Origin of the sequence: Arthrobacter sp. ov118, assembly GCF_900116495.1 — a bacterium.
In the GTDB taxonomy this organism is placed as follows: Bacteria; Actinomycetota; Actinomycetes; order Actinomycetales; family Micrococcaceae; genus Arthrobacter.
The window spans coordinates 1-57,671 of sequence record NZ_FPAY01000006.1; the positions used below are offsets into that span (position 1 = coordinate 1).

Genomic DNA, 57,671 nt, shown 5'->3' on the forward strand with positions numbered 1-57,671 from the left:
CTCGACTGGGATACCCCAGCCGAGCGCCTGCGTGATCTACTACTAACGACCTAAGCCGCCAAACGTGTTGCAACGACCACTAGAAACCGCCCCCGGTGGAATGGGCGCGAAGTGACCCCGCGTTGCTTTTTAACGCCTAGACCTTGGCGCCGGTGAGGAGTTCTTCGAGCCGTTCGTAGCTCTCGGACATGCCTGCCTCCATCCCGGACTGCGCCATGCCGTCGCGCGCCTCCATGCTGGGGTAGACGGCGCGGGCGCTGAGACGCGAACGGCCGCCGCCAAGGTCCTCGAAGGTCAGGAACTCAATGCTCACCACATCGGGGTAGCCGTCGAACTCGAAAGTCTGGACGGCGAAGTCGTTCTCCCGGACGGTGTGGAAGACCCCGCTGAACACATACGCGCTGCCGTCCGGCCCGGTGTGGGTGTAGCGGTAGCCGCCGCCGGTCCTGAAGTCGTAGTGGCTAATGCTCATGGCCATCCGGCGCGGCCCGAGCCACTGGGCGACGAGCTCAGGGTCCTTGTGCGCCCGGAAGACCTCCGCGACAGGAAAATCGAAGTCGCGCTGGAAGTCGATGAAGGGCAGCCCCTCGGGAACCGTCAGATTCAATGCGTTGCTCATGATGCGTCCTTTGCCTGTGTGCCGCCGCGGGCGGCGCGGTTTTCAAGCACGGCGTCAAGGCTGCGGAATTGCCCCTCGCGGACCAGCCGGTACTGGTCGATCCATGCGGTGAGCGCTTCCAGCCGTGCGGGGTTCAGGTGCACGGGCCGGCGCTGGGCGTCACGGGTGCGCGTGACAAGTTGCGCCTGCTCGAGGACCTGGATGTGTTTCGAGACCGCCTGCTTGGTGATCGCGAAGGGCTCCGCCAGTTCATTGACGGTGGCCGGACCCCGGCTGAGCCGGGCAATGATGCGGCGTCGGACCGGATCGGCGAGGGCTAGGAAGGCCGCGTCGAGCTCGCCGTCGTCGCTGGAATCCACTTGGTGTCGCCACCTCCTGGGTGTCTGCCGAACGGTAATCAACTACTTCATTGATAAACCTCTAGGTTGTTAACGCTACGCCCGGTCCCGCCTGGGCGCAATACCCCAACGTGGGGGCACTTGGCGCCCGTTTAGGCGGGGGAATGGGCGCTAAGTGACCCCGCATTGCTATGCGCAGCCCCCGGAATCCTTGCGTTCGTCCGTTCAACTTTGTTAGTATGTCAGGACAAATCAGCGAAGGAGATGCGAGTGCCTCTCGTGCGAATCGATGTCAACCAGGGCCGAAGCCCCGAACAGCTCCGGGAAGTCAGCCGGAGCATCCATGACGCCATCCTGGCTGAATACGGCATCCCGGAACGCGACTACTTCCATGTGCTGACCGAACACCCCGCCGGGCAGATCGTCGCCCAGGACGCCGGGCTTGGCTTCGAGCGGACGCCCGACGTGGTGATGATCCAGATCTTCACCCAGGCCGGCCGCAGCCAGCTCGCCAAGCAGTCCCTCTTTGCCGCGATCGCAGAGAGGCTGGCCGCCGCCGGGGTTGCCGGCGAGGACGTGTTCATTGGCTATGTCGAAAACGCCGCGGGGGACTGGTCGTTCGGTTTCGGGCAGGCGCAGTACCTGACCGGCGAGCTCTCGGTCCCCGCCAAATAGCCGTTTCGACGCTCTCGCAGGGGGCGATGCTGTGGGCCGCGTCGAGGCCGTAACCGTTGCCGCGGCGGCTGTTCAGCGGGCCGCCCGCCCCGCTCGGTGTCATGTTGTAAATATGTCAGTACAAACCTTTGACAGTACATGGATTCTAGTGCAAAGTAGTGGATGTGGCCGGGCTCACGCCGGCCCCCAAAGCACCGAAGCTCAGGCTGCGCAAAGGTCCCGAGTTCACACCAGAAAGGTCCACGATCACCGTGACCCACGAACTGCTCACGATCGGGCGCATCAGCGTTGATATCTACCCGAACGACATCGGGGTAGGCCTGGAGGACGTCACGTCCTTCGGCAAGTACCTCGGCGGCTCGCCCTCCAACGTTGCTGTCGCCGCCGCCCGCCACGGCCGCCGGACCGGCGTCATCACACGTACCGGCGACGACGCCTTCGGTAAGTACCTGCACCGCGAACTGGAAAAGTTCGGTGTGGACGACTCCTTCGTCAGCCCGGTCCAAGGGCTTCAGACTCCAGCGACGTTCTGTGCGATCCAGCCGCCGCACGATTTTCCGCTGTACTTCTACGGCCGGTTCCCCACGGCGCCGGACCTGCAGATCAAGGCCGAGGAACTGGACCTGGATGCCATCAGGGACGCCGGGATCTTCTGGTCCACGGTCACCGGCCTCTGCCAGGAGCCGAGCCGGGAGGCGCACATCAAGGCCCACGAGGCGCGGCCCCGCACCGGGCTGAAGCCCGGCCAGCACACGATCCTGGACCTCGATTACCGGCCGATGTTCTGGGCCTCCGAAGAAGAGGCCCGGGAGCAGGTCGGCAGGATCCTGCCGCATGTCACCGTGGCAATCGGCAACGACACCGAATGCGCCGTCGCCGTCGGCGAGGGCACCCCGGATGAACAGGCGGACCGGCTGCTCGCGGCCGGCGTCGAAATCGCCGTCGTGAAGCTCGGCCCCGAAGGGGTCATGGCCAAGACCCGCACCGAACGCGTCGTCTCCGCCCCGGTGCCGGTGGAAACCGTCAACGGACTCGGCGCCGGCGACTCCTTCGGCGGGGCGTTCTGCCACGGGCTGCTGTCCGGCTGGCCGCTGGCCCAGGTGCTCGACTTCGCCAACGCCGCCGGCGCCCTCGTCGCCTCCCGCCTGTCCTGCGCCGATGCGATGCCGACGCCGGAGGAAGTCACCGGCCTGCTCGCCGACCGCGGCCGGCTGGTACCGGGCACCTACGCCACCGAAGGAGCAACACTGTGAGTGTCAACACGGCCTCGGCCGCCCTCGCGGTGGATGACAATCCCCGCCGCTACGAGCACCTGAGCATCACCCGGCTCGAAGATCCGGATGCGATCGCCCGCGCCGCCAAGGCACGGCGCCGCCACCCCGGCGTCAGGGCCGGCAAGCAGAACTTCATCGTCGCCGCCGACCACCCCGCCCGCGGTGCCCTCGCGGTCGGCAGCGACCCTGTGGCCATGGCCGACCGGCGCCAGCTCCTGGACCGGCTGCGGATTGCCCTGGCCAACCCGGACGTCGACGGCGTCCTGGCCTCGCCGGACATCATGGACGATCTGCTCCTGCTCGGGGCCCTCGAAGGCAAGCTGATCTTCGGTTCGATGAACCGCGGCGGGCTCGCCGGCCTGGTGAACGAATTCGATGACCGCTTTACCGGCCATACGGCGGCCGCGCTTGAGGCTCTCGGTGCCGACGGCGGCAAGATGCTCACCCGCATCTGCCTCGGCGACCCGGACACGGTGGCCACCCTCGAGGCGACCGCGCGGGCGATCGACTCCCTCGCCGAGCGCAAGCTGATCGCCATGGTGGAACCGTTCCTGTCCGTCCGCGAGAACGGCAAGGTCCGCAACGACCTCTCCGCCAACGCCGTCATCAAATCGGTCGCCATCGCCGAGGGCCTCGGCTCGTCCAGCGCCTACACCTGGATGAAGCTGCCCGTCGTGGCCGAGATGGAACGCGTCATGGCATCGACCACCATGCCCACCGTGCTCCTTGGCGGCGATCCGGAAGGCAGCCAGGAGGACGTGTTTGCCAGCTGGGGGGCCGCCCTCGCCCTGCCCGGCGTCCAGGGTCTGACCGTCGGCCGGACCTTGCTCTACCCACACGACGGCGACGTCGCCGGCGCGGTTGCAGCCGCCGCCTCGCTGCTGCACCGCGCTCCCCGCACCGCATCCACCCGCACCGCAGAAGTATCGGAGTAACTTCCCATGGGAATGAGAACTGCCTCAGGAACACGCAGAATGACGGTCGCCCAGGCCGTCGTGGAATACCTGTCCAAGCAGTACACGGTCGATTCGGTCGGCGGCCAGGACTTCCGCGAACGCCTGATCCCGGGCACCTTCGGCATCTTCGGCCACGGCAACGTTGCCGGTGTGGGCCAGGCCCTCAAGCAGTACCAGCGGCTCGATCCGACGATCATGCCGTACTACCAGGGCCGGAACGAACAGGCCCAGTCCCACCAGGCCGTCGGCTTCGCCCGCCACACCCGCCGCCGCCAGACCTTTGCCATCAGCACCTCGATCGGCCCCGGTTCCTCCAACCTGCTCACCGGTGCGGCGCTGGCCACCACCAACCGGCTGCCGGTGCTGCTGCTGCCCAGCGACACCTTCTCCACCCGCGCCGCCGACCCGGTGCTGCAGCAGCTCGAACAGCCCTATGCCTACGACCTCACCGTCAACGACGCGTTCCGGCCGCTGTCCAAATTCTTCGACCGCGTTTCCCGGCCCGAGCAGCTGTTTTCCGCGTTCCACCACGGTCTCCGGGTCCTCACCGACCCCGCCGAGACCGGCGCGGTCACGATCTCGCTGCCGCAGGACGTCCAGGCCGAAGCGTTCGACGTGCCCGAGGAGTTCCTGGCCGAGCGCGAGTGGCGGATCCGCCGGCCGGAGGCGGAGGACGAGGACATCCGCCGCGCCGCCGAGGCGATCCGCGCCGCGAAGCGGCCGCTGATTATTGCCGGCGGCGGCGTCCTCTACGCCTACGCCAACGACGAACTTGCGAAGTTCGCCGAGTTGACCGGCATCCCGGTCGGCAACACCCAGGCCGGCGTCGGCGTGCTGCCCTGGGACCACCGCCTCTCGCTCGGCGCGGTCGGCTCCACCGGCACGACGGCGGCCAACGCCATCGCCGCCGGCGCCGACCTCATCATCGGGATCGGCACCCGCTACGAGGACTTCACCACCGCGTCCCGCACCGCGTTCCGGAACCCGGACGTAAAGTTCATCAACATCAACGTCGCCGCGATCGACGCCTACAAGCACGGCACCTCCCTGCCCATCGTGGCGGACGCCCGCAAGGCCCTCGTCAAGCTGAACCAGGCCCTCGGCGGCTACCGGGTGGGTGCGGACCTCGAGCAGCAGATCACGACCGAGAAGACCCGCTGGGACGCCACCGTGGACGAGGCCTTCGACACCCGCTTCACCCCGCTGCCGGCGCAGAACGAGATCATCGGCGCCACCAACCGGGCCATGGACGCCCAAGACGTTGTCATCTGCGCCGCCGGCTCCCTGCCGGGCGACCTGCACAAGATGTGGCGCGTACGGGACCCGTTCGGCTACCACGTCGAATACGCCTACTCCTGCATGGGCTACGAAATCCCGGGCGGCCTCGGCGTCAAGCGGGCAGCCCTCGCCGAAGCCGAGAAGGGCGGCACGCAGCGCGACGTCGTCGTGATGGTCGGGGACGGCTCCTACCTGATGATGCACACCGAACTCGTCACCGCCGTCGCCGAACGGATCAAGCTGATCGTGGTCCTGATCCAGAACCACGGGTACGCCTCCATCGGCTCGCTCTCGGAATCCCTGGGCTCCCAGCGCTTCGGCACCCAATACCGGGCCCTGGACGAGGAACACCACAGCTTCGACGACGGCGAGCGGCTGCCGGTGGACCTGGCCCTGAACGCCGAAAGCCTCGGCGTGAAGGTGATCCGGATCGACCCCGGCGAGAAGGTCATCGCCGAGCTCGAACAGGCCATCCGCGACGCCAAGGCCGCGCCCGAAAACGGCGGCCCGATCCTCATCCACGTTGAATCCGACCCGCTGCTGGATGCCCCCAGCTCCGAGTCCTGGTGGGACGTTCCGGTCTCCCAGGTCTCCGAGCTCGACTCCACCAGGCAGGCCTTCCAGACCTACACCGACCACAAATCCCGCCAGCGCAAGCTGCTCGGCTGATCCCCTTCGAACCTCACCACTCAAGGAAGTCCCACATGTCGACGACGACCACCACCAAGACCATCAGCCACTTCATCAACGGCGCCGAAACCGCCGGCGAGGGTGAGCGCACCCAGCCCGTCTACAACCCCGCCACCGGCGCCGTCTCCGCAGAGCTGCGGCTGGCCAACCGGGAAGACCTGGACACCACCGTCGCCGCGGCCCGCGCCGCCGCCGACAGCTGGGGCGACATCTCCCTGGCCAAGCGCACCGCCGTGCTGTTCAAGTTCCGCGAACTCGTCGCTTCCCACGTGGACGAGCTCGCCGAGCTGATCACGGCCGAGCACGGCAAGGTCCTCTCCGACGCCAAGGGCGAAATCGGCCGCGGCCTGGAGGTCATCGAATTCGCCTGCGGCATCCCGACCCTGCTCAAGGGCGACTACTCGGACCAGGTGTCCACGGGCATCGATGTCTTCTCCTTCCGCGAGCCGCTCGGCGTCGTCGCCGGCATCACCCCGTTCAACTTCCCGGTCATGGTGCCGCTGTGGATGGCCCCGATGGCGATCGCCACCGGCAACGCGTTCATCCTCAAGCCCTCCGAGCGCGACCCCTCCGCCTCCATGCTGCTCGCCAAGCTGTGGAAGGACGCCGGCCTGCCCGACGGCGTCTTCCAGGTCCTGCACGGCGACAAGGAAACCGTCGACGGACTGCTGACCCACCCGGACGTGGACGGCATCTCCTTCGTTGGCTCGACCCCGATCGCGAAGTACGTCCACGAGACCGCCACCGCGCACGGCAAGCGGGTCCAGGCCCTGGGCGGGGCGAAGAACCACGCGATCGTGATGCCCGACGCCGACCTCGACAACGCCGCCGACCACCTCGCGGCCGCCGCCTTCGGCTCCGCCGGCGAACGCTGCATGGCCATCTCCGTCGCCGTCGCCGTCGGTGAAGCCGCCGACCTGCTGGTCAAGAAGGTCGAGGAGCGCGCCCTCGCGGTCAAGGTCAACAACGGCACCGCGCCCGGCGCCGAGATGGGCCCGGTCATCACACCGGCCTCCAAGGATCGCATCGTCAAGATCGTCACCGAAGCCGAAACGGCAGGCGCCGCCATGGTGGTCGACGGCCGCGACCTCGTCGTCCCCGGCCACGAGGACGGCTTCTGGGTCGGCCCCACCGTGCTGGACCACGTCAAGACCGAGATGACCGCCTACACCGAGGAAATCTTCGGACCCGTCCTCGTCGTGGTCCGGGTCGAGGACCTCGACGCCGGCATCAAACTCATCAATGCCAACCCCTACGGCAACGGCACCGCCATCTTCACCTCCTCCGGCGCCCACGCCCGCAAGTTCCAGCGCTCCGTCACCGTCGGCATGATCGGCATCAACGTGCCCCTGCCCGTCCCGGTGGCCTACCACTCCTTCGGCGGCTGGAAGGCCTCGCTGTTCGGCGACAAGCACATCTACGGCCCCGAAGGCGTCTCCTTCTACACCCGGGGCAAGGTCATCACCTCCCGCTGGCCCGAACCGACCCACGCCTCCGGCGCCTCCTACAACTTCCCGTCCAACTGACGCCTTGACTAGCCACCATCGTTTGCTCCGTAACCGCCGTTTTGACCGTCCAAAAGGGCACCGGCGGAGCAATCGATGAGAAGGATTGAGCAATGACTGAGAACAAGCTGATCATCGGCACCGCGCCGGACTCCTGGGGTGTCTGGTTCCCGGACGACCCCAAGCAGACCCCGTGGGAACGGTTCCTCGACGAGGTGGCCGAATCCGGCTACAAGTGGATCGAACTGGGCCCTTACGGCTACCTCCCCACCGACCCGTCCCGGCTGGCCGAGGAACTTAAGGCCCGCGATCTGCAGATCAGCGCCGGCACCGTGTTCACCGCGTTCCACCGCGGCGTCGACCAGTGGGAAACCGCGTGGGAGCCGGCCCGCAAGGTCGCCGAACTCACCGCCGCGATGGGCGGGGAACACATTGTGGTCATCCCGGCGATGTGGCGCGACGACGTCACCGGCGAAGCCGTGGAGAGCGGCACGCTCAGCGAAAAGGCCTGGCACGACCTCTTCGCCGGCCACAACCGCCTGGGCAAGACGCTGCTGGAGGACTTTGGGCTGCAGCAGCAGTTCCACTCGCACGCCGACTCGCACGTGGGCGCGCAGGAGGACATCGAAACCCTGCTCGCCGCCACGGACGCGAAGTACCTCAACCTCTGCCTGGACACCGGCCACGCCGAATACTGCGGGGCCTCCAGCCTGGACCTGATCAAGAACTACCCGGACCGGATCGGCTATCTGCACCTGAAGCAGATCAACCCGGACGTCCTCAAAAAGGTCAACGAGGAAAACATGACCTGGGCCGCCGCCAACCTGGCCGGCGTCATGACCGAGCCGCCCAATGGGCTGCCGGACCTGCGGGCCGTCATCGAAGCCGTCGAAGCGCTCAACCGGCCGATCTTTGGCATTGTGGAACAGGACATGTACCCCGTGGCGTTCGACGTCCCGATGCCGATCGCCAAGCGCACCCGCAACTACCTGCTCTCCTGCGGCTCCCGCACCGCCGTCAACTAGAACTCGAAGGAATCCACCATGACCAAGATCCTCCGCGTCGCCGTGATCGGCGCCGGCCGCATGGGCGCAGACCACATCCAGCGGCTCAACACCCGCATCCACGGCGCTGAAGTCGCCGCCGTCGTCGACGTCGACCTCGCCCGGGCGCAGGCCGCGATCGAAGGCATCCCGGGCGCCGTCGCCCTGGCCGACGCCGACGAAGCCCTCAATAGCGGCGACGTCAACGCCGTGCTGATCGCCACGCCCGGTTTCCTGCACGAGGACATCCTGCTCAAGGCGATCGCCAAGGACATCCCGATCCTCTGCGAGAAGCCGCTCACCCCGGACGCCGAGTCCGCCTGGAAGATTGTCGAGGCCGAGCAGAAGCTGGGCCGCAAGCGCATCCAGGTCGGCTTCATGCGCCGCTTCGACGCCGAATACGCCGCCCTGGGCAAGATCATCCGCGACTCCGAACTCGGCGAGCTGCTCATGCTGCACCACCAGCACCGGAACCCCACCACCCCGGCGGGCTTCACCAACGAGATGCTGATCAACGACTCCGTGGTGCATGAATTCGACGCCATCCGCTACTTCACCGGCGAGGAAATCACCTCGGTGCAGGTCCGCCTCGGCAAGGCCACACGGAACGCGCCGGCCGGGCAGCACGACCCGCAGCACGTGCTGATCGAGACCGAGTCCGGCGTCCTGGCCGACGTCGAGATCTACGTCAACGCGAAGTTCGGCTACGAGGTGGCCACCCAGGCCTCCTTCGAGGACGGCATCGTCAGCATCGGCGGGGACAAGGGCGCATACACGCGCAGCAACGGCCGCTGGGGCGGCGCCGTCACCCCCGGTTTCGAGGAGCGCTTCGGGGCCGCGTACGACGTCGAAATCCAGTCCTGGGTGGACGCTGCCCTCCGCGATGAGATCGGCGGCCCCACCGCCTGGGACGGCTATGCTACCGCCGCCTGCTGCGAGGCCGGCGTCGAGGCGCAGAAGAACGGCGAAAAGGTCGCCGTGAAGCTCAACGCCAAGCCTGCCCTGTACAGCTAGGAAGCTCCGGAAGGGGCGGATCCGTCCGCCCCTTCCGCTTGTTCCGGTACCGCACAACCTGACTGATCCACCATGGAGTGTCCTACGTGAAAATCGCCCTTGATCCCACGCCCTTCCACCACTCGCACAGCCTGCTGGAATTCCCCAAGGTCGTGGCCGACCTCGGCTACAAGTACATGCAGATGACCCCGCACGCCGATTTCATCCCCTTCTACAACCACCCCAAGGCGGACGACGAGTTGGTGGGCCAGCTGAAGGCGGCCTGCAAGGACGCGGGAATCGAAATCGCATCAGTGCTGCCCGTGCTGCGCTGGTCCGGCCCGGACGAGGACGCCCGCGAGGCCGCCGTCCGCTACTGGAAGCGCGCCATCCAGATCACGGTGGACCTCGGCGTGGGCACCATGAACACCGAATTCTCCGGGCGGCCGGAGAAGGCCGAGGAATCCGAGCGCGCCTTCTACCGCTCCATGGAGGAACTGCTTCCCATCATCGAACGGGAGGGGATCGACCTGCTGATCGATCCGCACCCGGACGACTTCGTCGAGGAGGGCCTGGCCGCGATCCGCGTGATCCGCGGGCTGAATTCGAAGAACGTGGGCCTGGTCTACGTCGCCTCGCACAGCTTCCACATGCAGAACGCGCCGCTGGAGATCATGCGCGCCGCGGGGGACAAGCTGCGCCTTGTCCACGTCGCCGACACCATGGACCACCACGCCTCGCACGGGCTGCGCTACATCACCAACCCGCCCGGGAACCCGGTGCGCGTGCACCAGCACCTGAAAATCGGCGACGGCGACGTCAACTGGGACGAATTCTTCGGCGGCCTGAAGGAAATCGGCTTCCTGGACCGCGAGGACACCGTGATGGTCTCCAGTGTTTTCGCCGAGAACGAGAACGCTGAAGAGGTGTCCCGCTACCAGCTGGAGACCATGACACAGCGCATCGAGAAGGCGAGCCTATGACGGCCGAGGTCTCCACGCGCCAGCGGCCGGTCAACCACAAGAGGACGCTGCGCACCATCACCATCATCTCCACCTTCGGTGGCCTGCTCTTTGGCTACGACACCGGCGTCATCAACGGCGCCCTGCCGTACATGCAGGAAGACCTCGGCCTCACTCCGCTCACCGAAGGCCTCGTGACGTCCTCCCTGCTGTTCGGCGCGGCCTTCGGCGCCCTGTTCGGCGGCCGGCTCGCGGACCGCAACGGCCGCCGGAAGATGATCATGGTGCTCGCCGCCATCTTCCTGCTGGGCACCCTCGGCTGCACCTTCGCGCCCAGCACGGAGGTGATGATCGCGGCGCGCTTCGTCCTAGGCCTGGCCGTGGGCGGCGCGTCCGTCACAGTGCCGGTGTACCTGGCCGAGGTCTCGCCCAGCGCGCGGCGCGGACGGATCGTGACCCAAAACGAGCTCATGATCGTCACCGGCCAGCTGCTGGCCTTCATCTTCAACGCCTACCTCGGCAACAGCTTCGGCGAAGCCGGCGGAATCTGGCGGTGGATGCTCGTCATCGCCACCCTGCCGGCCATCGCGTTGTGGATCGGGATGAACTTCATGCCCGAGAGCCCGCGTTGGCTGGCCTCGATGGGCAGCTTCGGCGAGACCCTCAGCGTGCTTCAGCGGATCCGCTCGCAGGTCGACGCCCGGACGGAGTTCGAAGAAGTCAAGGCCATGGCCGTGGAGGACTACAAGTCCAAGATGGGCTCCTGGAAGGACCTCGGCGTTCCCTGGCTGCGTCGCATCTTTGTCGTGGGAGTCGGGCTGGCCGTCATCCAGCAAATCACCGGCGTGAACTCGATCATGTACTACGGCACGCAGATCCTCGCCCAATCCGGCTTCGGCCGGGAAGCGGCCCTGACCGCCAACATTGCCAACGGCGCCATTTCGGTGCTGGCCACGTTTGTGGGCATCTGGCTGCTGGGCAAAGTGGGCCGCCGCAAGATGCTCATCACTGGACAGCTCGGCACCACGACGGCGCTGCTGCTGATCGGCGTCTTCTCGCTCATCCTGCCGGAGGGCACCGGCCGGGGATTCGTGATCCTGGCCCTGACCGTCACGTTCCTGGCCTTCCAGCAGGGCGCCATTTCCCCGGTCACATGGCTCATGCTCTCGGAGATCTTCCCGCTGAAGATCCGCGGCCTCGGCATGGGGGCATCGGCGTTCGTGCTCTGGATCGTGAACTTCCTGATCGGCTTCGGCTTCCCGCAGCTCCTGGCCGCGATCGGCATCTCCAACACCTTCTTCGTCTTCGCCGTGCTGGGCGTAGGGGCCATCGCCTTCGCCGCGAAGTACATTCCGGAGACCAAGGACAAGAGCCTGGAAGACCTGGAGCACCTGTTCAAACAGGCCGCCAAGCAGCCCGTCGCCGCCTAGCACTCCCAACGGTAAAGGCCATACCGAGGGTAAAGTTGTGCTGGCGGGCAGGGTCCACTCCGTCCATGACCAAAGAACCCGGGGTATGAGTTTGAATGAGTACGAGGCCTCACTAATCATCAAGTCCGGAGCGGAGCTGCTGTGCGCGGCGTCATCTGACCCCCGTTCGGATCAGGGCTATGCCGCGGTGAAAGGCAACCTCTCGGAGGCATTGGAAAGCATTGCGGAAGCGCTCGCGAACTTTGAAGCCGGACTGGGAGTGCCTGGCCGCTCTACTGGCTGGGTCCAGGACCTTCACCGTGTGGCGGACGCCTTAGGGGAAGGCAGAGCCCGGAACGGTGCCGATGGCAGCGAGTAGCCCTGACCTCAAGGGGCAGGCATAGTCTTCATCCCCAGGCCTGGAAGGACGGACCATGGTCACTGAAGGGGCACCTATTGCCCGTTTTGACCGGATTGCCCTGATCTTCAATCCGGGTAAGTTTGGCATGACCGCCAGGATCGAGGAGCTACAACGGGGCCTTAGCGCCAAAGTGCCGGCTCTGCGGATTGAGTTTCTGCCGACGGACTTTGCCGGGCACGCACGGGACCTTGCACGGTCCGTGGCGGCGGCAGGGAGACCGCTCATTGTTTCGGTCAGCGGCGACGGCGGATACAACGAGGTCGTCAACGGGGTGATGGACGTTCCCGGAAGCAGGGCCGTGTGCACCGTTGTGGCGGCAGGCAACGCCAATGACCATCACCGGAGCATGCCCGTACGGCCGCTGCCGGAGGCTGTCCGCGAAGGCCCAGTCCGGCATATCGACCTGTTACGCATTACATTCGGGGAGGAACCGGCGGCGCGGGTTCACTACGCCCACTCATATATAGGTTTCGGGCTCACATCCTTGATGGCGGTCGGCATCGAGAGCGGCGGAAAGGGCAAAATTCTCGAACTCCTGTCGGTCGCCCGGACGCTCTCTGACTTGAGGCCGTTCGAGCTTGTCCGGGCGGACGGGGCCACCGCCCGCTTCGACAGTCTGATCCTCGCCAACATTTCGCGTATGGCCAAGTACGGGACGGTCAGCGAGTCGGGCGCCCCCGACGACGGCCGGTTCGAGGTTGTGACGCTGCCCCATTCCGGGCGCTGGAAGATGGCCCTGATGACCTTTCGCGCCGTGACGCTGGGACTCGGGAACCAGCCCAGCGTCAGCAGCTACGCCTTCACGACGCGGGACGCCGTTCCCTGCCAGATTGACGGCGAAGTCAGGCATCTTCCCGCCGCCACCCATGTTCTGGTGGAAAGCGCCAAGGGCGCCCTCGCCATCCTCTGATTGGAGGGCGGCGGAAAGCTAGACCCCGGCGTGCAGCCGGGGGAGCGCATCGACCAGCGGTGCCAGCTCCGGTACTTCCTGGGCCTGCGCCAGCGCCCGCTCCAGCGTGGCGTCGTGGACCGGCCTGCTCTGCTCAAGCAGCGTGATGCCGCTGGGGGTGAGTTCGGTGTAGATTCCGCGGCGGTCATCCGCGCACAGGATCCGGGTCAGCAGACCGCGGTCTTCGAGCCTGTTGACCAGGCGTGTGGTGGCGCTCGCGCTCAATGCCGTGGCACGGGACAGTTGCTGCATCCGCATGTGCCAGCCATCCTGCCGGCTCAGCGCGTCCAGCACCGTGTACTCCACCACGGATAGCTGCGCCTCGGCCTGCAGGGAACGTTCCAGCTCCGCTTCGATCAGCCCGTGCAGGGCCGCCAGGGTCCGCCAGCCTTGCGCCCGGACCTCGACGGCGTCGTCCTTGATGCCCATCTGCTGATTCCCTTCAGCTCGCGTGCCCGGCGGAGGTGTGCCGGGCACATCAAATAATAGTTGCTTGCGCGCTGTATCTGCTTGTGCAACAATTATTTGCGTGCCAATAAACAGCGCGTATGCAACTACTAGCTTACGCGCGGTACCCCGCCCCGTACAGCTTTCACTGTAGGGCCATTCTCAAACAGCTATGTAAGGAGCACCACCATGCCTGTTGGCCTGATAGCCCTAGCCCTCGGCGGGTTCGGCATCGGACTCACCGAGTTCGTCATCATGGGTCTGCTGCCGCAAGTGGCCGCCGACTTCTCCGTTACCGAGGCCACCGCCGGCTGGCTCATCTCCGGCTACGCGCTCGCCGTCGTGGTCGGGGCGCTGGGCCTCACCGCGGCCGTGACACGGTTCGAACGCAAGCCCGTGCTGGCCGTGCTGATGGTGCTCTTCATCGCCGGCAACCTGGTCTCGGCGGTCGCACCCGACTACGCCCTGATGATGGCCGGCCGCATCATTGCCGCGCTGTCGCACGGCGCGTTCTTCGGCATCGGGGCCGTGGTGGCCGCCAGCATGGTGGAACCCACCAAAAAGGCCGGCGCGATAGCCATCATGTTCACCGGCCTCACGGCGGCCAATGTGCTGGGTGTCCCGTTCGGCACCATGCTGGGCCAGACCGCGGGCTGGCGCTCCACCTTTTGGGCCATCACCGTCATTGGCGTCCTGGCCTTGGCCGGCATTCTGGCCCTGGTGCCCAACATCGGCTCCGGCCAGGCGAAGGCCGGCTCCGCCGAGACGGCTGCCGGTTCTGCCGCCGGTTCTGCCTCTGGCGGATTGCGCGGCGAACTCCGTGCGTTCCGGTCGGGCCAGGTCTGGCTCTCCATCCTCGTCACCATCCTCGGTTACGGCGGCATGTTCGGCGCCTTCACCTACATTGCCTTCACCCTCACCGAGGTCACCGGCTTCTCCGCCGCCACGGTCCCGTGGTTGCTGATCCTCTTCGGCGTCGGGCTGTTCATCGGCAACACCGTCGGCGGCAAAGCCGCCGACAAGAACGTGGACCGCACCCTGCTGGTGGCGCTCGCCGTGTTGGTTGTGGTGCTCGTGGCCTTCGCCCTGACCGCGGGCAACCAGCCGATGACCATCGCCTCCATGGTGCTGCTGGGCGGCTTCGGCTTCGCCATGGTGCCCGGCCTCCAGATGCGCGTGATGAAGTACGCCACCAGCGCCCCCACCCTGGCCTCGGGCGCGAACATCGGCGCCTTCAACATCGGCAACGCCCTTGGGGCCTGGCTGGGCGGCGTCACCATCACCGCCGGTCTCGGTTACACGTCCCCGATCTGGGCCGGCGCCGGGATCACCCTGCTGGGCCTGGCGGTGATGGCGTTCGCGGCATCTCGGGCGAAGGCAGCCCGGGCGAAGAACCACGACGCCGGACGACCGGCCGGCGTCGACGGCGTCGAAGCGAGTGCCGAGACCGAGTTGCAGAGCGCCTAGCTGCCGAACGGCAGCCGCGGGTCCAGGTCCTGGCCTTCCCAAGTCTGGCGGATCCAGCCGTGGTGCGGGTCATCGCTAATGAGCCAATCGCGGACCGGGCCCGGGCCGGCCATGACGTTGAGGTAGTACATGTCGTAACCGGGGGCGGCCATGGCAGGCCCGTGCCAGCCGTAGGGCACCAGGACGACGTCGCCAGTCCGGACCTCGGCCGACACGTCGATGGGACGTTCGTCGGAGGCGTAGACGCGCTGGTAGCCGATGGCGTCGTCGGCCCCCGGGCGCTGCGGCGCTCCGGGCGTCACCCGGGTCTCGAAGTAGTAGATCTCCTCAAGACTTGTCTCGCCGTCCTTTTCCTCATCGTGCTTGTGCGGGGGATAGGAGGACCAGTTGCCGGCCGGGGTGAGGACCTCGCAGACGATGAAGCGCTCGGCCTCCAGCGCGGCGGGGGTCCCGAAGTTGTGGACTTGGCGGGAGCAGTTGCCCGCACCGCGCAGTTCCACCGGCGTCTCGGCGGCGGTGATGAGCCGGGTCGGGTAGGCGGCTTTGGCCGGTGCGGTCGCAACCGCAACCCGGCCGCCGTCGGCCGAGCTGATGGTGACGGCCTTGCCGGTTCCCGTATAGAGCACATCGCTGGGGCCGCTGAAGACGCTGTCCCGCCCGGCCAGCGGATAGTCCTGCCCGTCAACGGTGGCCACGAAGGAGCCGCCCAGCGGCACCACGATGCGTTCCTCCGCCGCGGCGTCCAGTTCGACGGCGCCGCCCGCCGCCAGGGTGGCGACCTTCAGCCCGGTGTGGGCCCAGCCGTCAACCTCCAGCTCTGAATCGGACGTCCCGATGGAAACATCCCACTTGCCGTGGGTGGCGGTGCCGAGCGGATAGACCCAGTTGGCCATGGAAGTTGCCCTTTCGTTGTCGCGCGGAGGACGGCGCGGGTGTTTTCGGGGTTAGGGAAGGTGGCGCCCGATGGTGAACGCCAGGCTCCAGGGGTGTCTGGAGGACTTGCTGAGGCCTTCTACCTTTGAACCAGTGTCATTTCAAAGCTGTAGGAATCTGCCCGGTAGACGTGATGGCCGGTTTCCACCATCCGCCCGGTGTCGTCTACGGCGGTGCGCTCCATGGTCACCAGAGCGGAGCCGGCGGTGGTTTCGAGCAGCGGTGCCTGGTAGTCGTTGGCGATCATGGCACCGATCCGCTGCGAGGCCAGCCGGAAGTTCACGCCGCCGTTGCGCAGGATGCCGTAAAGGCCCTGCGAGGCCAGTGCTGCCTCGTCAATGGCGGTGATGTCATCGCGCACCCAGTTCTCCATCAGGGCCAGCGGCTTGCCGCCCACCTTCCGGAGCCGGGCGAAATGGTAGACCTTGGCCCCGGCCGGTAGCTGCAGTGCCTTCCGGATTGCAGCGTCCGCCTCCTCATGGGAGAAGCTGAGCACGTCGGTGGTGGGTTTGCTGCCGTTGTTGCTCAGATCGTCATAGAGGCTGGAGAGTTCCAGCGGGCGGCGGACCTGGCTGGACACCACCTGGGTTCCCACGCCGCGCTTGCGGACCAGGAGGCCTGAGCGGACGAGCTCATCCATCGCTTTGCGCATCGTCGGGCGCGAAAGGTTGAGCTGGGCGGCCAGGTCGATCTCATTCTCCAGCCGGCTGCCAGGTTCCAGCACTCCGGTGTGGATGGCCGCCTCGATGCCCTGGACCACCTGGTGGTAGAGGGGAACCGGGGACGAACGGTCGATCCGCAGATTTAGTTGATTCGCCACTGGGCGCGCTCCCTTGTGCTCCGCGTCGGCCGGACTCCCGGCGCGCCGCGTATGTCAGGCTCATGTTCGATTGATAGGACATACTGCCTTTTTTCTGATATTAGCAGGGCTCTCAGGGGGAGCCAAGGGCCGCCGACGGGAGCTTGTGCGGCAGGGGCCCGGCGGGGTAGTGGCGTGGCGGAAACCCCGCAGAACCGGCGATGCCATGGTCTGCGGCTCGTCACAACATTCTAATGTCAGGACAAACTATTGACATCTGTGATGAGAGTCACCATTATCGGTGGTAGATGGCTCGCAGGCCGACCCGATGAAGCGGACGGCGCGGCCCGGAATCAAAGGAGATTAATCGTGACGAAGTTCTCGTGGCGGAAGGCGGCGCTGGTGGCGGCCGTCGTTCCAATGATGGCCCTTAGCGCCTGCTCCAGCACGGGCGGCAAGCCCGCGGAAACAGGCAACGCCGCAGGTGCGGGACAGGCAGCCAGCACCCCGCGCATCAAGGTCGCTCTCATCACGCACGCCGCAGCTGGGGACACCTTCTGGGACATCGTTCGTAAGGGTGCCGAGGAGGCCTCGGCGAAGGACAACGTCGAGCTCCTCTACACGTCGGATCCCGAAGCCGGGCGGCAGGCCCAGCTCATCCAGCAGGCCATCGACCAGAAGGTTGACGGCATCGCGGTCACGCTCGCCAAGCCCGAAGCCCTCAAGGACACCCTAAAGAAGGCCACCGACGCCGGGATACCGGTGGTGAGCCTCAACGCCGGCGAGGATGTTTCGACGCAGCTCGGGGCGTTCACTCACTTTGGCTCGAACGAAAAGCTCGCCGGTGAGGCAGTCGGCACCCGGCTCGCGGCGGAAAACTTCAAGCACCCGATCTGCGTCATCCAGGAACAGGGCCACGTCGGCCTGGAAGCACGCTGCGCCGGCGTCAAGGCCAAGGTGCCTGGAACGGAGATCCTTTACGTCGACGGCAAGGACATGACCTCAGTCCAGTCCACCGCGACGGCCAAGCTCCAGGCTTCCAAAGACGCCGACGTCATCATCGGTCTGGGCGCCCCCTTCACACTCACTCTCCTCAAGTCGGTCACGGACGCCGGCAGCTCTGCCAAGGTCGCAAGTTTCGACCTGAACGCGGATCTCGCCCAGAAAATTGTGGATGGTGCGGTTCTGTTCACCGTGGACCAGCAGCCGTGGCTGCAGGGCTATATGGCCGTCGACGCTATCTGGCAGAACAAGCGCGGCGGCTTCAAGGTCGGCGGCGGCCAGTCGGTCCTCACCGGCCCGAGCATCGTCGACAAGTCAAATGCGGCCGATGTCCTGAAGTTCGCCCAGCAGGGCATCCGCTAACAGTCCGCTGGCTGGGCCGGCCAAGGCCGGCCCAGCAGCAAGGAGAATCCTCATGACCATCACCCAGACAAAGACAAAGACGGCCGCGGCCGATGAGCGTGTCGGCAAACGCAGCCCGTTCCAGAAGCTGCTTGGCCGGCCCGAGATCGGTGCCCTGGTGGGCGCGATCGTCCTGTTCGTCTTCTTTGCGTTGGTTTCCCCGACGTTTACCCAGCCGAATGCCTTCGCGACCGTGCTGTACGGTTCCTCCACGATCGGGATCATGGCGGTGGGGGTGTCCTTGCTGATGATCGGCGGTGAGTTCGACCTCTCGGCCGGTGTCGCCGTAATCAGCTCGGCGCTGACGGCGTCGCTGTTCAGCTGGTACTTCACCACGAACGTGTGGGTCGGCGTCGGCCTGGCCCTGGTGGTGTCATTGAGCATCGGCTTTATCAACGGCTGGATCTTGATGAAGACCAAGCTGCCCAGCTTCATCGTGACCCTGGCGACGTTCCTGATGCTGACGGGCCTGAACCTGGGCCTGACCCGGCTGATCGGCGGCGGCGTGTCGTCCCCATCGATTTCGACCATGGACGGCTTCGCCTCGGCCCGGGCGGTGTTCGCCTCCTCGGTGAACATCGGCGGCGTCGAGGTCAAAATCACGGTGTTCATCTGGTTCGCGCTTGTCGCGGTTGCCACCTGGCTGCTGATGCGGACCCGGGTGGGGAACTGGATCTTCGCCGTCGGCGGGGACGCGAACGCGGCCCGCGCCGTGGGTGTGCCGGTCAAGGCCACCAAGATCGGCCTGTTCATGGCCGTCGGGTTCTGCGCCTGGATCCTGGGCATGCACAACCTCTTCGCCTTCGACGCCGTGCAGTCCGGCGAGGGCGTGGGCAACGAATTCCTCTACATCATCGCCGCGGTCATTGGCGGCTGCCTGTTGACGGGCGGGTACGGCTCGGCGATCGGGGGCGCGATCGGTGCGTTCATCTTCGGCATGGCCAACAAGGGCATCGTCTATGCCCAGTGGAACCCGGACTGGTTCAAGTTCTTCCTGGGCCTGATGCTGCTGCTGGCCACCATCGTCAACCTCATCGTCAAGCGCCGCGCGGAACTCAAGTAAGGGCCCGGGAATATGAATGCCAACGAGATCAACCAGCAAACGCTGCTCCAGAACGAAACAGATCCCCTGACGCACACCGCGGTCCACCTGCTCTCCATGGAGGGCATCGGCAAGCACTACGGCAACATCATCGCCCTGAGCGATGTCACGATGGCCGTGGACAACGGCCGCGTCACCTGCGTGCTGGGCGACAACGGCGCGGGCAAGTCCACCCTGATCAAGATCATCGCCGGCCTGCACCAGCACGACGCCGGGGTGCTGAAGGTGATGGGAGAGGACCGGAAATTCAGCTCGCCCCGTGATGCCCTGGACGTGGGCATCGCCACCGTCTACCAGGACCTCGCCGTCGTCCCGTTGATGCCGATCTGGCGGAACTTCTTCCTCGGCTCCGAGCTGACCAGCGGGTTCGGCCCGTTCAAGAGCATGGACGTCGAGAAGATGAAGGACATCACGCTGAAGGAACTCGCCGCGATGGGCATCGACCTGCGCGACGTGGACCAGCCCATCGGCCAGCTCTCCGGCGGCGAACGCCAGTGTGTCGCCATCGCCCGGGCCGTGTACTTCGGCGCGAAGGTCCTGATCCTGGACGAGCCCACCGCCGCACTGGGCGTGAAGCAGTCCGGCGTGGTGCTGCGCTACATCCTGCAGGCCCGCGACCGCGGCCTCGGCGTCGTCTTCATCACCCACAACCCGCACCACGCCTTCCCGGTCGGTGACCGGTTCCTGCTGCTCAAACGCGGCAAATCGATCGGCTACTACGACAAAAAAGACATCACCCTCGACGAGCTCACCGCCCAAATGGCCGGCGGCGCGGAACTGGCCGAACTCGCCCACGAACTCGAACAACTCGGCGGCCACAGCGACGTGGTCAAGGAAGTCCAGGGCGAAGTCGCCGGAGTGACCCAGACCACCGGCAGGACCTACGAGTGAGGCCTCTGAGTAGGACCTACGAGTAACCGCCGTCCCAATTCTCGAAAGGACAAGCCTTTGGCTTATCTCAACCGCAACCCGTCCAACGCCGCTGTGCCGGTCCGGATCGGACTGATCGGCTCAGGCTGGATGGGTGCGTTCCACGCCGAAAGCATCGCCCGCCGGATCCCCGGCGCCGTCCTGGCCGCCATCGCGGACCCGAACCTGGAATCCGCCGAAGCGCTCGCCGGGACACTCGGCACCGCGAAGGTCACCGGCGACGCCGCCGACATCCTCGCCGACCCGGAGATCGACGCCGTCGTCATCGCCAGCCCCGCGCGTTTCCACTCCGCCTTGATCGGCCAGGCGGCAGCCGCCGGGAAGCATGTCTTCTGCGAAAAGCCGGCCGGACTCGGACTCGAGGAACTCGACGCCGCCCTTGCCGCCGTCGACGACGCCGGAGTCCACTTCCAGATCGGCTTCAACCGCCGGTACGCTGCAGATTTCCAGGCAGCCAAGAAGGACCTCGCCGCCGGAATCGCGGGGGAACCGCAACTCCTGCGTTCACTGACCCGGGACCCGGGCACCGGAAGCATCGGCCACGCCGCGAGGATTCCGGCATGGACCATCTTCCTCGAGACTCTGATCCACGACTTCGACACCCTCAACTGGTTCAACGAAGGCGCCGAGCCCGTGGAGGTCTACGCCGCTGCCGACGCCCTCGTGGAGCCGGGACTGCGGGACCAGGGCTTTCTGGACACAGCCGTGGTGACCATTCGCTACAGCAACGGCGCCATCGCCGTCGCCGAGGCCAACTTCAGCGCCCTCTACGGCTACGACGTCCGCGGGGAAGTCTTCGGCTCCCGCGGCATGGTCCAGGCCGGCCGCTCCACCGAAACCGCCGCCCGACGGTTTACCGCCGAGGGGACGTCCGCGGACACTCCACGGCTGAATGTCGAACTCTTCCGCCAGGCCTACACGGACGAGCTTGTGGACTTTGCCGATGAGGTGCGCGCCCGGCGCGAGCGCACCGCGCCGGCCCCGAAGTCCTTCAGCCTGACGCCGGGTGCCGATGACGCCCGGCGCGCGCTGGCCATGGCCCTGGCCTGCATCGAATCCGTCCAGCAGGGCACTCCCGTGGCCGTCAACGCAGTGCCGGTCCGCTGATGCGGCTCGCCGTTTGCGCGGAGATGGTCTTCACCGACCTGCCCTTTACGGAGCGGGTGCGCAGGATCCATGAGGCGGGCTTCGACGTCGAACTCTGGGACTCGCGGGCCAAGGACATCGGTGCCCTCAAGGCCACCGGGGCGGTGTTTTCGTCCATGACGGGATACACCTCCGGCAGCCTGGTGGACGCGGACACCGCGGACGACGTCGTGCGGACAGCCGAGTCGCTGATCCCCACCGCCCTGGAACTGGGCGTGAGGCGGATGGTGGTCCACCCTGCCGAACTCATCGACGGCCATGCGGCCCGTCCGGCCTACCGGTCCACCGGCCAGATGTGGGCCACCGGCGCCCGGACACTGGAACGGCTTGGCAGGCTCGGGGAGAAATACGGGGTGACGTTCTGCCTCGAGAACCTCAACACCATCCTCGACCATCCGGGCATCCCGCTCGCCCGCGCCAAGGACACCCTGGCGCTCGTGCAGACCGCCGGGCACCCGAACGCCAGGCTCATGCTGGATCTCTACCACGCCCAAATGGGGGAGGGGAACCTGATCGAGCTGGTCCGCAGCGCACTGCCTTACCTCGGCGAGATCCAGGTGGCAGACGTCCCCGGCCGCTGTGAACCCGGAACCGGTGAAATTAACTACGCGGCCGTCGCCAAGGCGCTGGCGGAGGCCGGTTACGAAGGGACGGTGGGCATGGAAGCCTATGCCAGTGGTGGCAGCTCCAGCGGTGACAGTGACGCGGCGCTGGCGGCATTCCGGGCAGCCTTCACCGTTGCAGCCAAGGCTGTCGCATGAAGGACGTCGTCCTCGGACTCGCCGGCGTGGGCCGGATCGGGGTCATGCACGCCACCAACATCGCCGCCCTCAACGAGGTCCTGAGGCCGCAGGGGATCCGGGTGCGCCTGCGGCTCACGGACGTGGCCGAGGAGCATGCCCGGGCGGTGGCTTCCGGACTCGGCGCCGAGTTCCTGCCGTCCGTCCAGGCTCTGCTCGCCTCCGGGGTGGACGGCCTGGTCATCGCCACCGGAACCGGAACGCACCCCGAGCTCATCACGGCCGGCGTGGACGCCGGGATCCCGGTCTTTTGCGAAAAACCCGTGGCCCTGAACGTGGCCGACGCCCTGCCGGTGCTTGACTACATCCGGGACCGGCGCGGCGTGGTGCAGGTCGGGCATCAGCGCCGGTTCGACGCCGGCTACCTTGAGGCCCGCCGTGCCTACCGGGCCGGCGAGCTGGGCTGGATCCATTCCCTGCGCGCCGTCACGTGCGACATGACACCGCCGCCGATCGAGTTCCTCGCCGGCTCCGGCGGGCTGTTCCGCGACTGCTCGGTTCACGATTTCGATATCCTGCGCTGGCTCACGGGCCGGGAAATCGTGGAGGTCTACGCCAAGGGCTCCAACAACGGGGATCCGGCCATTGGCGAAGCGGGCGATGTGGATACGGCCCTGGCGCTGGTGACGTTCGACGACGGCACTATGGGAACGGTCTCCGCCAGCCGCTACAACGGGGCTGGCCACGATGTCCGACTGGAAATCCAGGGCTCCAGCGGTTCGCTCATGGTGGGCCTGGACGACAAGACGGCATTGGCCTCCGCCGAGGCCGGGGTTACGTTCCCCGCCGGGCAGCCGCACCGGACGTTTGCCGGGCGGTTCGACCAGGCGTACCGCTCCGAGATGGCTGCGTTCATCGAACTCATCCTGGGCGACCGGGAAAACCCCTGCACCCCGGAAGACGCCGTGGCGGCGTCCCGGGTGGCGGATGCCGCTCAGGAATCGCTGGCCACCGGCGCCCCGGTCCGCGTGCCGGTGAGCGTGGCCGGCTAACGGCACGCCGCAGGTCCCCGGCACCCCGGGTGTCCGGGGCCGGCAGTGACCGGGGCCGCGGGTGTCCCGCGCTGGCCTTAGGGTCGGTTGCGGCACACCTCGACGAAGGCCCGGAAGGGTGCGAGCCGCTCGCCGGCCGGAAGTTCCACGGCTTCGGGGTGCCACTGCACTGATGCCACCCAGCGTTCCGGGTCCTCCAGCGCCTCGATGGTCCCGTCCTCGGCCACGGCGCTCACCTGCAGGCCCTCGGCGACCCGGGCCACGGCCTGATGGTGGCCGGAGGCAATCTTCACGGTCACGGCATCGGCTTCGCTGCCGTACAGCGCTGCCACCTTGGAGCCGGCCTGTACTGCCACCTCGTGCCAGGCCCACGAACCCGTGCCGTCCGCCAGTGCCTTGCGGTGCGTTACTGCCCCCGGCGCCATGTCCTGGATGAGGGTGCCCCCGTAGAGCACATTAAGCAGTTGGTGCCCTCGGCAGATACCGAGTACCGGCAGCCCGGCGTCGATCGCGAATGTCGCCACCGCCGTGTCCAGCTCGTCCTGGGCATCGTTGACGTCGTAGCAGACGGCGCTTGGCGGCTCGCCGTAGCGGACGGGGTCGATGTCGCCGCCGCCGGGAAGCACGACGCCGTCCAGAGACTCCATCGCCGCCGTCAGACCGGCGTCGTCCGGCCCTGCAGCGGTGAGCGGCACCGGTTCGCCGCCGCCCTCACGCAGCAGCTCCACGATGTGCTCGAACAACGCGTTGGCTTTCGCCACGCGCGGGTCGGGATTGGAAGAGCTGCTGAGGCGGACAGGAACGCCTACGCGCGGCCGGTAGCCCAGGGCGCTGCGGGAAGTCTGCATGCCTCATTCTGCAACATAATCCGCGGACGGGGATTGCCAGATGGGGACTTCGGTAATGTGGAGGGAGCACGAGGAACGATTGAAGGTGGGAACTGGGATGGGCCGCAGGACACTGGTCGACGAGCTTGTCGACGGCCTGCTGACCGAGATCCTGGAGGGAAAGCTCCAGCCCCACAGTGCGATTCCGCCGGAAGCCGACGTCGCCAAGGCCTACGGGGTCAGCAGGCTGACGGTGCGTGAAGCCCTCAAGGCGCTCCGAGCGCAGAATATCCTCTATGTGACTGCGGGGAGGGGAACGTTCGTCAATCCCACGGACAACTGGACGGGCCTGGACGCGATCTTCAAGGCGGCCTCGCACGGCAATGCCGCCGAGCAGGTGGCAGTGGGACTGATCGAGATGCGGCGCATGGTGGAGACCGGGGCGGCCGCGCTGGCCGCCACCCGCTATACCCCGGAGCATGCCGAGCGGATGCGCGAGTCCATCGCGGATATGAAGCGCTTCCACGAGTCCGGCGACCTGGACGCCTTCGTAGGGGCGGACATAGGCTTCCACGACGCCGTCCTGAGGGCCTCCGGCAACCCCTTCGTTCGCGCCCTCTTCGCCCAGTTGGGCCAGCTGCTGTACATGACGCGACGGGAAACATCGGCCGTCGCAGAGATCCAGAAGCACGCCATCGACTACCACCAGCGGGTCATGGACAGCATCCTCAGCGGCGACGCCGAGCGCTCGCGGCGGGCCATGGATGAGCACATGGACCAGACCAACGCGGACTACGATCGCTACGTCCGCGGCGCCAAGTCCTGACCCGCCCGCGGACCTTGACGTAACCCCAATCACATCCTAGACTCGTGGCTAGTTCCTGAGTCAGATGTCTGACATCTGACTCAACATAAGTCCTGCATCACCCGCCATCAAGCCGGGCAGGACGTCCCTCAATCCACAACTTCCTCCCCGCGCTGCTGCGGGCAGGAATTTCACGTTAGGTCGATGATGACTTCATTAACCCCACAGTTCAGTGATCTCGGCGAACTGGGCGACCGCACGCTGCGGAAGGTCCGCCGCCGTGTCATGCCCCTGATTGTCCTGCTTTACTTCGTGGCCTACCTGGACCGCAACAACGTCGGCTTCGCCAAGCTCACTATGAGCGAGGACATCGGCCTGAACGCTGCCGCCTATGGTCTTGGCGCCGGTATCTTCTTCCTCGGTTACGCCCTCCTGGAAGTTCCCAGCAACGCCGGCATGTACAAGTTCGGCGCCCGCAAATGGCTGGCCCGGATCCTCATTACGTGGGGCATCTTCGCCACCGCCATGTGCTTGGTGAACGGCGAAACCACCTACTACATCATCCGCTTCCTGCTGGGCGCGGCCGAGGCCGGATTCTTCCCGGCCATCCTGTTCTACCTGACGCTCTGGTTCCCCGCTGCCCAGCGCGTCACGGTGCTCGGCATCTTCATCCTCGCCCAGCCGGTGTCCAACGCCCTTGGCGCTCCGGTCTCCGGCCTGCTCCTGCAGATGGACGGCATCATGGGCCTCCAAGGTTGGCAGTGGCTGTATATCATCGAAGGCATCCCGGCGATCCTCCTGGGCCTGCTCACCCCCCTCCTCATGACCGACCGTCCGCGGGATGCCAAGTGGCTTAGCCCGGACGAGCGCGAATGGCTTGCTTCCACTATGGACAAGGAACTGGCCGTAAAGTCCAGTACCGGCAAGCACAACTTCCTGGCCGGCCTGAAGGACAAGCGCACGCTGACCTACTCGGCCCTCTATTTCGGACTTGTCTGCGGCATCTATGGACTGGGCCTGTGGATGCCCACCATTGTCTCCGCCATGGGCAAGTTCTCTACGGCCCAGGTCGGCTTCATCGTTGCCATCCCCTACACAATTGCTGCGGTCTTCGTTTACTTCTGGAGCAAGCGCGCGGACCGGACCGGCAAGCGTGCCTGGCACACGGCCGTCAGCATGGTACTGGCCGGGATGGGCCTGCTGGCCGCAGGTTACCTGCTGCCCGTCAACCCCGTCCTCGCGATGATCGGCCTTACGGCGTCGGCCATGGGTATCTATGGCGCGATCGCACCGTTCCTGTCCATGCCCTCTGCCGCACTGACTGGGGCGGCCGCCGCAGCAGGTTTGGCACTGATCAACTCCCTCGGCAACTTGGGCGGTTTCGTTGCCCCGTACGCCGTCGGACTCCTGAACGACGCCACGGGCAATAACCAGAGCGGCCTGCTGTTCCTGTCTGCCTGCCTGTGCATCACCGCGGTGGCAACATACCTCTACGCACGCAAACGCCCCGAAGGTGATGCGGCGCTGGATCCCGCGGTTGCCGCCGCGGCCGCCGTCGACACGGCCAAAATCCCCTGATCCCGAAACCCCGAAGGAACCTTTCCAATGACATCGATTACCCCGTTCCCCACTGAACGCACCGTGGTCCTCACCGGTGCAGCATCGGCCCGCGGCATCGGCCGCGCCGCCGCCGACCGGCTGGCCAGCGAGGGCTGGTCCATCGCCATCCTGGATATCAACGCCGAGGACGCCAAGGCCGCTGCCGCCGAGATCGGCTCCAACCGCGCGGTCAAGGCCCTTGGGGTGGGCGCCGATGTGTCTGACGCGGCGTCCGTTGACCGGGCCATCACCGAAATCGAGGACGCACTGCCCCCGATCGTCGCACTGGCCAACCTGGCCGGCATCAGTTCCCCGACGACGTTCATGGAAACAACGGTGGAGGAGTGGGACAAGGTGTTCGCGATCAACATGCGCGGAACGTTCATCGTCTCCCAGCGGGTCCTCAAGGGCATGATCGAGCGCAAGCTTGGCCGGATCGTGAGCATCTCATCCATCTCGGCCCAGCGCGGCGGCGGCACCTACTCCAAGGTCGCCTACAGCGCCTCCAAGGCCGGGATCATCGGCTTCACCCGTGCACTGGCCCGCGAGGTGGGCGAATTCGGGGTCACCGTCAACGCCATTGCCCCCGGCCCCATCGACACGGACATCATGGGTGGCACGCTGAGCGAGGAGCGCAAGGCGCAGATGTCCGAGGGCATCATGATGGGACGCGTCGGCACCCGCGAGGAAGTGGCAGCCCTGATCGCCTTCCTGCTTGGCCAGGACTCGGGTTACATCACCGCGGCCACGTACGACATCAACGGCGGCCTCCAGGTCTCCTGACCCGTCCGCTCCCCCCGTTGCGCTATCATTTTTGGCCCTTAAAACCCCGAAATAGCAGCCAAAAGTGATAGCGCAACGGGGGAGGGAAGCGTCAGAGGTCCTTGCGGCACTCGGCGCGGCCGAGCTCGTACAGCCCGTTCAGGTCACCGTCATTAAAACCGTCGGGCGTTTCAATCTCCGGGTACATCAGCTGGGTGGGATCATCGACATGCTCCAGGCCCATCACATGGCCCAGTTCGTGCAGGATCACGGCCGTGGCATAGCCCGCGCCCTGGGGCCGGTCCAAGTCTTCCGCAATTTGCGGGGCGTCCAGTTCCAGGCTGCCGGTGACGAAACTCTTGGGACCATCCCCAAAACTGAAGTGCGTGCTGCCGCCGGTGCCAATCACCGGGCCCTTCAGTTGCGGGGCCTGGTCGGGCGTTGTCCAGGCGATCAGCAATGGCGCCCACCGGTCCCCGTAGACGTCCTTCTGGTACGGGGCCCGAGTGGGTGAGGGGGCCTCGCTGGTGGGCCCGTCATAGATGAAAGTGATCCCGGTATCCTCCGAGATCGTCCGGATGGAGTCTTCCACGAGCCGTTCGGCACCCTCCGGCGCCAGGGCCGCGTTGACCACGTAGTGCAGCGGCCGGCAGGGCGAGTAGCCCACCGGACTCCCGTCGGGGTTGGTCGCCAGGAACTTGTAGGAGGCGCTGGCCACCTCCGGCTTGCGCGGCGTGCCGAGGGGATGGTCCTGTTCCTCGTGCCCGGGCGGGGGAGTGTCCCGGGCATCCGCGGCCACGGCGGGCTGACCCGACTCCCGGCCGGTTCGCGGTTCCGCCTGCGGATCGGTGGGCTGGCTCTGCGCTGTGTGGCCGGCAGTGTCGCCCGTTCCGCGGCTGACCTCGAAGAGGCCCGTGAAACGCGGATCGCCGTAGAGCATTCCGGCCGCAAGGAAGGCCACAACGGCAATCACGGCAGCGGCGCCAAGGTTCCGGACAACCCGCAGGGCCGTGGCGGGCCGGCTGTGCCGCCGCCCGCGGTCCCGGAATTGGGGACCTTCCACTAGCTGACCACGGCGCCAAAGACCATGCCCAGCAGGTACGTGACGCCGGCGGCTCCCATGCCGATGGCCAACTGGCGAAGACCCCGGGTAGTGGGGGAGGTGCCGGAGAGCAGGCCCACAACGCTGCCGGTGAGCAGCAGGGCGAGTCCAACCAGGGCCCCGGACACCACGAGCGCCGCAAGTCCCGTCATGCCCAACAGGAACGGGATGATGGGCACGATCGCGCCCGAGGCGAAGAAGCAGAAGCTCGACGCCGCTGCGCCCCACGCCGTGCCGACAGCCTCGTGCTGGTCCGCGGATTCCGGCAGTTCCGGCTGCAAGGACAGGCTGGGATCGCAGTCGCAGTCCAGCAGGCCCATACGCTCCGCGACGCGGTGTTCGGCTGCCTCGCGGGACATGCCACGGGCCAGGTACACGAGCAGCAGTTCGTTGTGTTCAATGTCCAGCAGTGGCGCCGCTGCCAATGTGATCTGGGTGGGCCGGGTCGCGGCGAGGAGTTCGCGCTGGGACCGAACGGAAATGAACTCGCCGGCACCCATTGACAGCGCACCGGCCAGCAGCCCGGCGATGCCGCTCAGGAGCACCACCTGGCTTCCAACGCCGGAGGCCGCCATGCCCATGACGAGGGAAAGGTTGCTCACCAGCCCGTCGTTGGCGCCAAAGACAGCGGCCCGGAACGTTCCCGCCAGCCGGTTTCGGCCCCGGGTGGCCAGCCCGCGGACCACTTCTTCATGGATCTGCTCGTCGGCGACCATGGCGGGGGTGGCGGATGGTTCGCTGGCGTACGGGGAGCGGCTCTCCGCCCGCTGTGCCAGGGCCAGGACGAAGACCGAGCCGAAGTGGCGGGCCAGGAACCCCAGGAACCGGCTTCGGAAGGACGCATGCCGGTCCTTGCCCGCGTGCTCGCCCAGTAATTTGAGCCAGTGCGCCTCGTGGCGTCCCTCCGCCTCGGCCAGGGCGAGCAGGATGGCACGCTCTTCGCCGCTGCGGTTTTGCGCTAGGTCGCGGTAGACGGCCGCTTCGGCCCGTTCATCTGCCAGGTACTGGCGCCAGCGCTTGATGTCCGTGGCGTTGGGTACTGCCGAGGCGGGTGCTGGAGGGTGCTGCTGAGAGCCGTTGTGGTCGGATTCGGTGTGCTGAGACACGAAAAAACTCCTGGTTTTGGTCGGGCGTGGTCCGGCCCCATTGCGACTCCAGACTACCCGGTATTTCCGCGCATTTTCGGCCGGTTGTCCTCAGCGAAGAGTTTAGGGAAACCGTAACCGGCGGGTCCCAGCGCGCCGTCCGCGGCGGTGGGCGGCGCCGGTTGGAAACCCTTGACCGGCCGGGCTCGCGGTGTTCGAATGAAATCCAGGGCGGGCTCCCCGGAGCCCTTGCCGCCACCGATGCCAGACGGAGGTTGCACCATGGACAGCACCGGATCAGGTCCCCAGCCGACCCGGGATTCACTCGAGTCCGATCCCGCGTACGACTACGCAGAGGACGCGCCCGTGAGCGATGTCCCCGAAACCGAGGAGGACGAGATTCTCGAGGAGGCCGACCGGCTGGTTCCGTTGGACAAGACGGACTTCCTGGACGACGAGAAGCCGGTCGTGGCTCTGGAGGGGGAGGAATTCCTCGAGCCTGAGGAAAACGAGTGACGTCGAACAGGAGTCAGTCGAACAGGAGTTAAAGGTCGACGGCGGCACCCCGGAAGGGGAGCGCCGCCGTCGACCTTTAACTTTTGTTGACCCTTCTTCAGGCCCGGGGTGTGCCGGGGACCTGAACGGGCAGGACCCTAGTGAGTCAGGGCGGGGGCCTGTTCGCCCTCCGTGGCGCTGCCGGCAACACGGCGCTGCCAGTTCTTCATGACCGCGGGATCCGTTCGCGGAGTCAGGAGCGACACTGCGACATAGGCGATCGCAGAGGCGATGAGGCCGTAGTAGATCGGCTCGTTGGCGTAGATGCCGTCCAGCGGCACTTCGGCGTTGACTTCCAGGATGATCATGGTGCCGAGCGTGATGACGGAGCCGACGGCCATGGACGCTGCGGCGGCAAGGCCGGTGCCGCGCTTCCATACCAGGCCGCCGAGGATGGCCACGAGCAAGCCGCCGACGAGGATGTCATAGGCAATGGTCAGGGCGGCGACGACGTCCTTGGTGATGATGGCGATCACGATCGCCACGACGCCGAGGCCAAGGACCCACATCCGGTTCGCCTTGACGTCGTGTTCCGGGTTGTCGGTGTCGTCGGTGTTGACCGTCTTGCCGAACCAGCCGGCGACGAACGGGAGCACATCGGCGCGGGCCACGGTGGCGGCAGCGATGAGGGCGCCGGAGGCGGTGGACATCATGGCCGCAACGGCCGCGGCGAGGACGAGGCCGCCGATTCCGATGGGCAGCAGATGGGTGGCGACCTCAGCGTAGACGACGTCCTTACCGAGGGCCTTGACATCGATCTGCGGCAGGGCAACGCGGGCGCCGAGCCCGATCAGGGCACCCGCAGCACCGTAGAGGATGCAGTAGATACCCGCCGTAGCGCCACCCCAGCGGGCAACGGTCGGGGTCCTGGCGGTGAAGACGCGCTGCCAGATGTCCTGGCCGATCAGCAGGCCCAGGGTGTAGACCACAAAGTACGTGATGATCGTCTGGGCGCCGATGCCGTCGATCTGGAAGAAGGTGGCGTCCACACGGCTGCGGATCCCGTCCAGGCCGCCGGCGGCGTTGAGCGTGAACGGCAGCATCAGCACGAAGATGCCGACCGTCTTGATCACGAACTGGACCTGGTCGGCCAGGGTGATGGACCACATGCCGCCGATCGTCGAGTAGATCAGCACGATGGCCCCGCCGATGGCGATCGCGAGGGCGCGGTCCCAGCCGAAGAGCACCACGAAGATGGTGGCGTAGGCGCCCGTGGAGGTGGCGCAGAGCATCAGGGTGTAGGCGAGCATGACGATGCCGGAGGCCTGCGTGGCCTTGCTGCCATAGCGCAGGGTCAGCATCTGGGAGACGGTGTAGATCTTCAGTTTTTGGATGGTGCCGGCGAAGAGCAGGCTCAGCAGCAGCACGCCCGCCCCGATTGCCACCACGAGCCACATGCCGGAGATGCCGAACTTGTAACCGAGGCCTACGCCGCCGACGGTGGAGGCGCCGCCAAGCACGACGGCTGCCATGGTGCCGGTGTAGAGGAACGGGCCGAGCCGCCGGCCTGCGACGAGGAAGTCGCTGTTGTTCTTGGTGCGGGACTTGCCCCACCAGCCGAATGCCAGCATGGCGGCCAGATACACCACCACGATGGCGATGTTGATGAAGCTTGCTTCCATTGAGGGCTCCTTGGAGCTGATTGGCAGTGTGCGGGGCCTTGCCGGGCCGCGATGATGTGCTCGGCAAGCCAGCTGCTGCGGAACGTGGTCGGCGGAGGGTGCCGGTGGGAGCCTCCTGTATTGCCTCATAGGCAACTTCTGTTGCCAAACAGTAGGCTGTGATCCGGGTAACAGTCAAGGCGCAGTGCCTGCCGCCGCCGCATCCGCGTCACGAAGCGCCCGTCCCGCTAGGATTGCTCCAATGATGGGGCCAAGCGGCCGGCCGTGAAAGGTTCCTATATGAAGGCTCTACCGGTAGAACCGAGCAACGTCCCTGTAGCCATCGGTTCTAGGATCCGCGCCGCCCGGCAGTCCCAGCGGCTCACCATTGAACAGGTCGCCGACGCCACCGGGCTTACCAAGGGATTCCTCAGCCGAGTGGAACGGGATCTCACCTCGCCGTCGGTCGCCTCCCTGGTGACGCTGTGCCAGGTCCTGTCCATTTCGATCGGCGACCTCTTCGCCGCACCCGAAACCCACCTGACCAAACAGAACGAGGGTCCACGGATCTCCCTCGGCGGCGAGGGGATCGTGGAGCGGCTGCTGACTGCGCGCTCGGAGCGTCGCGTCCAGATCATCCAGGCGGTCATCGAGCCGCGTGGGCGTGGCGAGTCCGAACTCTACGCCGTGGACTGCGACGTCGACGTCCTGCATGTGGTCAAAGGCAACATTCGGCTAATCCTTACCAACGAAGAATTCGAACTCAGTACCGGGGATACCGTGACGTTCCCCGGGCGGGAACCGCACACGTGGGTCAACCCCACGGATGACGCCGTCGAGGTGCTGTGGGTGCTGGTGCCGGCCGCCAGCCGCTAGCCTCCCCGCGGGACCGGCCGCCTGCCTTCCGCCGCCAGGCTGCCTGGATTGCGGTCCTCCCCGGTTGCTAAGCCGACGAGGGCTGCGGGCCGGCGCCCAGTCCCAGGATCCAGCGCGCGATCCGGGTGCGCCCCGAAGCAACTGGGCAGGAACGTCACGGAACGCTGCGCGGTGTCCGGCTCAGCACGGCCCGAATTTCAGCGATGACACGCTCCGATTCAAACCAGATATGCTCCGGCATGTACCTCAGCACGGCAAATCCGTTGACCGTGGAGGCGTTGTTGCGGCCCAGATCCCGGCGCATGGCCTCGCGGTTGGAATGGAATGCGAAGCCGTCCACTTCCACGATGAGGAATCCCTCAATCAGGAAGTCCACCCGGCCGATTCCCGGGAGCTGGACTTGGGTGTCGAAGCCGATTCCGTTTGCGTTGAAGAGATGCTGGGCATCGACCTCCACGATTGACTCGGCGCGTAAATCCAACTGCCGCAGGGCCCGGAGTACCGGACCCGACCGGTCTCCGGTGAGCTGGGCCTTCAGCAATTCGAGGGGAATTCCGTGCAACCGCATGGCCGATGTCGCCAGGGCTGTTGATGCCGGCGGCCTCAAACACGACAGGGCATGCAGCGTAACGTCCTCGACCGCGGCCACCGGCAGCTGGGCAGGACCATCGAACCTGCTGGTCCGGTGTCTGATGAAGCCAGTTCCGTGGCCGTGGTTGCAGGCCAAATGATGCTGGGCCGGAATTTCTCTAAGCCATAGGCCGTAGTGCTCGGCCGCACTGGCGCAGGTGACGCGGGCATTGTGCCGGATGGCCGCGGCGAGCTCCGGCTGGCACTTGGGGAGCATGAACACTCCTCGCCTGGGTTGCCGCGCTCCCGCCCTCGTCAGCCCGGTGATGTCCGTCCGGGAGTATCCAGCGGCCAAAAGCTGGCCGGTCCGGGCGATTCCGCCGAGTTGTGCAAGGTAGTTGATGGGGTCCATGTCGTCAGTCCATAGGGTCGGCCTGGACCGCGGAAGGCGCCAATGCGGCTATGTGGGCATTGGGTTGTGCTGGCAACTCGGCTGTTTGGGCATCCATCGCGCCGCCCGGCTGCGCTCCTTCCCGGTTGCCGGCCGCGGGGACGGCTCCGCGGCCGGCAAAACGCTGAATCCCGGGCAGGGCCTGGGGCGGGCTTGGGAGCAACGGGGGAGGAGCGTCGGCCGCCCCGCTTACGGCCACAGTGAGATGTATGTCACATCCCGGAAACCTGCCGGAAATGGCGATTTAATCCCCGGGACCGTCCCGTAACGTGCCCGCAAGATAAGGAGCGCCTTCCGGAAACACGCTGTGGGTAGCGTTCCCTGCGGGGGGACGTGCAGCAGTCCCAAAACTCATGGTTTCGCCGATCCGGCGCCCTCGGAGCGCCGGCCCTCGAGGAAGGCTCCCGCAATGAAGTTCTCTGTGCTTGCAGTAGGAATGGATGTAGATCCCCAGGCTCTCGACCCCGGGTCGACGGCGTGGATGCTCACAGCGTCCGCCCTGGTCCTCCTGATGACCCCCGGCTTGGCGTTCTTCTACGGCGGGCTTGTCAGAATGAAATCGGTCCTGAACATCATGATGATGAGTTTCGGTGCCATGGGCGTGGTGGCCGTCGTCTGGGCCCTCTGGGGCTACGGCCTGGCCTTCGGGCCGGACACGTGGGGCGGCTTCGTCGGGGATCCCTTCACCAACTTCGGCCTCAGCGGACTGACCAGCAGCATCGGTTCCAAGGCGCCCGGGCTGCCCGACATGGTGTTCATCGGCTTCCAGGCCACCTTCGCCATCATCACCGTTGCGCTGATCAGCGGAGCGGTCGCCGAACGCGTCAGGTTCGGACCCTGGCTCCTCTTTGCCGCCCTCTGGGTCACGCTCGTCTACGCTCCCATCGCACACTGGGTCTGGGGCGGCGGCATCTTTGGGCCCACCGGGATCATCGGCAGCAAGATCGCGGCCCTCGACTTCGCCGGCGGCACGGTGGTCCACATGAACGCCGGCATTGCCGGGCTCATGCTGGCAGTGGTGCTCGGCAAGCGGCTCGGCTTCATGAAGGACCCCAACATCCGGCCGCACAACCTGCCGTTCGTCATGCTTGGCGCGGGCCTGCTCTGGTTCGGCTGGTTCGGTTTCAACGCCGGCTCGGAGCTCGCGGCCGATGCCACTGCCGCCCTGGCCTGGACCAACACGCTGCTGGCCACCAGCGCCGCCCTGCTGGGCTGGCTGTTCGTGGAGCGGCTGCGCGACGGGCATGCCACCTCGCTCGGCGCCGCCTCCGGAGCCGTCGCCGGACTCGTGGCCGTCACGCCGGCCTGCGGGTTCATCGACCCGGTCGGGGCAATCCTGATCGGCACGATCGCGGGTGCCGTCTGCGCGCTCGCCGTCGGGCTGAAGTTCAAGATCGGGCTGGATGACTCGCTCGACGTCGTGGCGGTGCACTTCGTCGGCGGCCTGTGGGGGACCCTTGCCCTGGGGTTCTTCGCCCTTCCCTCCGCGAAAACAGGCGGCGGATTGTTCTATGGCGGCGGTCTGGCGCAGTTCTGGCCGCAGGTCCTCACGGCGTTGATCGTCACGGCCTGGAGTGCGGTGATGACCACCCTGATTGGCTTCGCAATCCACAAGACCATTGGCATGCGGGTGTCCGAGGCCGACGAACTCTCCGGTATTGACGTCACCGAGCACGCCGAAACGGCGTACGAACTCCTGATGGTCGGCGGCAGCTTCCACCCCGGCGATCCGCACGCCGTGTCTGCTGCCGCCACGTCACACGCCCCGGCGGAGGCGAGTGCCGAGGGCCAGCACAAGGCAGAAGTCGGGGCCGAGGCCCACGCCGAAGCTGACAACGCGGCAGTCCGCGGCACGGTGTCGAGATAACGGTATCGAGATAACGGTGTCGAGATGAGGGTGTCGACATGAAGCTCGTGACGGCGATCGTGCGGCCGGACCGGGTCGGTTCGGTCAGCGCGGCCCTGGAGCGGGCTGGCATCAACGGCCTGACGGTGAGCCAGGCCAGCGGCTTCGGCCGGCAGCGGGGCCACACCGAGGTGTACCGGGGCGCAGAATACAGCTCCGACCTGATGCCCAAGGCGCGGTTGGAAGTGCTGGTTAATGAGGACGCCCTGGCGGTCGTACTGGCCGCTATCGAAGAGGGCGGCCGTACGGGCCATTTCGGGGACGGCAAGATCTGGATCATCGAGGTCGTCGACGCCGTTCGCGTCCGTACGGGGGAGCGGGGCGCCGCAGCCATCGCGTGATTGGTAAACAAATGATGCGCAACGCGAAACTTCGAGTGTATGATGACAGTCACAACCGTCGGTCAATTCTCGAAGGAGAGGCTTCTTTTGGAAGAGCTGCGCATCGAGGCCAATGGCAACCTTGGTCCCATCGATTCATCCCGCATCCCGCGCTACGCCGGGGCTGCCACCTACGCCCGCCTGCCGCGGCTGGACCAGGTGGCCAAAGCCGACGTCACGGTGGTCGGCGTGCCCTTCGACTCGGGCGTCTCCTACCGTCCCGGCGCCCGGTTCGGGGCCAACCATGTCCGCGAGGCCAGCCGGCTCCTGCGGCCATACAACCCGGCCTGGGACGTCAGCCCCTTCGAGACCATCCAGGTAGCCGACGCCGGGGACATGGCCGTCAACCCGTTCAACATCAACGAGGCCATCGAGACCATCCAGCAGAACGCCCTGGACCTCACGGCCTCCGGCAGCAAGCTGCTGACCCTCGGCGGGGACCACACCATCGCCCTGCCGCTGCTGCGCGCCGCCGCCGAGCGGGCCGGCGAACCCGTTGCCATGCTGCACTTCGACGCGCACCTGGACACCTGGGACACCTACTTCGGCGCCGAATACACGCACGGAACACCGTTCCGCCGAGCCGTCGAAGAAGGCATCCTGGACACCGAGGCCATCAGCCACATTGGCACCCGGGGCCCGCTCTACGGAAAGAAGGACCTCGACGACGACCACCGCTTCGGCTTCGGCATCGTCACCTCCGCGGACGTTTATTACCAGGGCGTCCTGGAGACGGTGGCCAAGGTCCGGGACCGGATCGGCAACCGCCCGCTCTACATCTCGGTCGACATCGACGTCCTCGACCCCGCGCACGCCCCCGGCACCGGCACGCCGGAAGCTGGCGGCATCACCAGCCGCGAACTGCTCGAAATCATCCGCGGCTTCCGGGGCATGAACCTGGTGGGGGCCGACGTCGTCGAGGTCGCCCCCGCGTACGACCACGCCGAGATCACCGGTGTGGCCGCAAGCCATGTCGCCTACGAACTCGTGACCCTCATGGCAGACCGCGCCGTCGAAGGCGACCGCTTCGGCGCCGCGAACGGCTACGCCGCCCAGGCCCTGGGCCAGGAATCCCGCCGCCCGGCCGGTTTCGGCTCCCCTGTGGCTTCGCCGGTGGCCTCGCGGTGACCGGCGTGCGCAACGGCGGGGACCTCGTCGTCGAAACCCTGGAGGCGCTGGGCGCGAAGACGGTCTTTGGTATCCCGGGCCAGCACGCCCTGGGCCTGTTCGATGCCATGGGCCGCGGGAACCTGCACTTTGTCTCGTCCCGGGTGGAGAACAACTCGGCCTTCGCCGCGGACGGGTATTCCCGGGCCACCGGCGAGGTCGGGGTGCTGTTCCTGTCCACCGGCCCGGGCGCGCTGACGTCCCTGGCCGGGCTGCAGGAGGCCTACGCCACGGGCGTGCCCATGGTGGTGGTGGCGAGCCAGATCCCGCTGGAGGGTCTCGGCGCCCGGCGCAAGGGAATGCTGCACCAGCTCGATGACCAGAAGGCCTCGGCCGCGAACGTCACCAAATCCCAGCGGCTGATCCAGCACGCCTCCGGCATCCCCTCGGCGATCCAGGACGCGTGGACCGAGGCGATCTCCTCGCCGCAGGGCCCGGTATGGCTGGAAATCCCGCAGAACGTGCTGCTGGACCCGATCATGGTGCCCCCGGTGGAGGATGCCCTGGCCGAGGCCGCGGACAACCCGCCCCGCGTGGAGCTGGTCCGGGAGGCGGTGCAATGGCTCTCGACGGCGGAACGTCCCGCCATCATCGCCGGCGGCGGCACCCGCCGCGGCCGGGCCGAGAAGTCCCTGCTCTCGATCGCGGAGAAGCTGCGCGCCCCGGTGATCTGCACGCCCGGCGGCAACGGTGCGTTCCCCTGGAACCATGAGCTCTCGCTGCAGTCCTGGGTCGAGGACCAGCACATGACCGAGCTTCTGCAGGACGCCGACGTCCTGATCGTCATCGGCTCCTCCCTGGGCGAGGTGACGTCCAACTACTTCACCTTTGAACCGCGCGGCCGGATCATCCAGATCGACGCCGAACCCCGCGTCCTGGAGTCCAACCGCCCCGGCCTGGGAATCCGGGCCGACGCCGGCCAGGCCCTCGCCGCCCTCGACGCCGCCCTGACCGAACCCCACGGCGAACGCGCCGACTGGCACGGCACCTCTCCGGAAACGCTGGTCAAGGACACCCTGGCCAAGGTCAAGGCACGCCTCGAAGCCCAGGACCTCGGCAAGGAACTGAAGTTCATGGCCGACATCCGCGAAGCCGTTCCCGCGGGCATGCAGACGTTCTGGGACATGACGATCTCGGCCTACTGGGCGTGGAGCTGCTGGGACTCCCGCGACGGCCAGTTCCACTCCGCGCAGGGCGCCGGCGGGCTGGGCTTCGGCTTCCCTGCGGCGATCGGCGGCGCCGTGGGGCTCGAAACCACCGGCACCTCCGGCGGTTCGGCCCGCGTGCTGGCCGTCTCCGGGGACGGCTCGGCCATGTACTCCATCTCCGAACTTGCCACCGCGAAGCAGCACAACGTCCCGGTCACCTGGCTGATCGTGGACGACGGCGGCTACGGCATCTTGCGTGAATATATGGTCGGCGCCTTCGGCAAGGCTACCGCCACCGAGCTTTCCCGGCCGGACTTTGTCCAGCTCGCCAAGGCCTTTGGCGTTCCCGCCGTCCGGGTGGCCCCCGAGGACGTCGGGGACGCCCTCAAGGCGGGCTTCGCCGCCGACGGACCCAACGTCGTCGTCGTCGAAACCCTGCTCAAGATGTTCGGCCCCACCCACCTGGCCACGTAGACGGGCTCAGCACCTCAAATTCCTCAGTACCGCAATTTCTCAACACCGCAGTTCCTCAACACCGCAGTTCCAGCGCGGGTCTGCTGCCTCTGCCCCTCATCTCGGGGCGGAGGCGGCAGGCCCGCGCCGGGCGTTTAACGCCCTGTTGTCCGCCCAGTCATGTGCCCAAAAAAGGGTTAGTTTCCCGAAGTAACCATTTTGGTATATAGTTGCCTTGGGCAAACAAAAGAGGGGTGTCCAATAATGTCAGTCGAATCCACTGCGGCAGCCAAGCTCGTCTATCAGATCTTCGATCTCCAGCGTGCCGTGCGCTGCGTTGCCACCGCCAGCCTGCGCGGGCAGGAGACTGGTGTGGCGCTGCAGGGCGTTTTGCGCTTCGTCGGAGAAGGCGAATCGCGGGCCACGCACCTTGCGGAGCGCCTCGGCGTCAGCGCTCCGGTCCTCAGCCGGCACATCGCCGAACTCGAGGAACACGGGTATGTGGTCCGCCGGCCGGACCCCGAGGACGGCCGCGCGCAACTTATCGCGCTGTCCGCCGCCGGCGCCCAGAAGCTGCGCGTTATCGAAGACCAGCGCACCGCCACCCTTCAGGGCCTGCTGCAGGACTGGAGCGAGGACGACGTCGAACTGACGGCGCGCACCTTACAAAAACTTGCTGAGTCCCTGAGGGCCTCAGCCCGGGCAACGACGGCCGGACCCACGAATACGACCGAAATTGTTGAGGAGTAGATATATGGCTAGCCACGCTGCCGCTACGGGGCCGGACACTGCGCCGCTAAGCACCGCGCCGTTAAACACCGCCCCGGGAGAGCCCCGCGCAACCCAGCCCGCCGCAGAACCTGCGGCCATGACCCACCGCCAGATCCTGGAAGCACTCACCGGGCTGCTGGCGGCGTTTTTTACCGCCATCCTGAGCAGCACGATCGTTGCCAATGCGCTGCCCACCATCATGTCCGAGCTCAAGGGCACCCAGACGGACTTCGCCTGGGTGATCACAGCCGCGCTTCTGGCCAATGCTGCCACCACTCCGATCTGGGGCAAGTTGGCGGACCTCTTTGACAAGAAGGTCCTCGTCCAGCTGAGCATCGTGATCTTCGTGGCCGGCTCGGTCATGGCCGGGCTGTCCGAGACCATCCCGCTGCTGCTGACCGCCCGTGTCATCCAGGGCATCGCCATGGGCGGGCTCACCGCCCTAGCCCAGGCCATCATCGGTTCGATGATCCCGCCGCGCGACCGCGGAAAATACTCCGGCTACATGGGCGGCGTCATGGCCGTGGGCACCGCCGGCGGCCCGCTGCTGGGCGGCTTCATCGTCGACAGCCCGCTGGGCTGGCGCTGGACCTTCTTCGTCTGCGTGCCGCTCGCCGTCGTCGCCCTCATCCTGCTGCAGATCACCCTGAAGATCCCGCACGTCAAGCGCCCTGCCAAGATCGACTGGCTCGGCTCCATCCTGTTGACCTCCGGCGTCAGCCTGCTGCTCATCTGGGTCTCTTTCGCCGGCAACCCCGACTACTACGACTGGTGGTCATGGCAGTCGGTCGTCATGGTGGGCGGCGGCGTCGTGCTCCTTGGCCTGCTGGTGCTCGTCGAATCCCGGGTGGCGCAGCCCATCATCCCGCTCAAGATCATCTCGGAGCGGACCACCGCCCTTGCGATCCTCGCCTCGGTGGCCGTCGGCGTCGGCATGTTCGGCTCCTCGACCTTCCTTGGCCAGTACTTCCAGGTGGCACGCGGTGCCACCCCCACGGAAGCCGGCCTGCTGACGCTGCCCATGATCGCGGGCAACCTGATCGGTTCCGTGGTCTCGGGCACGCTCATCAGCCGCACCGGCAAGTGGAAGCGGTACCTGATTGCCGGGGCCGTCCTGCTGATCGGCGGCCTCGGCCTGGCCGGCAGCATGGACCACACCACCGATCTGTTTCTGACCGGCATCTATACGGCCATCCTCGGCATCGGCCTGGGCCTGCTCATGCAAAACCTCGTCCTCGCCGTGCAGAATACGGTCCAGGCCAAGGACATCGGCACGGCCAGCGCCTCGGTCGCCTTCTTCCGGTCCGTCGGCGGAGCCATCGGCGTCTCGGTTCTCGGCGCCGTACTGGGCAACCGGGTCAAGGAACTCGCCGTGGAGGGGCTCGCTGCCGCCGGAATCCAGGTCCCGGCGGGATCCTCGGGGGCCAGCATGGACCTCAAGGACATGCCGGCACCGATCCGCGACATCATGCGGGCCGCCTACGGTGACGCGATTGCGGAGGTCTTTCTGATCTCGGCGATCATCGGCCTCGTGGCACTAGTGGCCATCCTGTTCATCAAGGAACGCCCGCTGCGCCGCACGGTCGATATCCGGCCGGAGGCTTCCCAGCAGGCAGGGGAAGCCGGCGCCGATGCCGCCGTGGCAGCAGCCGGAGGTGCCGCACCGACAGCGTTGGGTAATACCGGGAACGACGCCGGCAGCGTCGCCTCGTCCGGAACCGGAACCGGAACCGACGTCGGGGACCTGGACCGGGAGTTCATCGAGGTGCTCAGCCGGGAGCGCGCCCAGTCCCGCTTCCCCGACGCTGCCCGCCAGGAAGCCGGCCTGACTTCTGATCCGGCTTCCCGCCCGGGGGAGTCCGGCGCGGATCGTGCAGAGAGGGAAGGCGCCCGTCAGCGGGTCCGGACCCTGATGGCCGATGACCGGCCCGAGGCCGTCGACGTCGTGCCCGTGCTGCTGCAGACCCAGCGGCTGCTGGCCGAGCAGCAGCTCCACCTGGCCGAAGCCCTGCGCGCCGTATCCGAACAGGCGGCAGAGCAGCGTGCGATTGCCGCAGAGCAGGCCCGTGTTGCGGAGGAGCTGACGGTTCTGCGCCGGCACCTGGCCAAGCAGCGCAAGATGCAGCGGGCGGCTGCCGACTACATCGCCACGCACGGCCGCCACCGGGGCGAGTAGAGCACCGTCCGCACCCCGCCCCGGCTTTGAGTGCCTGTCCAGGTCCCCTGCAAGGTCCCGCTGCCACCCGAGAGGGCGGCAGCGGGACCTGTGCCTGCCAGTGGGCCCGGTGGGCCCCACCCAGGCCGCTCCGGGGGAGCAGGCGGGCACCAAGTACACCGTTTGGATGATATTCAGCGTCCCGTGTTCCACCCGGGCGGGGGATTTCGTACAGTTGGATGGCTAAAGCTGTCGGCCCCACGGGCTAGTCTTCAATCAGCTCTTCAAACGCACTCTTTCCAACGCACTGTTTTTCTTCAACGCACCTTGTCCGGTCTTCGTGTCCGGCCCTCTTAAGGACTCGTGGGCATGCTCGTCACCCTTATGCGGCGCTATTCCAAGCCGTATCTGTCATACATCGCGGCTGTGGTCATCTTCCAGCTGGCGTCCACCATCGCCGCTCTGTACCTCCCCAGCCTCAATGCCCAGATCATCGACGAGGGCGTTTCCCGCGGTGACACCGACTACATCTGGCGCACGGGCGGGATCATGCTCGGCGTCGCCCTGATCCAGGTGGTCACCGCGATCGCCGGGGTCTACTTCGGCTCGAAGGCCTCGATGGCGTTCGGCCGCGACCTGCGCCGCGGCGTCTTCCGCAAGGTCAGCAGCTTCTCGGCCCGGGATGTCAACCTCTTCGGCGCCCCCACCCTGATCACCCGTGGCACCAACGACGTGCAGCAGGTCCAGATGCTCATGCTGATGACGCTGAACTTCATGGTGGCCACGCCCATCATGTGCATCGGCGGCATCTTCATGGCCCTGCGCGAGGACCTCAACCTGTCCTGGCTCGTTTGGGTCTCGGTGCCGCTGCTGGTGGTCGTGGTGGGGTACCTGGTGGTCCGCCTCATGCCGCTCTTCCGTTCCATGCAGGAGAAAATCGACCGCCTCAACGGCGTCCTCCGCGAGCAGATCATCGGCATCCGCGTGGTCCGGGCCTTCGTGCGCGAACCGCACGAGGCCGAGCGCTTCGGCGCAGCCAACAAGGACCTCACCGACGTCTCGCTGAAGATCGGCTCCTTGTTCGTGCTGATGTTCCCCGCCATCGGCATGATCCTGCACATCTCCACCGCCGCCGTACTGTGGTTTGGCGGCCAGCGCGTCGACGCCGGCGAAATGCAGGTGGGCTCCCTGACGGCCTTCCTGCAGTATCTTCTGCAGATCCTCATGGCCGTCATGATGGGCACGTTCATGGCCATGATGATTCCCCGCGCGTCCGTCTGCGCCGACCGCATCGGCGAAGTGCTCGACGTCGAACCTTCCCTCCACGAACCGCTCACCCCGGTGGCGCCGGCCGCGAAAGCCGGTCGCGTGGAATTCCGGAACGTGACTTTCGCCTACCCCGGCGCCGAAGCTCCCGTACTGAGCAACATCAGCTTCACTGCCGAGCCCGGCCAGACCGTCGCGATCATCGGCTCCACCGGCGCCGGCAAGTCGAGCCTGCTGGCCCTGCTGCCGCGCCTCTACGACGCCGAAGCAGGCGAGGTCCTGCTCGACGGCGTCCCCGTCACAGCACTGGACCGGGCCGAGATCACCGAGCGGGTGGCCATGGTGCCGCAACGGCCCTACCTGTTCTCCGGAACCATCGAGCACAACCTGCGCTTCGGCAAGCCCGAGGCCACGGACGAGGACCTGTGGGAGGCCCTGACCGTCGCCCAGGCAGCCGACTTCGTGCGCGAGAAGAAGGGCGGCCTCGCTTCGCGGATCGCCCAGGGCGGTACTAACGTCTCCGGCGGCCAGCGGCAGCGGCTATGCATCGCCCGCGCCCTCGTCACCAAACCCAAGGTCTTCCTGTTCGACGACTCGTTCTCCGCACTGGACGTCGCCACCGACGCCAGGCTCCGCCGGGCACTCAAGGCCAAAACGGCCGACGCCACGGTGATCATTGTCGGCCAGCGCGTGTCCACCATCGCCGACGCCGACCAGATCCTCGTGCTGGACAACGGCAGGATCGTGGACCGCGGAACCCATGAGGAACTGCTGGAAAGCTCCAGCACGTACCAGGAAATCGTCGAATCCCAGCTGAGCGCAGAGGCAGTGGCATGAGCACCAACGAGAAACTCTCCACCGCGCCTGATACGGCAAGTGACATAGAACCGGACACCGCAGCCGGTGGCCCTGCTGCAGCCCTCGTCACGGACGAGGACTTCGTCGAGGAGGAGTACACGCCCGGCGAAGCCGACGGCGGCATGTTCGGTGCGGTGCCGGCCAAGAAGGCACAGCACTTCTGGCCCTCGGCCAAACGGCTCATGGGGCTGCTGAAACCTGAACGCGCCGGCATCACCGCGGTCCTGGCGATGGTGACCGTCGCGGTGGTCCTGAACGTCATCGCACCCCGCATCCTGGGTCAGGCGATGGACGTGATTTTCGCCGGAGTGGTCGGCAAGCAGCTTCCGGCCGGGGCCACCAAGGACCAGTTCATCGACGGACTGCGTTCCCAGGGCCAGGACAACTTCGCGGACATGCTGGCGAAGATGGATGTGGTCCCCGGCGCCGGCATCGACTTCCAGAAACTCGCCTTCCTCATCAGCGTGGTGCTGGTGATGTACTTCGTCGCCAACATCTTCCTGTGGCTTCAGGGCTATGTCCTGAATGTTCTGGTCATGCGCGTGGTCAGCAACCTGCGCGATGACACCGAGAAGAAACTCAACAAGCTGCCGCTGAACTACTTCGATACCCGCCAGCGCGGCGACACCCTCTCCCGCGTCACCAACGACGTCGACAACATCCAGCAGGCGCTCCAGCAGGCCTTCGCCCAGCTTGTGAACTCGGCGCTGACAGTGCTCGGCATCGTGATCATGATGTTCATCGTGTCCTGGCAGCTGGCCCTCATCGCGCTCATCGCGCTGCCGCTCTCCGGCGTGGCCGCCGGCATCATCGGTGCCCGCAGCCAAAAGCTCTTCGCCGCCCAGTGGAAGAACACCGGCGAGCTCAACGGCCAAATCGAGGAATCCTTCTCCGGCCACGACCTTGTGCGCGTCTTCGGCCGCGACGCCGACATGCTGGCCCGCTTCGACGAGCGGAATGAGGAACTTTACAAGGCCAGCTTCGGCGCCCAGTTCGTCTCGGGCATGATCATGCCGGTCATGCAGTTCGTCTCTTACCTCAGCTACGTGGGAATCGCCGTCGTCGGTGGACTGCGCGTGACCTCGGGCGCGATGAGCCTGGGCGACGCCACGGCGTTCATCCAGTACTCGCGCGAGTTCACCCAGCCGCTGGGGCAGATGGCCGGCATGGCCAACATGCTGCAGTCAGGCGTCGCCTCCGCCGAGCGGGTCTTCGAATTCCTCGACGCCGACGAACAGGACGCCGAGACCGCCACCGAGCACCTCCCCGCAAAGACCGACGGCCACGTCGAGTTCAAGCACGTCACCTTCAGCTACTCCCCGGACAAACCGCTGATCGAGGACCTGTCCTTCACCGCCGAGCCCGGGCACACCGTGGCGATCGTGGGACCGACCGGGGCGGGCAAGACCACCCTGGTCAACCTCGTGATGCGCTTCTACGAACTCAACGCCGGCAGCATCACCTTGGACGGTGTGGACATCACACGGCTGAGCCGGTCAGAGCTGCGTGCCAAGGTCGGCATGGTGCTGCAGGACGCGTGGCTGTTCGGCGGCACCATCTACGAGAACATCCGCTACGGCAAGCTGGACGCCACGGAAGACCAGATCATGGCGGCGGCCAAGGCCACCTTCGTGGACCGCTTCGTCCGCGCGCTACCGGACGGCTACAACACGATCATTGACGAAGAAGGCAACAACGTCAGCGCCGGCGAAAAGCAGCTGATCACCATCGCGCGGGCCTTCGTGGCGGACCCGTCGCTGCTGATCCTGGACGAGGCCACAAGCTCTGTGGATACCCGCACCGAGGCCTTGGTTCAGAAGGCCATGGCCGCGCTCCGCACCGAGCGCACCAGCTTCGTGATCGCGCACCGCCTCTCCACCATCCGGGACGCAGACACCATCCTTGTCATGGAGGCCGGCCGGATCGTCGAGCAGGGCCGGCACACCCAGCTGCTGGCGCTCCAAGGCGCCTACTACCGGCTGTACATGTCCCAGTTCGCCGGGGGGGACGCGGATGCGGCCGTGGCGGATGCCGCGGAGGACGCGACGGCGGTGCACAGCTGAGCGCCCGCGGCCTGTCAGGCGAGTCCCCGTCCGGGGGCCTGGTCGGGGACGTGCTCGAGGTGGAAGTGCCGATGCGCTGGGGTGACATGGACGCGTACGGACACATCAACAACGTCCAGATCGTCCGCATCCTGGAGGAGGCCCGGATCGCGGCGTTCGGACCGCCCCGCGGCGCCGGGCTGCCCGGAACCGAGCCCCCGGTGTCGCTGTTCAACGCGGTTCCGGAGGGGACGCTGGCGCTCGTGGTGGAGCACAAGATCAGGTACGTCCGCACGCTCGAGTACCGGAACGTACCCGCCGTCGTCCAGCTCTGGATCGGGACCGTCAAGGGGGCCAGCTTCGACATCCACTACACGGTGCTGGACCCCGTCACGCGGGAGGACTGCGTCCGCGCCACGAGCCACCTGGCATTCGTGGATGAGGCGACCGGACGGGTGCTGCGGCTGACGCCCGAGCAGAAGGATCGGCTGGCCCCCTATACCCGCCGCCCCCACCCGGTCCCATAGCCTCTACCTCGGTTCCGGCGTCGCTCCTACAATAAACACTCCGGACGTTGTAGGAGCACGCTAAAGGAGCAGTGGTCGCTGTGAACGTAGGGAAGAATGTGCACAAGAACATGGGCCCACACACGCGGAGGGACGTGCACGGAAGGCACCCCCGGAAGAAGTCGTGGAAAGAACTGTCGCCGATGGCGCGGTTCGGAACAGTCACTGCGGGGACGGTCCAGCTGGCGCTGCTCACCGCTGCCCAGCTTGATATCTCGCGCCGGCCGGCCCAGGAAATCCGCGGCAGCAAGGGGCTGTGGCGGCTCGCCACCCTGGTGAACTTCATCGGGCCGGCCAGCTACTTCACCTTCGGCGTGAAGCGTCGGGTTGCCACGAGATAGTCCCCGCCGGCAGCCGGCTCGGTTTCTACTGAACGGTAGTTACGGGGCGGCGTTAAATGCGTACGTTCAGTTTTAGCCTGTAAATTGAACGTATGACCCCAGCCAAAAAGCCTGCCCTGCACCGTGCCCTCGGTATCTCCAAGGAGATTGAAGACGCTGCGTGGTTCGTGCTGGGCCCGGGGTTGCTCGGCAAGGCATCCGCCCTGGACGGCCGGACGAAGACATGGTCCGTCCAGGCTTCCGCGGAGCTGCTGGAACGTCTTGAGCGGGGCGTCGCCGACCCCAAAGCACCGATGATGACCAACCTGCGCCAGAACCTGGAAGGCGCCACGCGCGGGGCGAAACAACTGGCGGTGGAACTGCTCTTCCTGCAGTCCCTGCCGCTGGCCCACGAGGTCAAGTCGCTCAAGGTCAAGCGGGCACGTGTCGCCGAGGCTGCGTCCTGGCTGGAGCCGCCGCTGGAGCTCCCCGACGAGCTCTACGCCGGCATGACGGATCACGGCGTAATCCGGGACCGCACCGCGGAATTCAACTGGACCATCTGGGACCACCTGAAATGGCTCTGCCGCTTTGTCCAGCACGTGGCACAGCGGCCGGCGCACGTCGTCCAGGCCGCGGTCAAGGATCCGCTGGCGTTCCACCGGCTGGTAGCCGGGACCCCGGATGACCAGCCCGCCATCCGCCGCAGCATAGAATTCCTGGTCTGGCCCAGCTACTTCGAACCGGTTGTGGCCGATGTCGAGCGGCAGGAGATCCGCGACGCCTTCGCTTCCCTGGTGGGCGGGGCCAAGGGGGACAGCGACGAGGACATTTCGGCCGACATCCACAGGATCCGCCTGCACCTGGATCAGCAGGCCGGGCAGCGGATCGACTGGTACTCCCGCCAGCTGGTGAGCCAGTGGCGCAAGGTCGGCGACCCCGGCCGCCGCGCCTGGCTCCTGCGCACCCACCACGACAACGCCGAACTGCTGGGGGAGTGGCGGGACGAGGAAGCGGTGACGCTCGACGTCGAACATCTCCGCCTGCTGGACCCCGGCGTCACCGCCGGGCTGGTGCAGAACGCGGTGGACGAGGACTACAAGCACCTCGGCTACGTGGAGCGTGAGGACACCAAGACCGCCGTCTTCGCCTTCCTGACAGTGATGAAGCCCGGCGACCTGGCGCTCTACCAGAGCTCGGGCAAGGTCCGGATCGGCGTGGTCCTGGGCGAACCGGAGCATGCCAAGGACAACCGCCAGCTCCGCCGCAAGGTCCGCTGGTTCGATGAGGAACACGACGTCACCGGACTGCCCCGCCACATACAGCGCCAGCTGACCACCTCCGGCAACATCGTGGACATCACCCGCGTGATCCAGGCGCTCGAGGCGCTCCTGCCCGCCGAAGCGGAAGAGGCGGAAGAGGGCACCGAGCCAGACGCCGCCGTCGAGCCCGTGGAGGAGGGGTTCCGTCCGCTGACGCCGGAGTTCGCCGCGTCGCTGCACATGGACCTGGAACCGCTGCAGGAAATCGCCGAGCTCCTCGAGGAGAACCGGCAGCTGGTGCTCTACGGCCCGCCGGGGACCGGCAAGACGTATCTGGCCAAGCACCTCGCCGCCGAACTCGCCGGTGACACCACGGACGAGCGGGTCAAGCTCGTCCAGTTCCATCCGTCCTACGCCTACGAGGACTTTTTCGAAGGCTTCCGACCGGACAAGACGGACGAGGGCCAGGTGTCCTTCAAGCTCGTCGCCGGTCCGCTGCGCCGGCTCGCTGAGGAGGCGGCGAAACCGGGCAACGAGAGCAAGCCGTACTTCCTGATCATCGATGAGATGAACCGGGCGAACCTCGCCAAGGTGTTTGGCGAGCTGTACTTCCTGCTCGAATACCGCGATGACCGGATCTACCTCCAGTACAGCCCGAACGAGCCGTTCACGCTGCCGGACAACCTCTACATCATTGGCACCATGAACACCGCGGACCGCTCCATCGCGATGATGGACGCCGCCATCCGGCGGCGCTTCTCCTTCATCGAGCTCCATCCGAAGACGGAACCGGTGAAGGGATCGCTGCTGCGGTTCCTGCAGGCCCGTGACCTGGACACGACGCCGGCGCTGCTGCTGGACGCCTTGAACGACGCGATCGACGAATGGGACCGGGACCTCATGATCGGACCCTCCTACTTCATGAAGAAATCCGCCCAGACGCCCAAGGGGCTCCGCCGGATCTGGAAGTACGAACTCATGCCGCTGCTGGAGGAGCATTATCATGGCCAGCTCAACCGCGCCCAGCTCGAAGAACGGTTCGGACTGGAACAACTCCTCGGCCGTCTTGCGCACGCCTAGGCTGCTGCCGGCCGGGAACACCGCAGCCCTGGACGGGGGTTCGACCGGCCGCGCAGGGTCTGAACGGGGTGCAGCGGACGGGGCCGGAGCCGGGCGGGGTCCGTCGGGCGCGGGTGGAGCGGCGGTTGGCCGCGGGGGATCCGCGGCGGCAGCCTGCCGGTACATCGTGCTTGACGAGCTCTCTGCCGGCCTTGTGGAGCGGCTTGATTCGGCCACTGCCGCCTACGTCAACGCCAGCGGCCTGGCGAAGGCCTCGCCGATGGGCATGGGCCTGTACCGGATCGAACCGGTGGGTACCGTGGGATCCGTGCGTACCCCCACGGTGCAGCTGGAGGTGCGGCCGAAGGGCAGGCTCGGGCTGAGCCGGCTCCTGTTCCTGCTCAGCTATGCGGGAGACCCAGGGTTCCGCGACGATGCCGTGGCCGCGGTGGAGCACACCGATCTTTGGAGCGCCCTGGCCGAATCCCTGGCGCAGCTGGCGGATAGAGCCCTGAGCCGCGGGGTGCTGCAGGGGTACCTGATGGTGGAGGAATCACTTCGGACTGTTAAAGGCCGCATCCGCATCTCGGACCAGATCTCCCGCCGGCCCGGAATGCTGGTCCCGCTGGAAGTCTCCTACGACGAATTCACCGAGGACATCGCGGAGAACCGGATTTTGCGCGCCGCCCTGGAACGGATGGCCCAGGTGCCGCGCGTGCGGCCGGAGGTCCTGAGCCGGCTCCGGCAGCTGAAGGGAAAGCTCGACGCCGTGACGCGCCTGAAGTCCGGCGCGCCGCTGCCGCAGTGGCGGCCCAGCCGGATGAATGCCCGTTACCACTCGGCTCTCCGGCTCGCCGAACTGATCCTGCGCAACGCCTCGGCGGAGGCCGGCGACGGCAGGCAGCAGTCGGCGTCGTTCGTCGTGGACATGGCCAAGGTGTTCGAGGACTTCGTCGGGACGGCCCTGCGCGAGGCGATGTCCGCCTACCCCGGCGAGATGCGGCTGCGCTACAACGCGCTGCTCAACGAGGCCGTCCGCGACTCGGACCGGATCGTGGTTCAGCCCGGCGCCGTCCATTTGCTCGGCGGCCGGCCCGTGATGGTGTACGACGCCAAGTACAAGGCCGCGGCCGACGCCGGCGCGTCGCTCTCGGGCGACCACTACCGGATGCTGGCCTACTGCACGTCCTTGCGCGTCCCGACGGCGTGGATCATCTACCCGGGCGCAGGCGAAATCAAGCTGCGCCGGATCCTCAATACCGACATCGACATTGTCGAGTTTCCGCTGGATCTGTCGTTGCCGCCGTCGGAAATTCTGGCCTCTGTGGCGGATCTTGCCCAGCAGTCCTGGGGCGAAGTGCTCCGGCAGGCCAGTATCGATAGGTCAGCCGGTTAGATTGCTGAGCCGGCTAGGCGGATTCGTCCTGCCGGACGCCAACGGTCATCAAGTGCTCCAGGAGAGCCTTTTCCGGCTGGCCCGGGTTGTTGGCGACGTGCCACCGAAGTTTTTCCCGCACGTCGGCTTCTTCCGGGTCGGTGCCGGCGAGAACCTCGTCAATGATGGACGTCGACTGCCGGCGCAGCGGCTCCAGATCCGGGTCCCGATCCGCGCCGCGGAACTGCCGGGGCCGGACGGCACGGTGTGCGGTGTGGCTGAGACGACGGAACGGCAGAACTGTGGGACTGGAGTCTGCGGGGGCGGCAGCCGTCTCGGGCTCGTCGTTGGACATCAGCAGGTGCGGCATCGCGCGTTTCTCCCCTTAGTGCAGTACGCATGGTACCGCTCGAATTGTGTGTGGGTCCCCCGGAGTCGAATACTAGCTGAGGCCGGCCAGCTGGATTGAAAGCAGGGCTTGGCGACACGCAGGTTTTTTGCTGCATGTCGGACGTCCTCGGGGCTGTCCGTTCACGCCGCCGGCGGGCCTTGGAGGAAAGTGTCGAGTCGGAACTCCAGTTCGGAGGGATCCTTGAGCTCGCACTCCCACACCGTGAGTACGTCCCAGCCGGCGCCTTCGAGCTGGAGCCGCTGGGCGGCGTCGCGGGTCCGGGTTCGAGTGCGCTTGGTTTCCCAGAACTCTGCATTGGCCTGGGGTGCGTGCTGGCCCACCCGGCAATCGTGGAAATGCCAGAAGCAGCCGTTGACGAAAATGACCTTGTGTCGGCCGGCGAAGACGAGATCGGGATTGCCCGGGAGCTTGCCTCCGCGCGCGCTGCCGTGCAGCCGATACCGGTACCCCTTCGCGTGGAGCAACCGGCGGACCAGCAGCTCCGGCTTCGTGTTTTTGCCCCGGATGCGGGACATGTTCCAGCTGCGCCGCTCCGGAGTCAGCTTGTCCGCCATTGCTTAAGTCTAGGCGGTGCGTCTCTGCGGCTGCCGGTTGTTGGCGCCCGCTCCAGGGCGCCCAAGGGTTGCCGGGACGCGGCGTCGAAAGTTAGATATCCCGTTCCGGTTGTTCGCCGAATTGGAAGTGGCGGCCGCTGACCGACGTTGGCGTAATTTCGACGTAGAAGTCCTTCAATGTTGGAACCCAGGATCTCAGCCCGAGCGTCTCGGCGGCGGCGATATCCGCTGATTGATCCAGAACGCGGGCAGTGCCACGAAGGACTACTGACCACGCTTCCTCGGACAGGATGCCATCGGTTTCGAAGAGCACCTTGGCGTTGATGGTGAGCTCGGCCAGCTTGTCCCCGGGGGCGGTGCGGAGGAACAGCTTCCGGTCTCCGACCACGTAATTCACCGGGAAAATATCGGGCTCTCCGGCGACGGTAACAACGAGCCGGCCGTGTTTCGTGCTTTCCAACAATTTCCACGATTGCTCGTCCTGCAGGATCAGGACCGGGTTGCCGTCTTCGTGTTCAAACATCATGGATTCATTGTTCAGAACCCAGCAGACGCTTGCTAGGGGCAAAAGGACCGAAGCCGCTTGGGACAGCGCGTTGACGCGGGGTGTGGCCGGCGTGCGTAGCCGTTTCGTTGGCCATCATCGGGGTCACCCGGAAGTTCGCCAAGAAGGGCGCCGCCGTGACGGGACTCGTTCTGGGGATTCTCGGCGTCGTGATCGCCGCGATCTGGATGGCCGTGCTGGCTGCTGCAGTCTCTTCGGCGGACCAGACCCTCAACTCCGAACACAAGGTCGAATACGGGGTGACCACCAACGGCAAGGCCTCCGTCAGCTATTGGACCAGCGGAGGCACCTCCCACCAGGACGTTACCTCGAAGAACTCAGGAACGGGCCAGGGGGCCATGGCATCCTGCAGTGGTTCGGGGCTGGGCGCGGATAAGAAGAAGTAGCCGCTTCCTCTTCGCTTCCCCCGGGCCTTCCCTTGGGGACGTAAGGGTGCATCGGCCGGCGCATCGCCGGCGGGTGCGCCCTTTTGGCGTGTTGGGGGTCTGGATGTGGTGGTTGCGGGTCTTGGCGAATGAAGCCGGGCTGATTGGCCGAGGGGAGGCCGGAGGACGGTTCGGTGCCCAGGCGTCAGCGGCTACAAAATCACCTCCGAGGCGGCGAAGAATGCGTATACGTGCCTGTGGATAACTTCTTCGCTAAGAATGTGACGTCGGTTACTCTTAAGCATTGCTTGGACTCGCGCGTCTTGATTTCTATCGGGGGAGTAGCTGACCATGCCATCTCGCACTTCGCGTACCGGATCTTTGCGGGCCTGCGTTTCTGCCCTGGTTTTCATTTCCCTGATGTCGGTCACAGCTTGCAGCGGTGGCGGAACGCCGCCGGCCGCTTCTCCACCTTCTGATGCTCAAAGTCCTTCCGCGCCGTCTACTCCCACTCCGACTGCGACCCCGTCGCCCAGCGCCGTCTACAAACCCGCCGACGCGACCGGCAAGGCCCAAAACGTCCCGGTTCCCGTGTTGCCGGAGGCGGCCAAGGCGGAGACGAAGGAAGGGCTTGAGGCGTTTGCTCGGTATTGGTACTCGACCCTCTCCTACGCATACGAGACAGGAGATATGAAACCGCTGGAATTGGTGTCGAGTCCGACATGCGCCTCTTGTGAACGGGTGAAGGAAGTTGTCCAAGGATGGCATTCCGAGGGTAGGTGGCTGGCCGGTGGAAAAATGGTTGTGGAGGGGGTGCAGACCAATTTCGTGGAGACAGGACCGGCTGAGTATCAAGTGCTGATTCAGGTGTATCAAGACTCTCTGTCCTACTATCGGGGCGATAAGACCTTGGATGAAAAGACAGAACGAGGCCCCGCAGCCGGCGACATCATGATCGCGTCGTATGGAGACGGTGCTTGGAGAGCCGTTACTGTTGAGCACTTGGCCAAGAGCCGGTGATTTCCATCGCCAGCAGAGTTCTTCCACTCCTTGTGACACTCATTCTTCTTTCCGGACCATCGGTCTTAGAAGCGAGAGCAGATTCTTCGGACTCTCCTGTGAAGGGCGGCTGGGATCAGACCGGTGTCGCAGTATCTTCATGGCACCTAGACCCTTCTTCTGGTGTATGGGTGGATGCACCAAGAGCCGTGGCCGAAAATCCCAACATCTACAAATTCGAATATCTCTGTCTGGATCCAGCAGGGAACAACTTCGACGTTCCTTGTCTGACTGGAGCGGTGCGGTGTGACCAAGCGCCCGGTGGGCGACCTGTGCGTTGGTATACCTCACTGCGCGTATTTGACCCGCCCGTATGGTCAGCGGTTCCTCCCGATCGCTGCGTTTATCTCGAGAAGCCGGTAGACGTGCTGGGCCAGATTGCGGCCCAGATTCAGACCAAATTCCAGCAGCTGCCAGTAACCCCTGGAAAGACGGTTCTGCAGCCGAGTCCGCATACGCTCAGAGGTGCGGAAACTAATTTCTATGCGGAAGCCTCGGAACAAACGTTCAACGTAGACATGCTGGGTCAAGATGTCTTCATCACCGCCAAACCGGTGCAGTACACGTGGAGGTACGGCGACGGGACGTCTTTGGGTCCTCAAACTGCGGCTGGCGGGCCGCTTCCGCAGGACCGCTGGGGCGAGAAGACCCTGACGAGCCACGTTTATGCCCAGACCGGTGACTTCAGGGTGGTTCTGACAACACACTTTCAGGGCACCTACTCCGTGAACGGCGGACCGCAATTGCCCATCCCAGGCCAAGGCCAATTCAGTTCGCCGCCGCAGACCGTCAGCGTCTGGCGGTCGATCACAAGGAACTATGCCGACACTTGCCTGGAGAACCCCCACGGCCAAGGCTGCCCCGGCGTCGCCCCGGCGGCACCGTGACCACAGTCCCGACGCCCACCGATGCCGCCGCATCCGCCGTCACTGTGGCCCAGTCCTGATCAGCGCCGAATCAGCGGTGCACCGCCGGTGGCGGTCCCGGCCGTCGCGACCGCCGTCGTCGTGCATACGCGAGGATAACTGTGGGGGTGATTCGAGTCTCAGCGGGAATGGTTGCAAACGCCTCGCAGTTGTCGCCAGTGAACCCATTCACTGTGAAAGGAACTGCGCATGCTGTTTTCCCCGCTGACCCTTGGCGAGCTGGAACTGCCCAACCGACTCGTGATGGCACCGCTGACCCGCCTCCGCTCCGGCGAGGCGGGAATCCCCGGTCCGTTGGTTGTCGAGCACTACCGCCAGCGCGCCTCGCTCGGCCTCATTGTCAGTGAAGGCACGTACCCAAGCCACGCCGGACAGGGCTTCCCGGGACAGCCCGGACTGGTGACCCCCGAGCAGCTCAAGGGCTGGGCCGACGTCACGGCCGCTGTCCACGCCGAAGGCGGCCGGATTTTCGCCCAGGTCATGCACGCCGGCCGGGTCACGCACGAGGACACCACGGGCGGCCATGAGGTTGTTGCACCCAGCGCCATTGCGATCGACGGCGAAACCCGAACCTACGCAGGCAAGAAACCGTTCCTCGTCCCGCGCGCACTCACCACTGAGGAACTGCCCGGCATTGTCGAGGAATTTGTCACCGCCTCGCGCAAAGCCATCGAGGCAGGATTCGACGGCGTGGAGCTGCACGCCGCCAACGGTTACCTCCTCCACGAATTCCTGACCCCTGCGGCCAACCAGCGCGATGACATCTACGGCGGGTCTCCTGAGAACCGCGCCCGCTTTGTCATCGAAGTGGCGGCGGCCGTCGTCGCAGCCATCGGCTCAGACCGCGTCGGCATCCGCATTTCGCCCGAGCACAACGTCCAGGGCGCCCTCGAACTGGACGCGGCCGATGTCCAGGAGACCTACGGCCGGTTGGTCGATGGCCTGGCACCCCTGAACCTGGCGTACCTCAGCATCCTGCACAAGGAGCCAACGAGTGCACTCGTGCAGGATCTCCGTGCACGCTTCGGCGGGACCTTCCTGCTGAACACCGGATTCGGCGAGATCACGACCCGCGACGAGGCCGTGGCGCTCGTGGCGGACGGCCACGCTGACGCCGTCGTAGTGGGACGCCCAGCCATCGCGAACCCGGATCTCGCCCGCCGCTGGCGCGAGAGCCTTCCCGTCAATGAGCCCGATCCCTCCACGTTCTACGCCCACGGGGCGACCGGCTACACGGACTACCCGGCGTACCAGAACTAGAACTGGTCGCGGGATCGGTTTCAGCACCTGCACCCGTGGCTGGACATGTGCCGTGGATGCCAGGAACAGTGGGCAGAATGCCCTTCTGCCCACTGTTCGTGTCCAAGAATGAGCATGCCCCTCCGGCATTGGACCCGCGGAGGGACATGCCCCGCGCCGAGCCTGGCCCGTGGACATGTTCCTTGCTGCATGGTCTCAGCACTGTGCATGCTCCGAGCTCAGGGCCGCGGCTGGACATGTCCATTGCTGGGCCACCCCGGCGATGGACATGTCCACTCGGGGAGGGGCCGCGCTGGGCAAGTTGGATGGTCGCGGGCGGAGGAGGGCATGTCCTTTCGGGGGCCACCCCAAGCCGCCCCACCGGTGGACATGTCCCGCGGGAGGGGCCGGGACGGGGCATGTCCCGGAGGGAGCCGCCCCGCCGCAGGTCCTATAGGATCTGAACATGCAACTAGCTTCCACTGCCGGCAGTCCTGAGGGGCGCCCCTCGGGCCGTCCGGTCAGCCGGCAGGTCCTAGCCGACCACGTCTATGAAGAACTACTGGCGTCGTTGATGGATGGCCGGCTGGAACCCGGTGCGGCGGTGAGCATTGATGGAACTGCGCGGGAACTCGATGTTTCCCCCACACCGGTGCGGGAAGCACTTGCGCGGCTGGAGCACACGGGAATGGTGCGCCGCGTAGCGCTCAAGGGCTACCGGGTGGCGCCCGTGTTCACCCGGGAGGACTTCGCCGAGCTCATGGAAGCCCGGCTCGCGATTGAGCCTGTCAATGCCCGCTTGGCCTGTGCCCGGCTGACGCCGAGCCGCCTGGCCGAACTGACGCAGGCAGTCACCGATCTCAAGGATGCTCCGCGGGGACCGACCTTTGCTGAATTCCGTGACTACTTAGAAGCCGACGAGCGGTTCCACCGGCTGATCGCCGAGCAGACGGGCAACCAGTTCATGGTGGCAGCCTATGCCGCCCTCGGCGGGCAGATTCAGCGCTTCCGTCTGTTCGGGGGAGTGGGCATCACGGACGCCGACCACGCCATCGCCGAGCATCAGGCCGTGCTCGACGCCTTGTCGTCAGGGGACTCGGAGAAGGCCGCAGCCGCCATGGCCGAGCACGTGCGCATGGTGCGCGGCCGTGCCATCGCTGACGCCCCCGCCGACTAGCCGGGCGCTAAACCGCTAGAGAAAGCCGCCATCGCCGCAGGTCAGCGGCAAAATACTCTTTTGTGACCCTCTTCACAGCCAATAAAATACCCTATAGGATCGCTGATTGTGACGGCAGGGGCCGTTGCCGCAATCACAAGGGAGTGAAGAGTGCACACAGAGACTTTGGCCGCAGGGCCCAGAGAGTCAGCAACGCGCCGTACCATCAAGAACCTGCGGTGGTGGATCCTCGGCTGGGCGCTGGCGGCCGGCATCATCAACTACATGGACCGCAGCGCCATCTCCATCGCCGCACCGCAACTGATCAAAGATTTCGGATTGACCCGGACGGACATCGGGCTCCTGGGCACAGTGTTCTCCTGGACCTACGCATTTGCCCAGCTGCCGGCGGGCTGGCTCGTGGACAAGCTCGGCGCCCGCCGGATGTACTTCCTCGCAATCGCGGGCTGGAGCATCGCCACCGCGCTGATGGCGATCGGCGGCAAGATGTGGCAGTTCATCACCTTCCGCTTCCTGCTCGGCGTCGCCGAAGCACCTAACGGGCCGGCCTCCGCCAAGCTCACGGCTGACTGGTTTCCCCGCGCCGAGCGCGGCCAGGCCACCGCGATCTGGGACAGCGGCTCCAAGTGGGGACCCGCCATCGCCCCGCCGGTTCTGACCGCCATCATGCTGGCCTTCGGCTGGCAGGCTATCTTCATCTTCCTCGGCGTCGCCGGCCTGGTGCTGGCGCTGGCCTTCTACCTGTACTACCGCGCTCCCGAGGAGCACAAGCGCATCAGCGAGAAGGAACTCGGCTACATCGAAAGCCAGCGCGCCACCCAGCTCCTCGCCGCCAAGAAAGTCTCCTGGCTCGGACTCTTCAAGCACCGCCAAATCTGGGGCATGATGGCCGGCTTCTTCTGCGTCATCTGGATCTGGAACATCTTCATCGTCTTCCTGCCGCTCTACCTGCAGGAAGAGCGCGGCGCCAGCATCGCAACCTCGGGCTGGCTGGCGGCGGTACCGTATCTGGGCGCAGCCATTCTCGGGATCACCGGCGGCTGGGTCATGACGCGCTACTCCAAGAAGGCAGGCCGCGATCCGCTGCTGGCCAAGCGGCATGTCATGTCCGTGGCCGCTATTGTCGCCGGCATCCTGATCTGCCTCATCCCGTTTGTGGATTCCCTCCCGATTGCCATCGCCGTCATGACCGTGGCGCTCGGCTTTGTCGCCACCATGCAGGCGGCGGCCTGGGCCATGCCGGGCGACGTCGTGGACAACTCCCAGGTGGCATCCGTCGGC

At 66.2% G+C, this 57,671-nt stretch carries 54 protein-coding genes (1 of these 54 running past the window's edge); 41 read left to right on the forward strand and 13 right to left on the reverse strand.

Annotated features, from left to right (window positions below):
• Positions 1–136: 136 nt before the first annotated feature.
• Together BM372_RS12255 and BM372_RS12260 are read right to left on the reverse strand one after the other, a co-directional pair.
• Positions 137–619: an SRPBCC family protein gene (locus tag BM372_RS12255; protein WP_090955612.1), complete on the reverse strand. Its 483-nt coding sequence runs from the start codon at positions 617–619 to the stop codon at positions 137–139.
• Positions 616–978, reverse strand: a complete 363-nt coding sequence (locus BM372_RS12260; RefSeq protein WP_090955614.1) for an ArsR/SmtB family transcription factor — start codon at positions 976–978, stop codon at positions 616–618. Before BM372_RS12260 ends, BM372_RS12255 begins: the two co-directional genes overlap by 4 nt.
• A gap of 249 nt (positions 979–1,227) precedes the next feature.
• Here BM372_RS12260 and BM372_RS12265 point away from each other — a divergent pair, with 249 nt between their 5' ends.
• The 11 genes from BM372_RS12265 (at position 1,228) to BM372_RS12315 (ending at position 13,073) form a co-directional block, all read left to right on the forward strand.
• A complete protein-coding gene (locus BM372_RS12265) occupies positions 1,228–1,632 on the forward strand; it encodes a tautomerase family protein (RefSeq protein WP_090955617.1) in 405 nt (134 codons plus the stop codon).
• 251 nt (positions 1,633–1,883) lie between these two features.
• On the forward strand, positions 1,884–2,885 hold the full coding sequence (gene iolC / locus BM372_RS12270) for a 5-dehydro-2-deoxygluconokinase (protein WP_090955924.1): 1,002 nt from the start codon (positions 1,884–1,886) through the stop codon (positions 2,883–2,885).
• Positions 2,882–3,841, forward strand: a complete 960-nt coding sequence (locus tag BM372_RS12275) for a Cgl0159 family (beta/alpha)8-fold protein (RefSeq protein ID WP_090955620.1) — start codon at positions 2,882–2,884, stop codon at positions 3,839–3,841. Before iolC ends, BM372_RS12275 begins: the two co-directional genes overlap by 4 nt.
• 39 nt (positions 3,842–3,880) lie before the next feature.
• Positions 3,881–5,809 (forward strand): 3D-(3,5/4)-trihydroxycyclohexane-1,2-dione acylhydrolase (decyclizing), encoded by a 1,929-nt coding sequence (gene iolD, locus BM372_RS12280; protein WP_090955622.1) that lies wholly within the window; start codon positions 3,881–3,883, stop codon positions 5,807–5,809.
• Between the two features lie 35 nt (positions 5,810–5,844).
• On the forward strand, positions 5,845–7,356 hold the full coding sequence (locus BM372_RS12285) for a CoA-acylating methylmalonate-semialdehyde dehydrogenase (protein ID WP_090955624.1): 1,512 nt from the start codon (positions 5,845–5,847) through the stop codon (positions 7,354–7,356).
• Between the two features lie 92 nt (positions 7,357–7,448).
• Complete coding sequence (locus tag BM372_RS12290) at positions 7,449–8,360, forward strand: sugar phosphate isomerase/epimerase family protein (RefSeq protein WP_090955626.1); 912 nt, start codon at positions 7,449–7,451, stop codon at positions 8,358–8,360.
• 18 nt (positions 8,361–8,378) lie between these two features.
• Positions 8,379–9,392 carry a Gfo/Idh/MocA family protein gene (locus BM372_RS12295; protein ID WP_090955628.1) on the forward strand — a complete coding sequence of 338 codons (1,014 nt, stop codon included), beginning with the start codon at positions 8,379–8,381 and terminating at the stop codon, positions 9,390–9,392.
• 86 nt (positions 9,393–9,478) lie between these two features.
• Positions 9,479–10,354, forward strand: coding sequence for a sugar phosphate isomerase/epimerase family protein (locus BM372_RS12300; RefSeq protein WP_090955630.1), 876 nt, complete (start codon positions 9,479–9,481; stop codon positions 10,352–10,354).
• A complete protein-coding gene (locus tag BM372_RS12305) occupies positions 10,351–11,763 on the forward strand; it encodes a sugar porter family MFS transporter (protein ID WP_090955632.1) in 1,413 nt (470 codons plus the stop codon). The genes BM372_RS12300 and BM372_RS12305 overlap by 4 nt, the downstream gene beginning before the upstream one ends.
• 85 nt (positions 11,764–11,848) lie before the next feature.
• Entirely contained in the window at positions 11,849–12,121 is a 273-nt protein-coding gene (locus BM372_RS12310; RefSeq protein ID WP_090955634.1) for a hypothetical protein, read from the forward strand.
• Between the two features lie 55 nt (positions 12,122–12,176).
• Entirely contained in the window at positions 12,177–13,073 is an 897-nt protein-coding gene (locus BM372_RS12315) for a diacylglycerol/lipid kinase family protein (protein WP_090955636.1), read from the forward strand.
• 18 nt (positions 13,074–13,091) lie between these two features.
• On the opposite strand, the gene BM372_RS12320 is transcribed toward BM372_RS12315, so the two are convergent.
• Positions 13,092–13,541 carry a MarR family winged helix-turn-helix transcriptional regulator gene (locus BM372_RS12320; protein WP_090955638.1) on the reverse strand — a complete coding sequence of 150 codons (450 nt, stop codon included), beginning with the start codon at positions 13,539–13,541 and terminating at the stop codon, positions 13,092–13,094.
• A gap of 207 nt (positions 13,542–13,748) precedes the next feature.
• Between BM372_RS12320 and BM372_RS12325 the strand changes: the two genes are divergently transcribed.
• Positions 13,749–15,026, forward strand: coding sequence for an MFS transporter (locus tag BM372_RS12325; RefSeq protein WP_090955640.1), 1,278 nt, complete (start codon positions 13,749–13,751; stop codon positions 15,024–15,026).
• Here the strand turns inward: BM372_RS12325 and iolB are convergent.
• Positions 15,023–15,919 carry a 5-deoxy-glucuronate isomerase gene (gene iolB / locus BM372_RS12330; protein WP_090955642.1) on the reverse strand — a complete coding sequence of 299 codons (897 nt, stop codon included), beginning with the start codon at positions 15,917–15,919 and terminating at the stop codon, positions 15,023–15,025. The genes BM372_RS12325 and iolB overlap by 4 nt on opposite strands.
• A 119-nt stretch (positions 15,920–16,038) precedes the next feature.
• A complete protein-coding gene (locus BM372_RS12335; RefSeq protein ID WP_090955644.1) occupies positions 16,039–16,779 on the reverse strand; it encodes a GntR family transcriptional regulator in 741 nt (246 codons plus the stop codon).
• Between the two features lie 348 nt (positions 16,780–17,127).
• Here BM372_RS12335 and BM372_RS12340 point away from each other — a divergent pair, with 348 nt between their 5' ends.
• From BM372_RS12340 to BM372_RS12365, 6 genes are read left to right on the forward strand one after another with little or no spacing between them, the layout of a single operon-like run.
• Positions 17,128–18,123: a substrate-binding domain-containing protein gene (locus BM372_RS12340; RefSeq protein WP_090955648.1), complete on the forward strand. Its 996-nt coding sequence runs from the start codon at positions 17,128–17,130 to the stop codon at positions 18,121–18,123.
• 52 nt (positions 18,124–18,175) lie between these two features.
• Positions 18,176–19,225: an ABC transporter permease gene (locus BM372_RS12345; RefSeq protein WP_090955650.1), complete on the forward strand. Its 1,050-nt coding sequence runs from the start codon at positions 18,176–18,178 to the stop codon at positions 19,223–19,225.
• Between the two features lie 12 nt (positions 19,226–19,237).
• Entirely contained in the window at positions 19,238–20,155 is a 918-nt protein-coding gene (locus BM372_RS12350; RefSeq protein WP_090955652.1) for an ATP-binding cassette domain-containing protein, read from the forward strand.
• Positions 20,156–20,212: 57 nt separating this feature from the next.
• Entirely contained in the window at positions 20,213–21,301 is a 1,089-nt protein-coding gene (locus BM372_RS12355) for a Gfo/Idh/MocA family oxidoreductase (RefSeq protein WP_090955654.1), read from the forward strand.
• On the forward strand, positions 21,301–22,101 hold the full coding sequence (locus BM372_RS12360) for a TIM barrel protein (protein WP_090955656.1): 801 nt from the start codon (positions 21,301–21,303) through the stop codon (positions 22,099–22,101). Before BM372_RS12355 ends, BM372_RS12360 begins: the two co-directional genes overlap by 1 nt.
• Positions 22,098–23,132: a Gfo/Idh/MocA family protein gene (locus BM372_RS12365; protein ID WP_090955658.1), complete on the forward strand. Its 1,035-nt coding sequence runs from the start codon at positions 22,098–22,100 to the stop codon at positions 23,130–23,132. Before BM372_RS12360 ends, BM372_RS12365 begins: the two co-directional genes overlap by 4 nt.
• A gap of 77 nt (positions 23,133–23,209) precedes the next feature.
• Here the strand turns inward: BM372_RS12365 and BM372_RS12370 are convergent, their stop codons facing one another.
• Complete coding sequence (locus tag BM372_RS12370) at positions 23,210–23,980, reverse strand: gamma-glutamyl-gamma-aminobutyrate hydrolase family protein (RefSeq protein WP_090955660.1); 771 nt, start codon at positions 23,978–23,980, stop codon at positions 23,210–23,212.
• Positions 23,981–24,077: 97 nt separating this feature from the next.
• Here BM372_RS12370 and BM372_RS12375 point away from each other — a divergent pair, with 97 nt between their 5' ends.
• The 3 genes from BM372_RS12375 to BM372_RS12385 all read left to right on the forward strand — a co-directional run bounded on the left by BM372_RS12375 (position 24,078) and on the right by BM372_RS12385 (position 27,146).
• A complete protein-coding gene (locus BM372_RS12375) occupies positions 24,078–24,785 on the forward strand; it encodes a FadR/GntR family transcriptional regulator (RefSeq protein ID WP_090955662.1) in 708 nt (235 codons plus the stop codon).
• Positions 24,786–24,968: 183 nt separating this feature from the next.
• Positions 24,969–26,342, forward strand: a complete 1,374-nt coding sequence (locus BM372_RS12380) for an MFS transporter (RefSeq protein WP_371261736.1) — start codon at positions 24,969–24,971, stop codon at positions 26,340–26,342.
• Between the two features lie 27 nt (positions 26,343–26,369).
• A complete protein-coding gene (locus tag BM372_RS12385) occupies positions 26,370–27,146 on the forward strand; it encodes an SDR family NAD(P)-dependent oxidoreductase (protein WP_090955664.1) in 777 nt (258 codons plus the stop codon).
• Between the two features lie 91 nt (positions 27,147–27,237).
• Here the strand turns inward: BM372_RS12385 and BM372_RS12390 are convergent, their stop codons facing one another.
• Together BM372_RS12390 and BM372_RS12395 are read right to left on the reverse strand one after the other, a co-directional pair.
• Entirely contained in the window at positions 27,238–28,188 is a 951-nt protein-coding gene (locus BM372_RS12390; protein ID WP_256214226.1) for a matrixin family metalloprotease, read from the reverse strand.
• A complete protein-coding gene (locus BM372_RS12395) occupies positions 28,188–29,333 on the reverse strand; it encodes a VIT1/CCC1 transporter family protein (protein ID WP_090955666.1) in 1,146 nt (381 codons plus the stop codon). Before BM372_RS12395 ends, BM372_RS12390 begins: the two co-directional genes overlap by 1 nt.
• Positions 29,334–29,594: 261 nt before the next feature.
• On the opposite strand from BM372_RS12395, the gene BM372_RS12400 reads away from it, so the two are divergent.
• Positions 29,595–29,828 (forward strand): hypothetical protein, encoded by a 234-nt coding sequence (locus tag BM372_RS12400; RefSeq protein ID WP_090955668.1) that lies wholly within the window; start codon positions 29,595–29,597, stop codon positions 29,826–29,828.
• 137 nt (positions 29,829–29,965) lie between these two features.
• On the opposite strand, the gene BM372_RS12405 is transcribed toward BM372_RS12400, so the two are convergent.
• Positions 29,966–31,489 (reverse strand): sodium:solute symporter family protein, encoded by a 1,524-nt coding sequence (locus BM372_RS12405; protein WP_090955670.1) that lies wholly within the window; start codon positions 31,487–31,489, stop codon positions 29,966–29,968.
• Positions 31,490–31,768: 279 nt separating this feature from the next.
• Between BM372_RS12405 and BM372_RS12410 the strand changes: the two genes are divergently transcribed.
• Positions 31,769–32,344 (forward strand): helix-turn-helix domain-containing protein, encoded by a 576-nt coding sequence (locus BM372_RS12410; RefSeq protein WP_090955672.1) that lies wholly within the window; start codon positions 31,769–31,771, stop codon positions 32,342–32,344.
• Positions 32,345–32,498: 154 nt separating this feature from the next.
• Here the strand turns inward: BM372_RS12410 and BM372_RS12415 are convergent, their stop codons facing one another.
• Complete coding sequence (locus tag BM372_RS12415; RefSeq protein WP_090955674.1) at positions 32,499–33,326, reverse strand: type IV toxin-antitoxin system AbiEi family antitoxin domain-containing protein; 828 nt, start codon at positions 33,324–33,326, stop codon at positions 32,499–32,501.
• Between the two features lie 448 nt (positions 33,327–33,774).
• Between BM372_RS12415 and BM372_RS12420 the strand changes: the two genes are divergently transcribed.
• The 12 genes from BM372_RS12420 to BM372_RS12475 all read left to right on the forward strand — a co-directional run bounded on the left by BM372_RS12420 (position 33,775) and on the right by BM372_RS12475 (position 50,114).
• Entirely contained in the window at positions 33,775–35,232 is a 1,458-nt protein-coding gene (locus BM372_RS12420) for an ammonium transporter (protein WP_090955676.1), read from the forward strand.
• Positions 35,233–35,270: 38 nt separating this feature from the next.
• Positions 35,271–35,612 (forward strand): P-II family nitrogen regulator, encoded by a 342-nt coding sequence (locus BM372_RS12425; protein ID WP_090955678.1) that lies wholly within the window; start codon positions 35,271–35,273, stop codon positions 35,610–35,612.
• 87 nt (positions 35,613–35,699) lie between these two features.
• Entirely contained in the window at positions 35,700–36,779 is a 1,080-nt protein-coding gene (gene speB / locus BM372_RS12430; protein WP_090955680.1) for an agmatinase, read from the forward strand.
• Positions 36,776–38,440: a thiamine pyrophosphate-binding protein gene (locus BM372_RS12435; protein ID WP_090955681.1), complete on the forward strand. Its 1,665-nt coding sequence runs from the start codon at positions 36,776–36,778 to the stop codon at positions 38,438–38,440. The genes speB and BM372_RS12435 overlap by 4 nt, the downstream gene beginning before the upstream one ends.
• Before the next feature lie 243 nt (positions 38,441–38,683).
• Positions 38,684–39,169, forward strand: coding sequence for a MarR family winged helix-turn-helix transcriptional regulator (locus BM372_RS12440; protein WP_090955683.1), 486 nt, complete (start codon positions 38,684–38,686; stop codon positions 39,167–39,169).
• A 118-nt stretch (positions 39,170–39,287) separates the two neighbouring features.
• A complete protein-coding gene (locus tag BM372_RS12445) occupies positions 39,288–41,366 on the forward strand; it encodes an MDR family MFS transporter (protein WP_090955685.1) in 2,079 nt (692 codons plus the stop codon).
• A gap of 348 nt (positions 41,367–41,714) precedes the next feature.
• The gene (locus BM372_RS12450) at positions 41,715–43,448 is read left to right on the forward strand and encodes an ABC transporter ATP-binding protein (protein ID WP_090955687.1); all 1,734 of its coding nucleotides are present in this window, start codon (positions 41,715–41,717) and stop codon (positions 43,446–43,448) included.
• A 143-nt stretch (positions 43,449–43,591) separates the two neighbouring features.
• Positions 43,592–45,532, forward strand: coding sequence for an ABC transporter ATP-binding protein (locus BM372_RS12455; protein WP_177236004.1), 1,941 nt, complete (start codon positions 43,592–43,594; stop codon positions 45,530–45,532).
• 71 nt (positions 45,533–45,603) lie between these two features.
• On the forward strand, positions 45,604–46,038 hold the full coding sequence (locus tag BM372_RS12460; RefSeq protein ID WP_090955691.1) for an acyl-CoA thioesterase: 435 nt from the start codon (positions 45,604–45,606) through the stop codon (positions 46,036–46,038).
• Positions 46,039–46,118: 80 nt separating this feature from the next.
• Positions 46,119–46,418: a hypothetical protein gene (locus BM372_RS12465; RefSeq protein WP_371261737.1), complete on the forward strand. Its 300-nt coding sequence runs from the start codon at positions 46,119–46,121 to the stop codon at positions 46,416–46,418.
• A gap of 92 nt (positions 46,419–46,510) precedes the next feature.
• Positions 46,511–48,739: an McrB family protein gene (locus tag BM372_RS12470; protein ID WP_090955693.1), complete on the forward strand. Its 2,229-nt coding sequence runs from the start codon at positions 46,511–46,513 to the stop codon at positions 48,737–48,739.
• On the forward strand, positions 48,663–50,114 hold the full coding sequence (locus tag BM372_RS12475) for an McrC family protein (protein WP_256214227.1): 1,452 nt from the start codon (positions 48,663–48,665) through the stop codon (positions 50,112–50,114). Before BM372_RS12470 ends, BM372_RS12475 begins: the two co-directional genes overlap by 77 nt.
• A 13-nt stretch (positions 50,115–50,127) precedes the next feature.
• On the opposite strand, the gene BM372_RS21075 is transcribed toward BM372_RS12475, so the two are convergent.
• The 3 genes from BM372_RS21075 to BM372_RS12490 form a co-directional block, all read right to left on the reverse strand.
• Complete coding sequence (locus tag BM372_RS21075) at positions 50,128–50,463, reverse strand: hypothetical protein (protein WP_256214228.1); 336 nt, start codon at positions 50,461–50,463, stop codon at positions 50,128–50,130.
• A 161-nt stretch (positions 50,464–50,624) separates the two neighbouring features.
• Positions 50,625–51,059: a very short patch repair endonuclease gene (locus BM372_RS12485; protein WP_090955695.1), complete on the reverse strand. Its 435-nt coding sequence runs from the start codon at positions 51,057–51,059 to the stop codon at positions 50,625–50,627.
• 91 nt (positions 51,060–51,150) lie between these two features.
• Positions 51,151–51,585 carry a pyridoxamine 5'-phosphate oxidase family protein gene (locus tag BM372_RS12490; RefSeq protein ID WP_090955696.1) on the reverse strand — a complete coding sequence of 145 codons (435 nt, stop codon included), beginning with the start codon at positions 51,583–51,585 and terminating at the stop codon, positions 51,151–51,153.
• Positions 51,586–51,692: 107 nt separating this feature from the next.
• Here BM372_RS12490 and BM372_RS12495 point away from each other — a divergent pair, with 107 nt between their 5' ends.
• The 6 genes from BM372_RS12495 to BM372_RS12525 all read left to right on the forward strand — a co-directional run.
• A complete protein-coding gene (locus tag BM372_RS12495; RefSeq protein WP_143111476.1) occupies positions 51,693–52,010 on the forward strand; it encodes a hypothetical protein in 318 nt (105 codons plus the stop codon).
• A gap of 399 nt (positions 52,011–52,409) precedes the next feature.
• On the forward strand, positions 52,410–53,009 hold the full coding sequence (locus BM372_RS20475; protein ID WP_143111477.1) for a DUF6318 family protein: 600 nt from the start codon (positions 52,410–52,412) through the stop codon (positions 53,007–53,009).
• Positions 53,006–53,935 (forward strand): PKD domain-containing protein, encoded by a 930-nt coding sequence (locus BM372_RS20715; protein ID WP_256214229.1) that lies wholly within the window; start codon positions 53,006–53,008, stop codon positions 53,933–53,935. The genes BM372_RS20475 and BM372_RS20715 overlap by 4 nt, the downstream gene beginning before the upstream one ends.
• Positions 53,936–54,163: 228 nt before the next feature.
• Positions 54,164–55,234, forward strand: coding sequence for an alkene reductase (locus BM372_RS12515; RefSeq protein ID WP_090955704.1), 1,071 nt, complete (start codon positions 54,164–54,166; stop codon positions 55,232–55,234).
• Between the two features lie 445 nt (positions 55,235–55,679).
• Complete coding sequence (locus BM372_RS12520) at positions 55,680–56,390, forward strand: GntR family transcriptional regulator (RefSeq protein WP_090955705.1); 711 nt, start codon at positions 55,680–55,682, stop codon at positions 56,388–56,390.
• A 150-nt stretch (positions 56,391–56,540) separates the two neighbouring features.
• Positions 56,541–57,671 carry the 5' portion of an MFS transporter gene (locus BM372_RS12525; RefSeq protein ID WP_256214230.1) on the forward strand. 216 nt of this gene lie beyond the right edge of the window, so only the first 1,131 of its 1,347 coding nucleotides appear in the window; its start codon is at positions 56,541–56,543; the stop codon falls past the right edge of the window.

Coding starts and splice junctions, on each gene's coding strand:
- BM372_RS12255 (WP_090955612.1), bottom strand. CDS start 619: ATGAGCAACGCATTGAATCTGACGGTTCCCGAGGGGCTGCCCTTCATC.
- iolD (WP_090955622.1), top strand. CDS start 3,881: ATGACGGTCGCCCAGGCCGTCGTGGAATACCTGTCCAAGCAGTACACG.
- BM372_RS12285 (WP_090955624.1), top strand. CDS start 5,845: ATGTCGACGACGACCACCACCAAGACCATCAGCCACTTCATCAACGGC.
- BM372_RS12290 (WP_090955626.1), top strand. CDS start 7,449: ATGACTGAGAACAAGCTGATCATCGGCACCGCGCCGGACTCCTGGGGT.
- BM372_RS12295 (WP_090955628.1), top strand. CDS start 8,379: ATGACCAAGATCCTCCGCGTCGCCGTGATCGGCGCCGGCCGCATGGGC.
- BM372_RS12305 (WP_090955632.1), top strand. CDS start 10,351: ATGACGGCCGAGGTCTCCACGCGCCAGCGGCCGGTCAACCACAAGAGG.
- BM372_RS12310 (WP_090955634.1), top strand. CDS start 11,849: ATGAGTTTGAATGAGTACGAGGCCTCACTAATCATCAAGTCCGGAGCG.
- BM372_RS12315 (WP_090955636.1), top strand. CDS start 12,177: ATGGTCACTGAAGGGGCACCTATTGCCCGTTTTGACCGGATTGCCCTG.
- BM372_RS12320 (WP_090955638.1), bottom strand. CDS start 13,541: ATGGGCATCAAGGACGACGCCGTCGAGGTCCGGGCGCAAGGCTGGCGG.
- BM372_RS12325 (WP_090955640.1), top strand. CDS start 13,749: ATGCCTGTTGGCCTGATAGCCCTAGCCCTCGGCGGGTTCGGCATCGGA.
- iolB (WP_090955642.1), bottom strand. CDS start 15,919: ATGGCCAACTGGGTCTATCCGCTCGGCACCGCCACCCACGGCAAGTGG.
- BM372_RS12345 (WP_090955650.1), top strand. CDS start 18,176: ATGACCATCACCCAGACAAAGACAAAGACGGCCGCGGCCGATGAGCGT.
- BM372_RS12350 (WP_090955652.1), top strand. CDS start 19,238: ATGAATGCCAACGAGATCAACCAGCAAACGCTGCTCCAGAACGAAACA.
- BM372_RS12360 (WP_090955656.1), top strand. CDS start 21,301: ATGCGGCTCGCCGTTTGCGCGGAGATGGTCTTCACCGACCTGCCCTTT.
- BM372_RS12365 (WP_090955658.1), top strand. CDS start 22,098: ATGAAGGACGTCGTCCTCGGACTCGCCGGCGTGGGCCGGATCGGGGTC.
- BM372_RS12370 (WP_090955660.1), bottom strand. CDS start 23,980: ATGCAGACTTCCCGCAGCGCCCTGGGCTACCGGCCGCGCGTAGGCGTT.
- BM372_RS12375 (WP_090955662.1), top strand. CDS start 24,078: ATGGGCCGCAGGACACTGGTCGACGAGCTTGTCGACGGCCTGCTGACC.
- BM372_RS12380 (WP_371261736.1), top strand. CDS start 24,969: ATGATGACTTCATTAACCCCACAGTTCAGTGATCTCGGCGAACTGGGC.
- BM372_RS12385 (WP_090955664.1), top strand. CDS start 26,370: ATGACATCGATTACCCCGTTCCCCACTGAACGCACCGTGGTCCTCACC.
- BM372_RS12400 (WP_090955668.1), top strand. CDS start 29,595: ATGGACAGCACCGGATCAGGTCCCCAGCCGACCCGGGATTCACTCGAG.
- BM372_RS12405 (WP_090955670.1), bottom strand. CDS start 31,489: ATGGAAGCAAGCTTCATCAACATCGCCATCGTGGTGGTGTATCTGGCC.
- BM372_RS12410 (WP_090955672.1), top strand. CDS start 31,769: ATGAAGGCTCTACCGGTAGAACCGAGCAACGTCCCTGTAGCCATCGGT.
- BM372_RS12415 (WP_090955674.1), bottom strand. CDS start 33,326: ATGGACCCCATCAACTACCTTGCACAACTCGGCGGAATCGCCCGGACC.
- BM372_RS12420 (WP_090955676.1), top strand. CDS start 33,775: ATGAAGTTCTCTGTGCTTGCAGTAGGAATGGATGTAGATCCCCAGGCT.
- BM372_RS12425 (WP_090955678.1), top strand. CDS start 35,271: ATGAAGCTCGTGACGGCGATCGTGCGGCCGGACCGGGTCGGTTCGGTC.
- BM372_RS12440 (WP_090955683.1), top strand. CDS start 38,684: ATGTCAGTCGAATCCACTGCGGCAGCCAAGCTCGTCTATCAGATCTTC.
- BM372_RS12445 (WP_090955685.1), top strand. CDS start 39,288: ATGACCCACCGCCAGATCCTGGAAGCACTCACCGGGCTGCTGGCGGCG.
- BM372_RS12450 (WP_090955687.1), top strand. CDS start 41,715: ATGCTCGTCACCCTTATGCGGCGCTATTCCAAGCCGTATCTGTCATAC.
- BM372_RS12455 (WP_177236004.1), top strand. CDS start 43,592: ATGTTCGGTGCGGTGCCGGCCAAGAAGGCACAGCACTTCTGGCCCTCG.
- BM372_RS12460 (WP_090955691.1), top strand. CDS start 45,604: ATGCGCTGGGGTGACATGGACGCGTACGGACACATCAACAACGTCCAG.
- BM372_RS12470 (WP_090955693.1), top strand. CDS start 46,511: ATGACCCCAGCCAAAAAGCCTGCCCTGCACCGTGCCCTCGGTATCTCC.
- BM372_RS12475 (WP_256214227.1), top strand. CDS start 48,663: ATGGCCAGCTCAACCGCGCCCAGCTCGAAGAACGGTTCGGACTGGAAC.
- BM372_RS21075 (WP_256214228.1), bottom strand. CDS start 50,463: ATGCCGCACCTGCTGATGTCCAACGACGAGCCCGAGACGGCTGCCGCC.
- BM372_RS12485 (WP_090955695.1), bottom strand. CDS start 51,059: ATGGCGGACAAGCTGACTCCGGAGCGGCGCAGCTGGAACATGTCCCGC.
- BM372_RS12490 (WP_090955696.1), bottom strand. CDS start 51,585: ATGATGTTTGAACACGAAGACGGCAACCCGGTCCTGATCCTGCAGGAC.
- BM372_RS20475 (WP_143111477.1), top strand. CDS start 52,410: ATGTCGGTCACAGCTTGCAGCGGTGGCGGAACGCCGCCGGCCGCTTCT.
- BM372_RS12515 (WP_090955704.1), top strand. CDS start 54,164: ATGCTGTTTTCCCCGCTGACCCTTGGCGAGCTGGAACTGCCCAACCGA.
- BM372_RS12520 (WP_090955705.1), top strand. CDS start 55,680: ATGCAACTAGCTTCCACTGCCGGCAGTCCTGAGGGGCGCCCCTCGGGC.